A 42,834-nucleotide genomic window follows, 5' to 3' on the forward strand; every position below is an offset into this window, starting at 1 on the left:
GGACGCGTGCTTGCTCAGAACGATGCGGCGCACTTCATCCCCGCTCTGGAGACGTACCTGGCCGAGCTGCCCTGGGAGATCCGCTGCGTGCACTGCATCCTGGACAATGGATCCTCGCATATCGCCAAAGCCACGCGCGACTGGGTCGCGGCCCAAGAAGGATTGGTACGCTTGCACTTCACTCCCGCCCACGCATCGTGGCTGAATCAGGCAGAGCTGGCCCTCAGCGCCTTCAGTCGACGCTACCTGCGCAACCGGGTGAGCGAAAGCCGTCAGGAATTGATCACCCATATCTACCGCTCAATAGGCGAGTACAATGCGTTACACGCTCATCCTTTTCGGTGGTCGTTCACGAGGCACGCGATGCATCAATGGTACTGCCGCCGAATTTGGGCGACGGTGCACTAGGATGAAAGGATGAGGAGATCGGGCGACGAGCTGATAGGAGGTAGATGGGTGCCGGTTGCCCCGCCACCGGGCAAGAACCTTACTGGCCCTGCTTCGGGATCAGAGCAGGCCGCGCCGCAGTGCCTGGATCACCGCCTCCAGGCGGCTGTGTGCCTGGAGGGCTACCAGAATCTGCTGGATGTGGTTGCGCACGGTGGCGGGGCTGATCCCCAGCGTACGGGCGATGCTGCGGGTGCTGGACCCGTAGGCCAGGAGCTTGAGGATCGTCGTCTGCCGCGGTGAGAGGACCACCGGCATGACGGCGGCGCGGCCGTCGGGGTCGCCGGAGGAGAGAGCGAGGGCCCCCTGGAGCACCTGCTGCACGAAGGAGCGGCGGTACTGCTCCTCGGTGACGTTCCGCAGGAGGTGGACGACGCAGGGAGCGGCGTTGGGCGGGATGATGGAGGAAACCGCAACCCACAGGGGCGTCCCCCCGCGCCGGTCCACCTGCAGCTCCATCGACCCCAGTGGCTCGTGCCGCTGCATGGCCACCAGGGCCGGGCAGAGGGTGTTGCAGACGGGACGCCCCCTGGCATCGCGTCCGGCGATGACCTGCGCGCAGCTTCGGCCCACCGCCTCGCCGGCCGGGAGACCAAGGAGCTTCTCCGCCCCCTGGTTCCAGGCGATGATCGTGCGCGTGGCGTCTGCGGCGAAGGCGGGATCGCCGGTGCCTTCCACCAGCGCGACGATGTCGTCCGTCGCGCGCATGGGCGTCCTCCTTACTTCGGCTTCGACGTCGGGTCGCCCGGCAGGGTGCCCGCCCTGATCTCGGTGATGTTGTTGAAGCCGTCCTTGTCGGAGTCCAGGGTCTCGATGGCCTTCAGGGCGGCCGCGTCCCGCGTCTTCTTGCTCAGGTAGTCTTTTCCGTAGGGGTTGAGCTCCTTTGTAGGCGGCATCTTGGCGTGGCAGACCAGGCAGCCCGCGCTTGCCAATGCCGTTCCCTCCTTGGGAGCGTAGGTCTCTTTGAAGAGCGTATGGTCCTTGGGCAGGGCCAGCGCCACCGCGGTGGTAAGGATCAGCGCCAAGGCCACCGCTACAGCAGTACCGGTGCGAACCATCGTCGTGCCTCCCTTCTCCTGGCGTCTCACCCGCCCGAGCCTGGCGGTCCCTCAGCCTGCCGGGCTGGCGATGCTTCCCCCTCCCCATCGTTGCGGGGCCGTGCTGTCGCCGGCGCGGGAGCGGTCAGCTCCAGCAGCCAGCGCTTGTAGCGGGCGCGCTGTCGCCGGTAGGCGGCCTCGTCGATACCGCCCGCCTGGTACAGGTCGTCCAGCGCAGCGATCGCGTCGATCAGCTCCTCCCTGTGTAGCGGCGGCTGCCGGCCGGGCCAACGACTGCCCCGTCGGACGAAGGGGTAGACCAGCGCGGCCGCGGCCACCCCGGCGAAGGCGGCGACGAGCAGGCGGCGGCTCGCGCTCCGCGGCGCCGGCAGGTCGGAGAGGACCAGAGAGATCGATGTTCCCGGGGCCAGCGAGCGGGCGGAGAAGCGGGAGAAGGTCCCCTGCTCGGTCCTCACCGGGGCCTGCACGGCCAGCGGCGCAGCAGCGGTCAGCCGGGCCGCCGGGTCGCCGAAGACCTCCACCAGGTCCGTGGGATAGTCCAGCGTGCGCACCACGGTGGCCCCGCCGCCCCTGGAGGGGACGGTGTAGCTGAACCCGATCTCCCGCGCCCCCGGCTTCACGTCCATGGTGTCCACGAAGCCCCCGGGCGTTGGGAAAACGCAGCACTCCATCAGGCCTTCCAGGTACGAGACCTCCGCGGCACCGTGGGGCAGGCGGAAGCGCAACGTCTCCCGCTTACCGTCCTGCCGCACAGTGGCCCCGATGTAGGTGCGGTCCGTGGGGTTGACGAAGACGAGGAGCTCGGTCACCCGCACCAGGCCCTCCCCGGGCTCAACGATCACGTGGTGCACGTTCACCCGGATGATCGAGGAGTCGGTCGTCGGCTCATAGACCCGCAGCGTCACCTCCCTGGCGCGTTCTCCTGCCTTGAACCTGACAGGGAGGCTGTCGTAGTCGCCCCCGCGGTACTTCACGTTGACCATGTAGGTGCGGGCCGGATCGGCGGCCACGGTGAAGGTGAATCTGCCGCCGGCATCGGTGGTGGCGGTCGCCCTGTCCACCTCAGCACTGCCGGAGTAGGTGGTCAGGGTGACGGTCTGACCGGCTAGGGGTGTGACCTTTCCCCCCGTCATGCTCTGCACCCGGCCGCTGATGGTGCCGGGGGGCGGGGCGGCGGTGGCGAACCCGGCGGCCGCCTGCAGCGTCAGGCCGGCCAGCACCAGCACAGCCAGGGCGCCCGGCAATGCGGTCGGCGCGCCCCCGGCCATAGGGAGCGCCATCCGTTTCACCGTGGCACCTCCACGCCCACCGGCGCCCCGCAGGTGGGGCAGTAGCGGGCCTCCTGTGGCAGGCTTCCTCCGCAGGAGGCGCAGGGCCGGGTGCGGCGCCGCGCCGCGATCTGTGCCTCCAACAGCGCCTCCGCGTCGGGCTCACCGCCCCTGGTGGGGGAGACGGCGGCCCTGGTGATGGCCTGCAGCGCTCTGGCCTCGTAGCGGGCCCGCAGGAGGGCGTAGTCCTCGGGCGAGATCTTGCCCGTGGCGTAGTCAAACTCCAGTTCCCTGATGGCGGCCAGGGCCAGCTCCTTCTCCCGGCTGCCGTCGGCGGGGAGAGGGGGCGGTTCCTCCTCCGCCTCCGTCGCGCGCAGCAGCGGCCAGAGGATAAGCGCCGCAGTGGCGCCAACGAGCAGGACCATGACCATTAGGTCCATCAGCGGGCCTCAGACATCGAACTTGCGCAGCTCCTCGTCCAGCAGCCGGCGCTCCTCGGGGGTCAGCGACGAGGGTGGCGCCGCCTGCGGGGCCGGCCGCCGCGTCCAGGACGCTCCAAGAAGCAGGATGACCACAGCGCCGGCCAGCAGGGCGGCGTAGGGACCCCACCAGGCCACCAGGTTGAGTCCGCGCCGCGGCGGGGCGGCCAGTACGGCCTCGCCATACTGTGCCACCAGGACGTCCGTGATCTCCGCGGGGGTCTTCCCGGCCTCCACCAGGCGGCGGATCTCCGCCAGCATCCTGTCCCGCGGGCCGCAGACCGGGTGGGTGCAGGAGGCCAGGGTGAGGCCGCAGCCGCACTGGCACATGAACTGTGTGGCCAGCTGGTTCACCACGGCCTGGACGGTCTCCCCGGCGGCATGGGCGTGCGCCGGCTGCAGCAGGACCAGGACCGCTACCCCGCCCAGCCAGACGAGCAGACTCAGCGCCGCCGGTCTCATCCCTTGCTTCCTACAGGCAATGCGCCTCAGTGTTCATGTCTCGGGTTCCTGTGGCCCATGTTCGGGTTCATGCCTCCGCCCCCACCAGGTAGCGCGCCCGGGCGCGCAGCGCCTCCCGCCGCTCCGGCCAGAAGGCGACGACCGTGCCCAGCGACAGCAGCGCGCCGCCGATCCACATCCACATCATCAGAGGGTTGACGATCACGCGGAAGCTGGCGCTGCCGTCCTCGCCGATGCCGGCCAGGATGACGTAGAGGTCCTCCAGCAGGGTCGAGCGGATGGCCACCTCGGTCATGGGCTGCTCCTCGTGGCCGCGGTGGATATTGCGCTGCGGGTTGAGCACGCCCACCGGCTCGTTCCCGTTGAAGACGGTCAGCGTGGCCGCGGTCACCAGGGCGCCGGGCGTGGGGTACTGGCTCAGGCCCTCGTAGCGCAGGGTGTACTGGTTGATGGCCACGGTCTGCCCCTGGCGCAGCACCGCCTCACGCTCGGTGCGAAACGCCCCTCCGGCCATCCCGGCGAAGAGCAGAATCACTCCCAGGTGCACGATGTAGCCGCCGTAGCGACGGCGGTTGCGCAGCACCAGCCTGCCCAGGGCCAGGGGGTAGGGCTCGCCGTGAGCGCGCCGCACCATGGCCCCGCGGTGGAAGTCCAGCACGATGGTGGCGGTGACGAAGACGGACAGGGCAAAGGCCGCCAGGGCCACTGGCTGGCTCACCCCGCGCAGGAGCAGGAGGATGGCCGCCAGCAGGCCCAGCGCTCCCGGCAGGAGGAAGTTGCGACGGAGGTTGGCCGCGGAGGCCTTGCGCCAGGCCAGCAGAGGACACAGCCCCATAACCAGGAGAAGGGCCAGGCCGATGGGGACGTTCACCTGGTTGAAGAAGGGCGCCCCCACGCTGATCTTCACGCCGCGCACCGCCTCGGAGACCAGGGGGAAGATTGTCCCCAGGAAGACGGAGAAGGCTGCGCCCACCAGGATCAGGTTGTTGAACAGGAAGCTGGCCTCGCGTGACAGCAGCGAGTCCAGGTCCCCCGCCGACCGCAGCCAGGGCAGCCGCGCGGCCAGCAGGGTGAAGGAGACGATCAGGACCAGGGCGATGAAGGCGAAGAACAGCGGCCCCAGGGAGCTGAGGGCGAAGGAGTGCACCGAGGAGAGGACACCGCTGCGGGTGAGGAACGTGCCGAAGATGGCCAGGGCGAATGTGAGGATGATCAGGACCAGGTTCCAGACCTTCAGCATGTCCCGCTTCTCCTGGATCATTACCGAGTGCAGGAAGGCCGTGCCCGTCAGCCAGGGCATCAGGCTGGCATTCTCCACGGGGTCCCAGGCCCAGTAGCCGCCCCAGCCCAGCTCCACGTAGGCCCACTGCATTCCGAAGAGGATGCCCAGGGAGAGGAAGAACCAGGAGGCCAGGGTCCAGCGCCGGGTGGCCCGGATCCACTCGTCGTCCAACCGCCTGGTGGCCATGGCGGCTATGGCGAAGGCAAAGGGGATGGTGAACCCCACGTATCCCAGGTACTGCGTCGGGGGGTGGAAGAACATCCCCGGGTTCTGCAGCAGGGGATTGAGCCCCTGGCCGTCCGGCGGGGGGAAGGGAAGGCGGGCGAAGGGACTGCTCACCAGGGCCAGCAGCAGGGTGAAGAAGGAGGAGGTGCCCATCACCGTGGCGATGACGTAGGGCATCAGCTCCCGATAGGCTCCCTGGCGCCAGACGACCAGGGTCCCGAAGCCTGCCAGCAGCCAGGCCCAGAACAGCAGCGAGCCCGCCTGCCCGGCCCACCAGGCCGAGACCGTATACCAGAACCCCAGGTCGCGACTGGTGTACGAGGCCACATAGGCGTTACCGAAGTCTCGGGTCACCAGTTGCCACAGGAGGACCGCGGAAGCCACGGTCAGCAGGAGGAAGAGAGCGTATGTGGCGTTGCGAGCGCTGTGCTGCAGGTCGGCGCGGCGCAGCCCCGCGCCCAGCAGGGCCGCCACCAGACCGTAGGCGGAGACCAGGGCCGCCAGTGCAACGGAAAGATTGCCTATTTCGCTCACCGCGCTCCTCGTTTCTATCCCCGCGGCACCTGGCCCGGGCCAAGACTCCTGCCTCCCGGCTTGGCCTCAAACTTGGACGGGCACTTGGCGAACAGGCGAACAGCGGTGAAGCTCTCCCCGTCGTAGGTCCCCTCCAGCACCACCTCCGCGCCTGGCTTGAAGGTGTCCGGCACCACCCCCCGGTAGGCCACCGGAATCCGCCGCCTACCGTCGGTGATGGTGAAGGCCAGCCGGCCGCTCATCTGGTCCCAGGCGACCCCGGGGAGGACCCTGCCGTTCAGGCGGACGCTGGCGCCGCGCAGCGCCGCGCCGCGGTCCAGCAGCTCTCCCACGGTCAGGTAGTAGCTCATGCTGCTGCGGGCTCCGGTGAAGGCCAGGTACCCGGCCCCCAGTACGAAGACGGCGACGGCCAGGGCGAACTTCTTCCTGGCACGGCTCATGGCATCACCCTCCCGCCGTCCTGCTCACGCCCGGCGGGCCTGCTGCAGCGCCCGGACCTCGGCCTCCAGCGCCCGGCTGATGCCCAGCAGCCGCAGGACGTAGAGGAACAGGCCCGCCCAGACCAGGGCGAACCCAATGAACATGGCCACCAGGGGAGTCATGACGGCACCTCCTGCCCTCCGGCGGCCCACCGGGGTGCAGCCAGCCGGAGCTCGTCATCCTTGAGTTCTGCCAGCACGTCGGCTGTCGCCATCTGCCGGCGGCGCACTGAGAAGAGGGCGACATAGAGCACGGTAAACGCAGCCACGTTCACTAGCAGCGCCTGCAGCATCGCCGGGTGTAGTCCGGAGCCGAAGCCCTCTGGCCGCACCACCACCGGCAGCGGGTGGAGGGAGCGCCACCAGACCACCGAGAGGTGGATCAGCGGGATGTCCAGGAACCCGATCACCCCCAGCACCGCAGCGAAGCGCGAGGCCTGCCCACCTGCGCCGCCGTAGGCGCGGACCATCAGCGCCACCACGTAGATCAGCCAGAGCATGAACGTGGTGGTGAGACGCGGGTCCCAGGACCACCAGGTGCCCCAGGCATAGCGTCCCCACACCGAGCCACTGAGGATAGCGAGGGTGGTGAAGACGACCCCCACCTCGGTGCTGGCCCAGGCGGCGAGGTCGTACCGCCGGCGGCGCGTGAACAGGTATCCCAGACTGGCAGCGAAGACCACGGCGAATGCCAGGAAGGCCACCCAGGCTGCGGGGACGTGGACGTAGAAGATGCGCTGGGCGTTGCCCATGGTAGCCTCTTCCGGGGCGTAGAGCAGAGCGGCGAACTGGCCACCCACCGCCAGGGCCAGCCCCAGCCAGGTGAGCGCCGCCACCCTATCCGGCCTGATTCTCACTGGCCTCTCCCATTCCCGGGTCGTCGCCACGCCGCTCACTCCTCCAGGAGGAACTCAAAGACCAGGTAGCCCAGCACCAGGAATATCAGGTCGAAAGCTCCAAGGATGCGCAATCCGGGCAGCACCGCGCGCAGGGGCCAGCCAGCCAGGATCCCCGCCGTGGCCTTCACTCCGGCGATGAGCACGGGGGAGGCGATGGGGAACAGCAGCACCGGGAGCAGCACCTCCCGGATGCGTGTGTGCACCGACATGGCCGAAAAGATCGTCCCCACCGCCACCAGCCCCACGCCCCCCAGCAGGAGGACGGCTGCCAGAGGCAGCAGCCGGGAGCCCAGGGCGATGCCCGAGAGTGCCGCCATCGCCGGGAGGATCAGGGCCGCCACCAGAAGCAGAAAGAGCAGGTTGGCCGCCGCCTTCCCCAGGTAGATAAGGCTGCGCTCCACCGGGAAGAGGCGCAGCGCCTCCAGGCACTGCTGCTCGCGCTCCAGCACAAACGAGCGCGACAGGCCCAGGGTGGCGGCGAAGGCCAGCGTCACCCAGAGCATCCCCGGCAGCAGGGCCGCCGCCTGGGCCGGCGAGGGAGAGAAGGCGAAGTTGAAGACCACCGCTGCCAGGAGGGCAAAGACCACCATCCCCGTGAGGATCTCCTTGGTGCGCAGCTCCAGGAGGAGGTCCTTCCAGACGAGCAGGCGCACAGCGCTCAGTGCACCCATGCTCCGCTCCTTACCACCTGGGTGTAGAGCTGGCCCACGGCACGCCAGTCGTCCAGCCCCTCCCGGCCCTCATAGGCCACCGCCCCGTCCACCAGGATGACCATGCGGTCGGCCAAGGGGAGTCCCTGTTCGATGCTGTGGGTGGTCAGGACGATGGTGCGGTCGCCGCGCAGCCGTTCCAGCAGCCCGCTGAAGATCTCAGCGGCGTGCCGGTCCAGCCCAGTGTAGGGCTCGTCCAGCAGCAGCAACGGCGGGTCGTGCACCAGGGCACGGGCGATGGTTAGCCGCTGCAGCATGCCGCGGCTGAAGGTGCGCACCAGATCATAACGGCGAGAACCCAGCCCCACAGTCTCCAGCATCGCGGCGGCCCGCGCCGCTGCGTCCGGCACCCCGTACATCCGTGCGGTAAACACCAGGTTCTCCAGGGCGGTCAGGCCCGTGTAGAGGTAGCTGTGGTGGGAGACCAGACCGATCAGCCGGCGGAGACTGTCGTCCCCCTGCGGGTTGCGGCCGAAAAGGCGCAGGGTGCCGGCGCTTGGCCGCATCAGGGTGGCCAGGATCTTGATCAGCGTGGTCTTTCCGGCCCCGTTTGGGCCGAAAATGACCAGGGACTCGCCCGCCGGGACGTCCAGGGTCACCTGCCGCAGTGCCCGCACCGGGCCAAACGCCTTCTCCAGGTCTCTGGTCTCGATCGCCTGCACCGGTCACCGAGCGCGCAATGCGCGCTTCCCCGATTCCTGCGCCCAGTCTATGTGGCGGTGGAAAGCGCCGCTATCAGGTAGGGGGCGGATTCTGCCTCCTGTGCCCGGCCTATATGGCTCTGGTCTGCACAGGAGCGGTAAAGATGCGGGGTTCTGAGGGCTGGAGGGCCCGATTACGTCAGCACATTGGAGGCTGGTGAGAATTGTTACGGGGTAGTGCAGGTGCTTCAGGGGCTATGAGCTCCGGTCCGTCAACAGGCCCATCCCTGGGCAACTGTGCCTCCGCGCAAGTGCCCAACAGACCGCGTGGCGCTGGACCGTACCAGCCGAGCGCAGTGGATAATCGGGCTTTGGCCTGATGTTGGGCTAGGCTTGAGGACCTAGTTCATTCCTCCAGGTGTTAGGTACGGCTGGTTCATGACAGGACATACTCGGTCGCCTATGGTGCAATTGGGTCGCTGGTGCCTGGTGTGCTTACTGGTGGACCGTCGGGCGCCGGGGCTACCGTGAGAGATTCGCCCTGGATGCTTTGAAGCAGGGAAGGGAGATGGACGAATTAAGTGCACGGCCACAGCGCATCCGGCGCCGGAGGTTCCTCGACTACTCGTTCGGCGCTGCTCTGGCGGCACTGGCCGGGACTGTACTCTACCCGGTCATCAATTACCTGATCCCACCGAAGACCAAGGAGATCACCCATCAGGCGGTGGTGGCGGGGAAAGCGGGTGAGCTCCCTTCCAACTCCGGGAAGATCTTCGCCTTCGAAGGGAGACCGGCCATCGTGCTGCGCACACCCGATGGAGAGGTGCGGGCCTTCACCGCTGTGTGCACTCACCTGGCCTGCAACGTGCAGTACCGCCCGGACCTGCAGCACATCTGGTGCGCCTGCCACGACGGCCACTACGACCTCCACGGGCAAGTCCTCTCCGGCCCGCCGCCCCGGCCGCTGGTGGAATATAAGGTCACCCTCAAAGGAGAAGACATCATCGTCAGCAGAACCTAGCCATGGGCGTGCGGGACTGGCTGAACGAACGCCTGCGGTACGAAGCTGCCCAGGCGTTCCTGGAGAAGAAGGCTGTTCCCGTCCACCGCTACGCTGTCACCTACTACACGGGGGGTGTCACCCTTTTCTTCTTCGTGGTCCAGGTGCTCACCGGGTTGCTCCTGCTCATGTACTACCGGCCCGCCTCCGACGCTGCCTTCGAGAGCGTGCGCCTGATCATCGCCAAGGTGCGTTTCGGCTGGCTCGTCCGCAATATCCACGTCTGGTCCGCCAACGCTATGGTGGGAGCGGCAGTGCTCCACCTGGCAGCCACTTTCTTCAGCCGCGCCTACCGGAAGCCGAGGGAACTGACCTGGGTCTCCGGTGTCCTCCTCCTGGGCGTTACCCTGGCGTTTGCCTTCACCGGGTACCTGTTGCCGTGGAACACCCTGGCTTACTTTGCCACGAAGGTGGGGACGGAGATCGCGGGTGACGTCCCGGTCATCGGCCGGGCGCTCATGGTCCTGCTGCGGGGGGGCGAGGACATCACCGCAGCCACCCTCATTCGCTTCTTCGGCATCCACGTGGCCATCCTGCCCGCGCTGGCCACAGTGCTGCTCGGCCTGCACCTGACGCTGGTGCAGATACACGGGATGAGCCGGCCGATCTCCGTGCGCGTGCGTGGCGAGGAGCGCTTCTACCCCGAGTTCATGCTGCGAGACTTCATCGTCTGGGTGGTGCTGCTGGGCGGCCTGGCTGTGGTGGCCACGCTGTGGCCCTGGCCACTGGGGGAGAAGGCGGACCCGCTGGCCCCGGCTCCTGCGGGTCTGCGGCCGGAGTGGTACTTCCTGTTCATGTACCAGACCCTGCGCATGATCCCCGGCCGCATCGCCGGCCTGGAGGGCGAGGCTGTGGGCGTCACCCTCTTCGCGCTGACCGGCCTCGCGCTGCTGCTGGTCCCCTTCCTCGACTGCTGGGCGCAGCGGGAGCACAAACACCCGCTGTTCCCCGCCCTGGGGGCGGCCGCCTTCGCCTTCGTCCTGCTGATGACGGCGCTGGCCCTGGTCGCCGGGATGTGAGGCTATGAGGCCAGGGGCGCTCCTGCGCGTCCTCCTGGTGGCCACAGCCGGGCTCGGCATCTGGGCAGGATGGGCGCTGCTGCCCGGCTCATCGGTCCAGGCGGCCCAGACGGCTGACTCCTGCACCAACTGTCATCAGAACCTCGCCGGGAAGCTGGCGGCCCCAGCGGAGGGGATGAGCGAAGACGTGCACGGTCGTGCGGAACTGCGCTGCGCGGGGTGCCATGGGGGCGACCCCGCCCGCAGCGGCATGGACGCCCACGACCCCGCCGCCGGATTCAGGGGCGTGCCCCAGCGACGGCAGGTTCCGCAGCAGTGCGCGCGCTGCCATGAGGATCCGACATTCATGCGGCGCTTCAATCCTTCGCTGCCCACCGACCAGTTCGCCCGCTACCTGACCAGCGAACACGGGAAGCACCTGGCCGCAGGCGACGGCAACGTGGCTGTGTGCACCTCCTGCCACGGCGTCCACCCGGTGCGTGCCGTGAGCGATGCGCGCTCCCCTGTCTTCCCCACCAACGTGCCCAGTACATGCGCCCGCTGCCACGCCGACGTTGCCCTGATGAAGCCCTATGGAATCCCCACCAGCCAGTTCGCCGAGTACCGGGAAAGCGTGCACGGGCAGGCACTACTTCGGCGGGGCAACCGCCAGTCCCCGGCGTGCAACGACTGTCACGGCAACCACGGTGCCGCACCCCCAGGCGTTGAGTCCGTGGCCAACGTCTGTGCCCAGTGCCACCGCGCCACGCGGGACCTTTTCGTGCGCAGCCCGCACAAGAGGGCGTTTGACACCCTGGGGATGGCGGAGTGCACCGTCTGCCACGGGACACACAACATCTCCTTTCCCACGGACGTGATGCTGGGTCAGGAGCAGGGGTCGGTGTGCCTGCGGTGCCACCCCGGCGGAACCGCAGGCCTGCGGGCTGCTGCAGAGATGCGGGCGACCCTGGAAGAAGTGAAGGCCGCCATCGCGCAGGCTGAGGCCATCCTGAAACGCGCGGCCGGCGCCGGGATGGACGTGGGCGACGCCAGGATCGACCTGGACGAGGCCACGTCGCAGCTGATCCGGGCCCGGGCCGTGACCCACACCACAAGCCCGCCCGAGGTGCGGCGGGTGACTGCGGTCGGCCTCACTGCCGCCGGCCGGGCACGCGCCGTGGGCGAAGCGGCCCTGGCCGAGATGGGATTCCGCCGCCGCGGCCTCGGCGTCTCTGTGGCCATCATCGCCTTTGTGGCAATCCTGCTCTGGCTGAAGCTGCGGGAGCTGAAGCATACGCCAGCATCCAGGTGACCAAAGCGCTGGCCATAGAGCTCGTGGTCTCAGGCAGGTCCCCCGCCCCGCATCGGGCGGTCGCCCGATACCTTTGCCGCGGTTTTGGCCTATAGGCTATAGCTAAAGCGAAGGTGTCCCGTATGAGCCTACGCAGGCGGATCATGCTGCTGGTGACGGTCGGGCTGATCGCCGCCACCGCCCCGCTGGGGGTAATGGGTATCGGCATGCTCCGCGCATCCACCGACCGTATCCTGGAGGAGCGGCTGGCCGTGGCCAGGTCCACGGCCGGCCACCTGGACGACCGCCTCACCCAGGAGCTGCGGCAGCTCCACCAGCTTGGCCGCCGGGTTGGCCCCCTGCTGGCTGACGGGGATCTGGACGGAGTGCGCCGCGTCCTCACCTCCGCTGCGCCCGCCCTGGACCTCTTCTCCGGTGCGGTGTTCCTGGCTGACCGCCGAGGCGCGCTTGCCGCCAGTGAGCCCCCGGGTAGACAATGGGCGGCGATGCCGGCGGCTGCGCCAGGCGCGGTGCGGCAGGCGCTGGAGCGTGGCCGTCCCGGGATCAGCGGGCCGGTGCGGACTGCGGAGGGAACCCCTGCGGTCATCGTCACCATCCCCGTCCTCGGGCCGTCCGGCACTGCTGCCGGCGTGATCGGAGGGCTCATCCTCCTCCCCAGCCCCGTGCTGCAGGCGTTTGTCGAGAGGTTGGCGGTGGGCGCGACCGGGCACGCTGCAGTGGTCAGCGAGGACGGGGTGGTCCTGGCCAGCAGCGAACCTGAGGAGATATCCACCCGGGGCGAGCACCCCGAGTTCGTCTCCCGTATGATCTCCACACGCCGTGCCGGAGTAAGCTTGGCCGAGGGGACGGATCCGGCGGGACGGCCGGAGCGCCACGTCATGGCTTTCGCCCCGCTTTCCGCAGCTCCCTGGGGCCTCATGGTGGGCCAGGACGAGGCGGAGACCTACGGCCCCATCCGCCGGCTGCGCGACCGGGTGGTCCTCTTCGGCCTGGCCGTGCTCGCCGCCGCCCTCCTCTTTGCCTGGCTGGACACGGGAGCGGTGGCTTCCCCCCTGCGGGCGCTGAAGGAGGCGGCGGAGCAGATCGCCGGCGGGGACCTGGGGCGGGAGATCGCGGTGCGTCGCAGTGACGAGGTAGGGGCGCTGGCGGACAGCTTCGAGACCATGCGGCAGCGGTTGCTCGCTTCCCTGGAGGAGATCCGCCGCCGGGCCCGCGCCTCACAGTCCCTCTACGAGACCGGGAAGGACGTGCTCAGCCTGCAGGACCGGGAGGCTGTTTTGCGGTCGATCGTACACCGGGCCGCCGCGTTGCTGGCGGTGGACGTGGCGGTCCTCTGCCTGGCGGACGAGGGGGGAGCGGCGCGCGTCGGCGCCCTGGCCGGTCCCGCGGACGCCACCTCTGCAGGGCCGCACGCGTTTCCCCTGCACGAAGGAGAGGGAGGGACGGCCTGCCTGAACTGCACCGTGCTGAAACCCCGCTACCGGGCCTCCCACCTGGCAGCACCCCTGACCATCGGCGGGCGCGCGGTGGGCGCCCTGTGCGTTGGGGCGCGGGGAGTTCGGGAGTTCTCGCTGGAGGAGCGGGAGCTGCTCTCCGGGCTGGCCAACCTGGCGGCGATTGCCGTGGAGAACGCCCGTCTCCAGGAGCGGGTGCAGTCCCTGGCGGTGCTGGAGGAGCGGGAGCGCATCGCCCGGGAGATCCACGACAGCGTGGGTCAGGTGCTGGGCTACGTCAACACCAAGGCGCAGGCAGTGAAGGTCCTGCTGGAAGCGGGGAGGAGTACAGAGGCGCAGGCCCAGCTGGCGCAGCTGGAGCAGGCGGCGCGGGAGGTCTACGCCGACCTGCGCGAGGCCATCCTGGGGCTGCGCGCAGACACAGGGCCACAGCGGCGACTTGTCCCGGTGTTGCGCGAATACGTGCGGCGGTACAGCGAGCTGAGCGGCGTGCAGACAGAGCTGGTCACCGAAGGTGATCCGGCCCTCTACGTCTTCAGCCCCACCACAGAACTCCACCTCCTGCGGATCATCCAGGAGGCTCTGACCAACGTGCGCAAGCACGCCCTGGCGCGACGGGCCTGGGTGCGGTTTGCCCACGAGGACGGTGTGCTTGTGGTCAGCGTCCGCGACGACGGCCAGGGGTTCGATCCTGCGCGGGTGCCCCCGGGCGCCTGGCCGCGTTTCGGCCTGCAGACCATGCGCGAGCGGGCGGAGGCCATTGGAGGCGTATTTACCGTCCGCTCTGCAGGCGGATCGGGCACAGAGGTTGTAGTGCGGCTGCCGCTATCACGGGGGAGGGTGGGTGATGCGAGTCCTGCTGGCCGATGATCATCCCCTCTTCCGGGACGGCGTTCGCAGTCTGCTCCAGGCGCGCGGTGTGGAGGTGGTGGGGGAGGCCGGTGACGGGGAGGAGGCGGTGGAGGCGGCGCTGCGGCTGCGGCCGGATGTTATCCTGATGGACATCTCCATGCCCAGGATGAACGGGCTGGAGGCCACCCGTGTGATCAAGGCGCGCCTGCCCCAGGTGAAGATCGTCATGCTTACCGTCTCCGACGAGGACCGCACCCTCTTCGAGGCGGTAAAGAGCGGCGCACAGGGCTACCTGCTCAAGAACCTGCAGGCCGATGAGTTCTTCGACCTGCTCTCTGGTCTGGAGCGGGGCGAGGCCCCCATCTCCAGAAGCCTGGCCGGTCGGATCCTTGAAGAGTTCGCCCGGCGCCGCGGGGGCCGGCCGCAGGAGGAAGCGGAGGAACTGACCGAGCGCGAGCGCGAGGTCCTCCGGGCGGTGAGCGGCGGCGCTTCCAACCGGGAGGTGGCGGCCGCCCTGCACATCTCGGAGAATACCGTGAAGTTCCACATGAAGAACATTCTGGATAAGCTCCACCTGCGCAACCGTGCCGAGGTGGTGGCCTACGCAGCCCGTCGGGGGTGGCTGCCCCCAGAGACGACCTCCGGCGGGGAGGGCAGGGAGAGCGGCTAGTCAGGGGGTATGCCTTCCAGCGCCTCCCGGACCTCCCGCCGGAAGCTGTCCCTGTCCAGGACGAAAGCCCTGATGGGGCTGGCGTTTACGATCCACCCGACCCACCCGCCGCGCCGGGTGACCTCAGCAGGTTCGGCCACGGCATTGATCCAGCGGATGGGCAGACGGGGCGCGATCTCCTTGATCTGCCTCTCCCCCTGCAGCCAGAAGGTGTAGGTGAAGGGGCAGAAGGAGGGGCCGTAGATGATCAGCGCCTTTCCCCTGTCCTCCGCCTGCGGGACGTAGGTGCCGGCCCGCTCCTCAAAGAGGGACTCTAGCGCTCCCCGGCCGACCACGGCCTTGACTTCTGCGATCGGGATGCTTTCTTCCAGAGGGTAGAAGAGCGTCTTGCCATCGTCCACAGGTTGGAAGCCGCGGCGCAGGAAGAATTCGTGCGCCGGCAGTTGCCCCGTCTGTTCACCCGGGAACGTGCGGGTCACCAGGAACCGCGCCGGCTGATGGTCGAACCAGACGTGCGGCTTCCGCACCTCCTCGATCAGGCTTTCCAGCAGCCTGGTGCCCACCCCTCGCCGCCAGTGCGTCCGCTCGGGGACATAGATGCAGTAGATGAACACGGCACGGTCTCCGGGGATCGGTCGGTACTGCACCAGCCCCACGGGTACAGTGTTCCTGTAGGCGATCCTGGCGAAGGTACCCCATCGCTGGAGCATCTCCACCGCCCAGCGGCGCTTTTCGTGCATGCCCGTCACGAAGGCCAGCTCGTTTCTCCGCTCCCGTGGCACACACAGCTCCAGATCAGCGAGGTTTTCTGCAGTGACCTGGCGCACGGTGATCGCGCCCATCGCACTAAGATCTTCTGGAATTCAGGTCGCCGGGTCCTGCTTACTGCAGGACGTTCTGCAGCAGCATCATGGCCAGGAAGCCCACCAGGACCGCCGCCGCGGCGTTGGCCCGGTCGCCGCTGTGCTCCACGGCCTCGGGGATCATCTCGCTCACCACCAGGAATCCCATGGCGCCGGCGGCAAAGCCAAAGCCTACGGGCACCAGCGGGCGGAAGACGGCCACCGCCAGGGCGGCCGGCACCGCCAGCGCGGGCTGGGGCAGGCTGGTGAATACCGCCCACCAGATGCAGGCCCACCCGGAGAAGCCCTCCGCCCGTAGAGGGAGCGAGACGGTGAGCCCCTCGGGTATGTTGTGAATGGCGATGGCGATGGTCAGGAGGATGGCCAGGGTCAGCTCGCCCGATCCGAAGCTTACCCCGATGGCGATTCCCTCGGAGAAACTGTGCACGGTCATCGCGCCGATGACCAGGAGGACCCGTCGGGCCGATACCCCCTGCAGGTGGTAGAAGTTGTGCTCACTGTGGCCCATCCGTCGCTCCACCAGCCAGAAGAAGACGGCACCCAGGGCGATGCCCAGGGCGACCACGTTATAGCCGGCCAGATCCATGCCGGCAGAGACCAGGTTGAAGACGGAGGCGGAGAGCATCATCCCGCCGCTGAAGCCCCAGGCCGCGCCCAGCAGTGGGCGCGGCAGTCGAGGGGTGAAGAGGAAGGGTACCCCGCCCACGCCGGTGGCCAGCGCCGTGACCAGGGCGCCCAGGAAGGTCCAGAAGGCCAGTGCGGCCGTGGACAATCGCTTCCCCCGCGTCACAGCATAGGTCTCACGCCCCCAGGCGGCTATCCATCAGTGGCCTGATTCTGCCGCTTGTGCGCCATCTGTCCCGGGTGCCACGCCGGATCTCTGGAACTCTCGCCGACGGCTGCGACGGCCGCCGCTCCGGACCGCTGGAGCCTTCCCCGCCCACCCGATCGGGTAGCGGGTTCCTCCCCGGAAGTGGGGGCAGGCCGCCGGGGAGGACTATCCCGGGGTGTGTTGTTGGCCTGGCGCGGCGCTCCGTATTGTCGCCACAGAGGGCGTCTTCCGGCTTCGATGGGGGCGAGACCCATGGAACGGCGCGCCGACGGCATCGTCTACTACGCTCTGGTCATTGCGCTTGCCGCTCTGGTGCTCAGCATCGTGGCCTACACCGCGCGGGCGCGGCCGGCGGGAGCTCCGGTGTTGCGGACCCCGGCGACCATGAAGCTCTCCATGGTGGTGGCCACCTTCAGCGGCCAGGGGGTGGCCGCACACCGCTGGTATCCCACCATGCTGGTGGTGCGGCAGGGGGACACGGTGGACCTGGCGCTGGGCAACCCTGATCGGGTCAACCACGAGTTCGCCATCCCTGACCTCAACCTGCGCTCCGGCAAGCTGGCGCCCGGCGGCACCGACCGGCTGCGCTTCGTCGCCGACCGCGCCGGTGTCTACGTCTTTCAGTGCGCCCTGCCCCATGACCCAGCGCGCGGCGACTGCACGCCAGACCACGAGCTGATGCGCGGCTACCTGGTCGTCACGGAGTGAGGGGGCGGAGAGGTGGACGGGCCCCGATCAGCGTTGCGCTCGCTCCTGGCTGGCCTCGCCCTGGTTGTGGCGCTGGTGGCGGTGGCGCTCAGCTTGCTGGCGCTGACCACACCGGGGACCCCAGCGCGTTCTCCCGCTGCGGAGGATCCGGCAACTATCGACCTCTCCCTGCTCATCACCGGGCGGGGGGCGATCGGGGGCCCCGCGGAGAGTCACCTCTACGATCCGCAGTTCCTGGTGGCCCGCAAGGGGGACAGGGTGCGGCTGCACGTGACCAATGGGTCCCACTTCCGGCACGGCATCGAGATCGTCGGCTATGGGGTGAAAACCCGTCCCCTCACCGGCGGGCCGCAGGCGGCGGAGACGCTGACTTTCGTCGCCAGCAGGAGCGGGATTTACGAATACCGCTGCTACCTGCCGTACGACCCGGCAACCGCTACATGTTCGCCCGACCACAGCCAGATGGTGGGCCATCTCGTTGTCCTGGACCCGGAGGTGCGGTGAACGCTCTGCCAACTCTCTCATGGAGGTGAGGTAGATGAGGATGTATGTGCGTGTCTTCGGCCTGACCGCGCTGCTGGTGTTCTTCAGCCTGGGCGGCGCGGCGGGTGCAGCCAAGCAGAAAGTCACCATCGCGCTGAGCGAGATGAAGTTCACTCCCGGCAAGATCACCGTGCAGGCGGGCAATCCTGTGGAGTTCAAGCTGGTGAACAGGGGGAAGGTGAAGCACGAGTTCATGGTGTATAAGCCGCCGAAGGCCGGTTTGGCGGGCGACGAGCTTGAGGAGTGGGCTGAAGAGAATTCCTACTTCAAAGGCATTGAGGTCAAGGTCGAGGGCGGCGGCATCGAGGTGGTCGGCACCAACATCTTCGAGGTGGAGATCGATGCCGGCAAGTCCGCGGAGGTGTCCTTCACCCCCAAGCAGACCGGGACCTTCGAGATCGGTTGCCACATCGAAGGGCACTACGAGAAGGGCATGAAGGGCACGTTGGTGGTCAGGTAGGGGTGGAGGTATGGGTACGGACGGCAGGGGAACGGCAATTCTCGTTGCGACCTTCACGGTCGTGCTGCTGGCGCTGGGGGCGGGGTTTCTGGTGTTCCGCACCTACACCCCGCCCACCTCTGCCGCTCCATCCATCGTTCCGGAGGTGCGGCAGTTCGCCCTGCAGCTGCACGCCGAGGAGTTCGGTGACCAGACGCTACACCACTGGCTACCCGCCACCATCGTGGTCAACGTGGGCGACACGGTCATCCTCAGGGTGACCAACACCGATCCGGAGGCCGCACACGGCTTTGGCCTGGCGGCCTTCAACATTGCACTGCCGCCCATCCCGCCCGGGGAGACGCAGACCATCCGCTTCCAGGCTACCCGTCCCGGCGTCTTCCACTTTGGCTGCAGCGTGGAGGGCTGCGCGCCCGACCACGGCGACCAGACGGGTCAAATGGTCGTCCTGGGGCATCCGTAGCGTGGCCCTGACGCGGCGGTCCTTCCTCAAGATCCTGGCCGCGGGGACGGCGGTGATGGCCGGGCCACCGGCGGGAAACCGGCTGCTCCGTCGCCTCCGGCTGCGGCCGGCTGGAGGTGGGCTGCCGGCGCTTGCCGCCAGCCGGGAACCGGCGGGTCCCATCGTACGGCTGTTCGGCCTGCCCGCCGGGGACGGCGACCCGACTCTGGCCTACGCCGCCGAGCCCAACACGCGCACGGGGCCGGGTGAGGCCGGCCGTCGCTGGGTCATGGTCATCGACCTGGCCCGCTGCGACGGCTGCCGGGAATGCACGCGCGCCTGCACCGCCATGCACTTTGTCCCATCTGGCCAGGAATGGATCCGCGTCTACGAGATGCGCGACCACGCCACCGGCAACGCCTACTGGCTGCCGAGGCCGTGCATGCAGTGCGACAACCCCCCATGTGTCAAGGTCTGTCCGGTGAGCGCTAGCTGGAAGCGGGAGGATGGCATCGTCATGCAGGACACTTCCCGCTGCATCGGCTGCCGCTTCTGCATCGCCGCCTGCCCCTACCAGGCCCGCGGCTTCAACTGGGTGCAGCCTCCAGAGTCCGAGGAGCAGCGCCGACAGCCCTACGACATGGAGTGGAACACCAGACATTTCAAGGGCACCACCGAAAAGTGCATCTTCTGTCCCGGGCTGGTCAAGGAGGGCAGGCTGCCGGCCTGCGTGTCCGCCTGCCCCATGGGGGCCCTCTACTTCGGGGACCAGGCCGAGGATGCCGTGACCAACTCGCAGGGCGAGACGGTCCGCTTCTCCCAGCTGGTACAGGAGAATGCGGGCTACCGCTTCCTGGAAGAGCTGGGCACGGAGCCGCGTGTCTACTACCTGCCCCCGCGGAAGCCTCTTTACCCCCCGCCGCCGTCTGAGCAGGAGCCGGCGGCACTGGGAGGAGGGCACCGCTGATGCCGCGCCGGCCGGATCCGTTCTCCCCGCGGGAGCGGGTGCTTCTGGCGTCACTCACCACAGCCGGACCGGGATTCTCCGCTCTGGTTGGGGCGCTGCTGGCCGTGATCGCCTGGGGCATCATCGCCTACACCGTGCAGCTGCGCTACGGATTGGGCGTCACCGGCCTGCGGGACAACTTCATGTGGGGCGTCTACATCACCAACTTCGTCTTCTTCATCGGCGTCAGCCACGTGGGCGCCCTGATGTCGGCCATCCTGCGGATTACCGGGGCGGAGTGGCGCCGCCCCATCACCCGCATGGCCGAGGCCATCACCTTCGCCTCCCTGCTCATGGGCGCGCTGATGCCCTTTGTGGACATGGGCCGCCCGGATCGGATCCTCAACCTGCTGCTGCACGGGCGCCTGCAGTCGCCCGTGCTGTGGGACATTCTCTCCATCGGCACCTACCTCACGGGAAGCACGCTCTTCCTGTACGTGCCCATGATCCCCGACATCGCGCTCCTGCGTGACCGGTTCGCCGCGGGGCCCGCCTGGCGGCGCCGCCTGTACACCGTCCTGGCCGTGGGGTGGAAGGGGACCGAGGCGCAGCGTCACCACCTGGAGCGGATCATGGGCGTGATGGCCGTCCTCATCATCCCCATCGCCGTCTCCGTGCACACGGTGGTCTCCTGGATCTTCGGCATGACGCTGCGCGCCGGGTGGAACAGCACCATCTTTGGTCCCTACTTCGTCTCCGGCGCGCTGTTTTCCGGCGCGGCAGCGGTGGTCACGGCCATGGCAGCCTTCCGCTGGGCCTACCACCTGGAGGACTACATCACGGAGGTCCACTTCCGGCGGATGGGCTACCTGGTGATTGCCCTGGGGATGATCTACGCCTACTTCACCTTCGCCGAGTACCTGACTCCGGCGTACAAGATGGCCGCCTCCGAGCGCGGCTACCTCAACGCGGTCTTCAGCGGCCAGTTCGCCCGCCTCTTCTGGTTCACCCAGGTCGGCGGCGTCCTGCTACCTGTGCTGCTGCTGACCGTGCCGCGGGTCGGCTGGGTGCCGCGCCTGACTCGCGTGCCAGTCCTCCGTCCGGTTCCTACGTTGGCGACGATAGCTACCTCGCTGCTGGTGCTGCTCCTGCTGCCGGCGGTCCTCCCGCGGACCGCGGCGTTCGGGGGGTTCGCCCTCATCCGGCAGCTCCCGGCCTGGATCATCGCGGCGCTGGGGGCGTGGCTCTTCCTGACGCTGCTGCCGCTGTTCCACCAGCGTCCCATCGCTGCGGCTGTGGTGGCCTCGCTGCTGGTCAACGTGGGGGCCTGGCTGAAGCGCTTTGTCATCATCGTGCCCACGCTGCAATACCCCTTCCTGCCCATCCAGCGCGCGCCGGCCGGCTGGGCCATCTACCGGCCCACCTGGGTGGAATGGTCAATCACCGCGGGCGCGCTGGCCGGATTCGTGCTGGTCTATCTCCTGTTCAGCAAGGTCTTTCCCATCGTTTCGATCTGGGAGACCCGGGAGGAGGGTCACCGCCCCGCGCCGGCATCGTCTGCGGTGGGAACACATGGAGAAGCTGCCGATGCGCCGGTTCTGTAGTCTTCTCGGCTGCGGCTTCCTTGCGGTCATGCTGCTGGCGCCACCGGCCGAGGGCGCAGAGCCTGCCCGCGTCCTGCTGCGGGCGCAGGCTGTTGCCGGCGGCGCGGTGCAGGTGACGGCGACGGTCGTAGACGCCCGCGGCGCGCCCGTGGCGCAGGCGCCCCTGGTCTTCAAGAGGCGCACGGCCTTCGGCTGGCTGACGGTGCTCGAGACCTCCAGTGGCAAGGACGGGACCGCGCAGATGACGCTCCCGGCGGGGAGAGGGCCCGGGGAGATTGCGGTCGAGGCGGGTGAAGAGGGGATCGTTCGCGCGGTCGTTGTGGTCGGGGAGAGGGAGGCGCCCCCGCCCGCCGTCCGACCGGGCCGTAACGTGCTACTTGGCCTGAGCCCGCAGCCGGGATTCATCAGTCCCTACCCCGTCCCCATGCAGGCGGTCCTCTTCGGCCTCATCCTGGGGGCCATCTGGTCGACCTACGGATACGTGGTCTGGCAGCTGCTGCGCATCCGGCGAGACCGGCAGCCCTGACACCTCTCAGCGCACACGAGCACCGGCTTCTTCAAAGGCCCTTAAGAAATCCTTAAACACCCGGCTGAGCAGGCGCGGTACATTGGACGCGGCCGTATGCGGAATACGGCAGACCCATGGGGTGGCCCGAGAAGGATCTCGTGGGCAAGAAGGTGCGCGGCCATAAGGCGAGTCGCCGGGAGCGCAGAGCAGCGCGCCGGAAGGGCAGGGTCATCTGGTTTTCCCTGGGGGCGCTGGCAGTGCTCAGTGCGGCCGGGTTCCTGGTGGCCTCTCCCTTCCGCCCCGGGCCGGCCCCCTCCGAACCGGGTGGCTTCATTCCGCAGGTGTACGTGGACATGGCCGGCTTCGAGCCGCGGGTGCTGACGGCACCGGCGGGGCGGGAGTTTCGGGTGCAGTTCATCAACCCGGACTCCCGCTTCCACACCGACGGAGGCGGGTGGCATCAGTTTCGCATCGGCGGGACGGACATTGACGTGCGCATCCCACCCAGTACCCGGCTGGTCGTCACGTTGCCGCCGCTGGCCGCCGGTACCTATGAGTTCTACTGTGACGTCTGCTGCGGCGGCAAGGAGAACCCGGCGATGCGCGGCATGCTGGAGGTCAGGGCTTGAGCCGCCTGAGCTTCCCCACGGTCATCGTTAGCGGTCTGCTTGACGGCCTCAATCCCTGTGCCTTCGGCGTCGTCCTCTCGCTGGTCGCCCTGCTCCTGGCCGGCATAGCCCTGGGCGAGGCTCGGCCGCGGCTGTGGCGCGTGGGCGGAGCGTACGTCGCCGGTATGTTTCTCACTTACCTGCTGCTCGGCCTGGGTGTGATTTCCGTGGTGGCTGTACTGACGCGGACGCACCTGCCGGTGCGGATCATGGGCCTGCTGGTGGTCATCCTCGGCCTGTGGATGCTGAAGGACGCCTTCCTCCCGGGGACAGGCTGGCGGCTGGAGATGCCCGCGGCCTTTCATGGGAGCGTGCGAAAGATGCTGGCGCAGACCACGCCTGTGGGACTGTTCGCCGCCGGGGGGCTGGTCGGGCTGTGTACAGTGCCCTGCAGCGGGGCCATCTACATGGGCGTACTGGCGCTGCTGGCCCGGCAGCCATTTCTGCCGCGCCTGGGCTACCTCCTCGCCTACAATGTCATGTTTGTCCTCCCGCTGCTGGCACTGCTGGTAGTGGTGGCGAGCCGGCGGACATTGAATCGGATTGCCCACTGGTACGTCCCGCGCAAGTCCCTGGCCAGGGCCGTCCTCGGGACTTTAACACTGATTCTGGGCTTCGTCGTGCTGGTGACAGCATGAACAGATCAAGCCTGCGGCCGCCATGGAGCGCGGGAGCGACCGCGGACGAGTGCGGAGGTGAGCCTCATGGCAATTGATCCGGTATGCGGCATGACGGTTGAGGAGCAGAAGGCTGCAGGCAGCTCGGAGTACAGGGGACAGACATATTACTTCTGCTCCAGCGGCTGTAAGGCCGCCTTTGACAAGGAGCCCGAGAGGTATGTCGGACACGGAAGCCACCAGCCCGGCCATGGGCACTAACGGCGTGGTCCTCCGCGGCAGACGGCGACCTGGGTGAGCGTGCCAAGCTCCTGTCCTGTTCAGTCGTGTCCGGGTTTCGCAGGAGGGCGGTCGTGAAGAGTGTCCCGGTATTGGTGGTGCTGGTGTTGCTGGTGCTGCTGCCACTTCCGGCCCCGGGCGCGCCGGCGGTTGCCTTCACCCGGACGGCCAGCGCCGGAGGGGTGGAGGTCAGGGTTACTTATGCTCCACCGGAATACTTCGCCCTGGTGCAAGACTCGGCCGGGGCGAGACGGTTCGCCCCGGAACAGCAGATTGTCTTCCTCATCTCGCTGGACACCCACGGGGGAGACCTGAGGTCGTTCGATCTGGTGCGAAACAGCCGGCTGCGGACTCGAACGGCGGGTGGCGCAGTCCGCGAGTATGCGCCCGCAAGGTGGGAGGCCATCAACGACGGCAGCCACCACCGCTCGGGCGCGCTGATCTTTCCCGCGGTGGCCAACGGCACGAGGGTCATCGCACCGGAGGTAGATTCCATTACGTTGGTGATTGCCGGTCTGGCCGGGGTGCCGGTGCGCACATTCGAGTGGACCCTGCCGGTACGGTAGGGCGGCCGGCACCCCTCGGCCCCAGCATCCTTCAGACAAGAGCGGCTCTCGGTTCGGCCTCTATCTACCGCGCCTGAAGGAACGGCAGTGGATCCAGGGGAACGCCGTTCCGGCGCACTTCGAAGTGGACATTCGGTCCGGTCACGTCTCCGGTCGTCCCCACCGCCGCGATCATCTGGCCACGCCTCACCCGCTCTCCTGCCTTGACCAGAAGCCGGGAGGCATGGCCGTACCAGGTGGTAAGACCGTTACCATGGTCGAGGATGACCAGCAGGCCATAGCCGCCCTGTCGGCTGGCGAAACGCACCCTGCCGTCCTGGACAGCGTAGATTGGGGTGCCGGTGGGGGCTGCTATATCGATGCCGTGGTGATGCCGGCGGCCGCGGAATCCGAACCGTGAGGTGACGACGCCGCGACTCGGCCAGCCGAACCGGGGGCGGGCGGGAGCGGCGACATAGGGCAACCTTACCACGTGCACCGCCTCTCCGGGCGTCAATGGTGCCGCTGTCACAGACGATAAGAGGAGGACAATCCCCGCCAGGGTGGCAAAGGCAACCAGGAGCAACGGGCTCTTCCTCGAGCAGAGATGAACCCCGCGGAGGAGCGCACCGCGGGCACGACCTGACTTCCAGAAGTGCGAGCGTACGCAGAATTCCTGGCGACGGGCAGCGTCTCCTTCCCCAGGTTCTTAAGCTTTTGTTAAGAGCCTCCATCCCGGCTGGCGCGCCGGTGGGCCTATTTAGCCATGGATTCCTACATCCTTGGCCCGATAAGATTAGGCCCTTTGAAGAATTGTCCGCTCCACATTTGGCCAGTAATCTTGGGCCAGATTCCTGTGCCTGAGTTCTACGTCCCGCGGGGGGATAGAGCAAGAGCGCTGTGCTGCTGAACCCGGGGAGGCGTGACTGGATGAATGTCGGTGGGGAAGCGGGCCGCCCGAAGTCGGGACTTTCGGTCATTTGGTCCATGAGATCCGCCACTTCCGATTCCTCTGCCCGCAGCCCATCGGCCGCGGGAACCGATGGACCGGCGCCGGCTGCGCTCAAGCGCCGGGACGTGCTCCGGCTGGCAGCAGGTGCGGGAGCGACCCTGCTGGTGGGTCGCCCAAGCCTCGCCCGGGCTGAGCTGCCAGCGGGGTCTCCCGCCGCGCCACCGGTCGTGGACGGTGGAGGGGATGAGCTCCTCCGCATGCAAGCAGAGATCCGGCGAGCTCTCCAGAAGCCGGTGGAGCAGCGCAGCTGGATCATGGTTATCGACGGCCAGAAGTGCGTGGGCTGCCAGGCCTGCGTCGTCGCCTGTACGGCCGAAAACATCCTGCCGCCGGGCGTCTCATACCGTAGTGTCCCGGAAGTCGAGGTGGGAACCTATCCCAACGTGAAACGGTACCCGATGCCGACCCAGTGTATGCAGTGCGACAAGCCTCCGTGCGTGGCGGCAGCCAACGCCATTGCTCCCGGGTCTTTCTCCAAGCGCCCGGACGGTATTGTAGCCATCGACTACACCAGGTTCCGCGGCCGGGCCGCCTACCAGGCGGCAGCCAAAGCCTGCCCGTACCGGGCGCTGTACTTCGACCAGGGGAGGTTCTACACGCAGCCCACCCCGGCGTTCCAGCCCTACGAGGAGGCGCTCAGTCACGACTACGGCCGCCGCTGGGTACGCCAGCGCGAGAGGCGGAACGAGCCTCCCGCGGGCGGCGGGCGCAAGTGCCACTTCTGTCTGCACCGACTGAACGCCGGCATGGTCCCGGCCTGCGTCGCCACGTGCATCGGCCGCGCCATCTACTTCGGCGATAAGAACGACCCACAGAGCCTGGTCAACGAGGTGCTCACGAAGAAGGCCGACAAGGTCCTGCGCATCCGGGCCAACCGGGGGACAGAGCCCCGAGTGTACTACCTGTGCGACGACGTTCAGTTGACCACCAGCGTGCACACGTGAGGAGGACGGCCGTGGCTGAGCATCGGGTGGCAGGGAAGACGCACCGCATTCATCGCCGGGAACTGCTGGCTGGCGGCGCCCTCCTGGGGACCGGAGCACTGCTGGCCAGCCAGATCAGGCTCGGTGAGGTGTTGGGGTTGATCCGGCGGGCGGAAGCCCGGGAACTGCCCGCCGGCGACTATGACCTGGCAAATCCCGAAAACATCCTCTATTCAGTCTGCCAGCAGTGCAACACCCAGTGTGGGATCAAGGCCAAGCTGCGCGACGGCACTGTGGTGAAACTGGACGGCAACCCCTTCAACCCCTGGAATCTGGACCCGCATCTCCCGTACCGGACTTCACCCTTTGCCACAGCGACGGTGGACGGCCGCCTCTGTCCCAAGGGGCAGGCCAGCATCCAGACGGCCTACGACCCCTATCGCATCGTTAAGGTGTTGAAACGGGCTGGGAAGCGGGGCGAGAACAAGTGGATGACCATCCCTTTCGAGCAGGCCGTCGCTGAGATCGTCGAAGGCGGCTACCTCTTCCGTCACGTCCCTGGCGAGGAGAACCGGCGGGTGGAGGGGCTCAAGGAGATGTGGGCTCTCCGCGATCCGAAGCTGGCTGCGGCCATGGCCGGCGATGTGGCGGCGATTCGGGCCCGGAGGACCCCGGCGGAGAAACGGCAGGCCGTCGAGGAGTTCAAGGTCAGGTACAAAGATCACCTCAACGTGCTCATCGACCCTGACCACCCCGATCTGGGCCCGAAGAACAATCAGCTCCTCTTCCTCTGGGGGCGCCTGAAGGCAGGTCGCGGCGAACTTATCCGCCGCTTCACGGTTGATGCCTTCGGTTCCGTCAACGCCCACGGGCACACCACCGTCTGCCAGGGATCTCTCTACTTCACCGGCAAGGCCATGAGCGAACAATACCGGGACGGGAAGTGGACCGGTGGCCGTAAGTTCTTCTGGCAGGCGGATCAGGAGTCGGCCGAGTTCATCATCTTCGTCGGGGTGAACCCCTTTGAGGCGAGCCAGGGCCCCACCAACCGGGCCCAGCGGATCGCCCACCGCGCCAGGGAGGGCCGCCTCAAGTACGTGGTCGTCGACCCCATCTTGAGCCGGACTGCGGGGACCCTGGCCTGGAAGTGGCTGCCCAACATTCCCGGCACCGAGGCCGCCGTGGCCCTGGCCCTGGTGCGCTGGATCATCGACAACCGCCGCTACGATGAACGCTACCTGCGAAATGCCAACAGGGCGGCGGCTGCAGCCGACGGCGAGCCCACCTGGACCAACGCCACCTGGCTGGTGAAGGTGGACAAGGATGGCGTGCCCGGGAAGTTCCTCCGGGCTTCCGAGGCCGGGATTGCCCCTAAGGAGGTCCGGCCCCGCAGTGACGGCAGGGGCACGTACGAGTTCGACCCCTTCGTGGTCTCCCTGGGCGGGCGCCTCCTCCCGTTCGACCCCTACGACACAGGTACTCCAGTCGAGGGCGACCTGGAGGTCAGCACCGAGGTCGCCGGCATTAAGGTCAAGAGCGCTTTCCAGGTTCTCGCCGACCAGGCCCGGGCGCGCACCATGGCGCAGTGGGCGAGACTGTCAGGGTTGCCGCTCAAGGATCTGGTGGAGGTCGCCCGCGAGTTCACCAGCCACGGCAAGAAGGCGGCCGTGGACATCCACCGGGGCGTCTCCCAGCACACCAACGGTCTGTACAACTGCACTGCGTGGTATGCCCTTCCCTTGCTAATGGGGAGCTTCGACTGGAAGGGCGGCATGGTGGCCGGAGCAACCTACGACCACACCGGCGGCAAGCCGGGTCAGCCGTTCCCGCTGGGACGACTTCATCCCGGGAAGACCACGGCCTTCGGGATCAGCATCATCCGCCACGACGTCAACTACGAGGACACCACGCTCTTCAACGGATACCCGGCGAAAAGACAGTGGTATCCCCTGGCCAGCGACATCTACCAGGAAGCCATCCCCTCCGCCGGGGACGCGTACCCCTATCCCATCAAGGCCCTGTTCATCTACATGGGCACGCCGGTCTACTCGCTGCCCGCCGGTCACACCAACATCGCCATCCTGGCCGACCCGGCAAAGATCCCGCTGGTGGTGGCCAGCGACATCATAATCGGCGAGACCTCCATGTACGCCGACTACATCTTTCCGGACTGCACCTACCTGGAGCGGTGGGAGTTCGCCGGGACGCAGTTCTCCGTGCCCTGGAAGGTACAGCCCATTCGCCAGCCGGTCATCGCCCCCTTGACCGAGACCGTGCGGGTCTTCGGCCAGGAGATGCCCTGTGACCTGGAGGCAATGCTCCTTGCCCTGGCGGAGAAGCTGGGCCTGCCCGGCTTCGGCAAGGACGGCTTCGGCCCCGGGCAGGACTTCCGACGGGGCGAGGACCTCTACCTGCGCATGGTGGCCAACGTGGCCGCCGGGGAGCGGGCGGACGGCTCCGACGCCGTACCCGACGCCGACGACCGGGAGGTGGAGCTTTTCATCAGATCCCGGCGGCATTTGCCCCCGGTCGTCTTCGACCCCGATCGCTGGGCGGGCGTGGTGGGCCCCCGCTGGTGGCGGAAGGTCGTCTACGTCCTCAACCGGGGCGGTCGGTTCGAGGATTACGAGCGGGCCTACGACGGTGAGCAGCTCCGCAACAAGTACGGGACGCTGATCAACCTCTACCAGGAGAAAACGGCTACCACCAGGAGCGCCATCACCGGGAAGCCCTTCGCCGGAGTGGCCAACTACACTCCGGCCCCCCGCGACCTGCTTGACCGGCCGGTGACGGATGCGGGGTACGACTTCCGACTCCTCACCCACCGCGTGGTGTTCCACACCAAGAGCCGCACCATCAGCAACTACTGGCTGCTGAACATCCTTCCGGAGGGTGAGTTCCTGATGAGCAGCCGGGACGCCAAACGGTTAGGGCTCAAGAGCGGGGACCGTGTGCGGGTGGTCTCTGCGACTAACCCGGAAGGGGTGTGGGACCTGGGGCACGGCCGCAAGAAGCCCATGGTCGGAACGGTGAAGGTCATCGAGGGGATCCGCCCCGGCGTGGTGAGCTTCTCCCTGGGTCACGGCCACTGGGCCTACGGCAGCCAGGATGTGGTGATCGACGGACGCCGCATCAGGGGGGATCCGCGGCGGGCCAAGGGGCTGCACGGCAACGCCGCCATGCGCACGGATCCCTCCCTGCCCAACACCTGCCTGGCGGATCCCGTGGGGGCCAGTGCGGTATTCTTTGACACCCAGGTGCGGTTGATCAAGATCTGAAGAGCCTGCGGATCGAAGGCTCGAGCACCCGGGGCCGGCCTTAACAAAACCTTACCCCCTGCTTAATGTGCCGTTTACATCTCTACCACACCTGGAAACTTACTCTGGTCCGCGGAGGCGATTGGGAGTTCACCTTCGCGAGGAGGGAGGTGCCGCCCCGTGAGTTACGCGTTTCTTATTCCGCTGCTGCTCGGGTTCGCCCTGGGAGGCGCCAGCGCCTTTACCGCGGCGTACTCTCACTGGTGGGGTGACCGGGGCGGGCAGGCGGCAACCATGATCTTGAGGAACGCGCTGGGGATCCCGCTGTGGGTTGTTGGGTACATCCTGGCCTGGCGGGACCCGGCGCCGTTCCTGTTCGTCCCTGTGGGAGCAGCCCGGACCCTGGCATGGCTGCTTGTCGCCGCTGGCACGGTGCCCGTGATCTGGGGCCACCTGCAGCTGGGCCTGCGCACCCACATGCCGTCGGTGCGCGATTCGCTGGTGCGCACCGGGCTGTACGCCCGCATGCGTCACCCCATCTACGCCGGCGTCGTCCTGGTCTTCGGCGGACTGGCGGTGCTGCGTCCGACGGCACCGGTGCTCGTGGCGTCTTGTGTCGGGATCGGCTGGGCCCTCGTCCAGGCCCGCCTGGAAGAACTGGACCTGGTAAAACGGCTGCCGGCGTACCGCGAGTACATGCGGCAGGTGCCCCGCTTCTTCCCTCGCTTCAGATGAAGCGTTCTGTCTGCGCGGTGGGAAGCCTCTGCCGCACGCTCCGGACCTTCGCAGCCGTGATACAGGTACTGCTGGCGTGGCAGCGGGTGGAGGCAGCAGTCCTGCCGACCGTCGACGGCCGCATCGCGGAAGGAGAATATGCCAGCCATTACCTGGCCCCGGGTATCGGCATGGAGGTGCACTGGACCGTCGAGGGCGACTTCATCTCCTTCGGCCTCCGGGCTCCTGCTCGGGGCTGGGTGGCCATCGGGTGGGATCCCACCGGGCCGATCATGGAAGGGGAGGACATCATCCTCGGATACATCCGCGGCAAAGAGTTGTTCCTGCAAGACTACTACGCCAGCAGTTCGGTGACACACGCCAACGACGTGAGCCTGGGCGGTCGGGATGACGTGCTGGAGTCTTCGGGGTCGGAAGACGAGCGGTACACGACCATCGAGTTCCGCCGTCGCCTGGACACCGGAGATCGGTTCGACAGGCCCATCACGCCCGGACCCCACACCGTACAGCTCGCCTACGCGCCCGGCGATGACTTCGTCACCTACCATGGGGAGAAACGGACCGTCGTCACCATCGACTTCTTCGCCGGCGGCGCGCAGGAGGCCGGACTCTTCGCCCGGCCGCGGTCACTGGGCGGCGGCCGCGGTCCCCTGGTGCCCTGGCTGCGGACCCTGGCCGCCGGCGCCATCGCCATCATCAGCGTCACCGTGGCCTACCTCCTCTGGCCGCGGCCGATGCGCGGAGGCTGAGCGCCATGCAGCCGATGCCGGGTGAGACCGGTCGGGTCGCCTGGCACGTGATCACCGCGGAACTGCATACCGGGATGCTCACGCTGGCTTTCGCCAGCCTCGCCATCCGTATGGCGGGTGTGTGGGTGCGGGCGGAGAACGGGCTATGGCGGGGGCTGGTCCGGCTGGCCGAGCCCACGGCGTTCCTGGCCGCTGCCGCCGGCTTGCTGGCCCTGATAGCCAGCATCGTCACCGGGATGCTCTACACCTGGCCGGCGGAGGTCTTGCTGACGTCTTCGATTGTGCTCAACAAGATGGCGCTGACGGTCTTCTCCGCGACATTCTGGATTCTCGCCGTGCTGGTCCGTGCCGTGTACGGACCGCGGCTGTGGGGCCGGGCCCGGCTGCGGGGGCTCTACTTCGCGCTGGGCGCCGGCGGCTTCCTCAGCCTGATGCTGGTTGAGTCGACCGGCGGGCACCTGGCGGGGAAGCGCAGCATGCTGGATGGGATCCTGCATGGCCTCGGCATCAACACGCACATCCTCTTTGCTCTCTCCCCTCCTGCCGCCTATCTCATCGTAGTTCTTGCCCTGCTCCTTGTCGTCGCGGCGGGAGTGCGGCGGGCCCTCTGGCGCCGCGGTCTGGTGCGGCGCGTTGAGCCGCTGGAGGAGACCACAGCGTGAGGATGCCCTGCGTGGGGTGATTCTGGTGCCACTGGGGGAGAGGTGATGGTGAACACGGCTGTTGGGCTGGCGGAGGAGCACATCGCCGACGCCGCCCGGGCGCTGCTGGATCGCGGACAGTTCAGGCTCCAGCACCGGCCCGGGCTCGCCTGCCGCGTCCGCCTGGCATCCTTCACCGGCCGCGTGGACCCGGCGCACCGGCCGGACGGGCTGACCATCACCCTGGGGCACATGCTCCACTTCATCCAGGAGCGCCTGGCCGCATACCGCTCCGTGCTGCACAGCGCTCATTTCGGCGCCCACTGCTCGACCTCCTCAAACTGATGGAGAAGCTGGAGGTCGAGCTGGCCTTCGGTGGGTAGCGGGCCGGGCCGCGGCGTGGCTATCGTCGTGGCCGGAGTCGTCCTGCTGCTTGTGGCGGTGCGTATGGCTCCCGCCTTCTTCAACGAGCGGCCGGCGGGCGAGATCGGGCACGCCCACGGTCTTGCCGTCGACCCGACGGTTCGAGACGTACTCTGGATTGGCGGACACAGCGGTCTGGTCAAGGTGACGGCGGGCAGAGTCTGGCGGCAGATCGGTCGTCAGCGATACGACATGATGGGGTTCGTGATGTCACCCGCCGGCGGGGGCACCATGTTCACCAGCGGCCATCCCGGTCCACACGACCGCAGGCCTGACCCTCTGGGTGTGGAGGTCAGCAGGGACCGCGGGCGGACCTGGCGCTCCCTGGCGCTGGCGGGCCAGGCCGACTTCCACGCCCTGGCCGTCAGCACCGCCAACCCACAGGTCCTCTACGCGTGGAACGTCTTTGGGCGCGAGGGCCTCTACCGCAGCCGTGACGGGGGTCGGAGCTGGACGTCGCTAGGGGCCCAAGGACTGGGGCAGGTCTTCGCCCTTGCCGCCCACCCGCAGCGCCCCGAGGTCGTGCTCGCAGGTACCGCCGGCGGCCTGCTGGTCAGTGAGAACGCGGGAGAGATCTGGACAACGCGGGCGGGCCTGGGGAAGGTCACCATTACCGCAGTGGCCACCCATCCCCGGGACCCTCGCGTCATCTACGCCTACGGCGTGCCGCCCGGGCCGGGGCTCGTCCGTAGCTTTGATGGAGGCGTGACCTGGACCAGCCAGGGGTTCTTTCTTGGCTCGGCAGACGCCGTGGAAGCCATGGCGGTTGACCCGGAGGATGCCGACGTCCTCTACCTGGCCACCTTCAACGGTGACCTTTACCGTTCGCCAGACGGTGGCCGGAGCCGGGAACAGTGGCTGGTCCGCGGCAAGATTCTCTATGAGCGTTGAGCATCCCGGCTGCCCTTAAAACAACCTTAAAGGCCTCTTAGACTGGCGTTAACCATTACTGCGGGCCGGTCCCTACGCTTGTCTTGGAGTCACCCGGCGCGGACTCCACGCCGGCATCACCCGCCTGCTGCGTATTGGTGATGTGGCCATAGCTGCCGGCGCGGGCCGGCCAGCCCTGCTGCAGGGGCTGGTCGATCAGCTGGCCCTATTCTGCTGGGTTAGTGGTCGCCCAAAGCGGACGGATCATCTGGAGCCGCGCGCCGGTAGCGGTGCAGGACGTGCTCGTCAAGGGCCTGCAGTCGTCTCCCATCCCCGCGCCACCCCAACTCTCCGGTCTGCGGTGGGTGGGGGATGTCCCCCTGGTGATGTACGTGGGGCGATTGGAGACGGCAGCCCCAGGGGCCGACGCGGCCATCGCCGCGGCCATCGATCTGCGGGGGAGCCAGCTTGCGGGTGCGGTGGGCACGCTGGCGCCGGTGACCACCTGGCACGTCGGGGTCGTCAACAGGGCCGGGTGGGTATGGTCGGCCCGCCTCAGTTGCTGTTCACCAGACGCGAGCACCCGGAATTCTTGGCCTCCCTCATCCGCACAGGGCGCCCCCGCGTTGCCTGGACCGTGGAGGGCGAGATTGCCGCCATCCCCCACGTCATGGCGTTCGCGCCGCTCCCTGGGGCGTCGCCTATGGCCAGGCGGAGCCGGTGGTGATGGAACCCATCGTGCGGTTGCCGGCTGCTGCTGACGGTGTGGAGCCTGGCCGTGGTCGTGGCTCTCCTGTACGCCTGGCGCGACACGCGCGCCGTGATCGCCCCCCTCAAGGACCTAACCGTGGCCGCGGCCCGAATTGCCGACGGCGACCTGGGGGCACCGATCACCACCGTTCGTAGCGACGAGGTGGGCGCGCTCGCGCGGTCGTTGTGACCAACCCACCCCCAGGCCGAGGTGCAGATCATCCGGATCGTCCAGGAATCCCTAACGAACGTGCGGAAACACGCCCAGGCCCGCAGGGTCCGGGTCTCGGTGGCGCAGGAAGGCGGCGCGCTCCTTATTCAGATCGCCGAGGAAGGGAGGACGGGGAAGTGACCAGGCGCATCCGGCTGTTGCTGGTTGATGACCATGCGCTGTTCCGCAAGGGGATAGCTCGGCTTCTGGCGTCGCGGGCCGACATGGAGGTAGTTGGCGAAGCGGCCGACGGGGAGGAGGCCATGGCGCAGGCGCTGGCGACGAAGCCTGACGTGGTGGTGATGGACATCTACATCAGCACAGACACAGTACGGAACCATATCCGGAGCGTCCTGGAGAAGCTCAACCTGCGGAACCGGCTGGAGGCAGCCGCCTACGCCGCCAGGATCGGGCTCATTGACGCCGGGCATCCCGGGGAGAACCGCGGCGTGCGTTGATCCGGTCAGGCGAGGTGCGACCAGTGCATGCATCGCTTATGCCACGGCCTCTTCTTGCCCGATTCCTGTGGGGGCGGAGCCGCTCCAGGCGGGGCGGCTCCGGTCCCACCGTCCGGCCGGCCCGTCCGGATCGTCGGCCGGGTGCGACTCATTGACTTCGTCACGGCGGTCACCGGGGCGGTGGTGTGAGCGGTGTTGGGTGGTGTACGTGGTGTTGACCCCGAGCGGTCAGTGATGCTACATTACCTCCCGGACATGCAGACTGCAGGGTATCACTCACTGCGTTTTCTCCCTCGCGCCCGGAATTGCATCTGTTCAGGGCGGAGACGCCGGTCCGGCTAACTGCGCGGCTGGCCCTCCGCCTTTCCTGGTCTAAAGCCTAAACTGAGCAATTCTTAAGCCGGAATCCTTGCAGTGTGATCGGTGGCACCGGCACTGCCGCCCACTGCAGGGGGATCAGGGAGGAAGCGACCATGGGAAACCTGGTTTTTCCCCCAGACCGCCATCCAGCGGACACTGCGCAGGTTCAGGGGGGTGACAAACCTGTGGAGCCCTGCGGTCCTCACTGCTGCACCGCGAGATACGTCGCCGGCAGCCAAGGGGCGCGCGTCCGCAGGCGCGAGTTCCTGATCAGGATGGGCCAGCTGGGGCTGGCCACGCTGGCCCTCTCATCTTCCTTTCAGACGGCGGCCGCACAGGGGCGGCGGAAGGTGAAGCTGGGGTTCTGCAGTCAGGTCCTCTGCATCATCCCCTACGAGCTGGCACGAGCGCAAGGCTACTACGCCGACGAAGGCCTTGAGGTCGAACTGGTCTACTTCCGTGGAGGGACCGCGGCGATGCAGGCCCTGGTGGGCGGTGCCGTGGACTATGTGGCCACCTCCTACGATGTCGCAGTGGCAGCCTTTGGCCGCGGGGCAAACATCGTCAGCTTCTTCTCTACCGGACGACTGCCCTTCTTTGCGCTGGCCGTCGCCCCCAGGGTTGCCAGCGAGCTTCGCCGCCTTGCCGACCTGCGGGGACGCGTCATCGGCGTCTCCGCGCTGGGCAACGCGGACCATCAACTCTCGGTCTACCTCCTGACACGGGCGGGGGTGAGCCGGGACGCTGTCCGTTACGCCATTGTGGGCCCGAACCTCTATGATGCGCTGAGGGTCGGCCACGTGGATGCCGGGATGGTGCAGGAGCCCGCCGCTACCCTTATCGAGCGGGCGGGAGGCAAGGTCCTGGTCAATCTGATGGAACCCCAGCAGGCCCGACGGTACCTGGGCGGGCTCTATGCCCACATGGGCGTCTCGCTGCGCCGGGAGGAGTGGGAGCAACGCCGTCAGGAGATGCGGTCTCTGGCCCGGGCGCTCAGGCGTGCGCTGCGGCTCATCCGGTACGGGACGCCACGGCTCTTGGTCGACGCCCTGCCTGCCGAACTCATCGCCGGCGGCGATCGGGCGCTTCTGGAACAGGTCCTGGGCCGTCGCCGACGAGCGCTCTACACCGAAGACGGCCGCATCGACCCGGACGCCGTCCGCCGGGTGGTCGAGGTGGCACGCCGCACAGGGGCCCTGACAGACGAGGTAGACGTCAACCGTCTGGTCAGCAACGCCATTGTGGATAGCCTGTGAACGCGCTGGAGATCCGTGACCTTGCGGTGCGGTTTGGGAGCAGACAGGTCCTGCACCGGGTCTTTCTGGAGGTACCGGCCGGCAGGTTCGTCAGCCTTATCGGCCCATCAGGTTGCGGCAAGACGACTCTGCTCCGGACCGTCGCCGGATTGGTTCGCCCCACCGCAGGCACGCTGCGCCTGCTGGGCCGGTCTGTGGAGGGCTGTTCGCGCGAAGTGGGAATTCTGTTCCAGGAAGACGCCCTTCTGCCGTGGAGGACAGCGCGCGAGAACGTGGCGCTCGGCCTGCGCTTCCGCGGCATCTCCCCTGCCGACGCGCTCCGCGAGGCCGATGCCTGGCTGGAGCGCGTGGGACTGGGAGGCTTTGGTGCCTACTTCCCGTATGCCCTCTCGGGGGGTATGAAGAAGCGCGTCGCCCTGGCCCAGGTCCTGGCCACACACCCGCGCCTGCTCCTGATGGACGAGCCCTTTGCCAGTCTGGACGCCATCGTGCGGAGTCTCCTTCAGGCTGACTTCCTGTCCCTGGTGCGGGAGGCCGGCGTCACCGTACTCTTGGTCACGCACGATCTCGAGGAAGCCCTCCTCCTCTCCGAGAGCGTGGCCCTCATGTCCGCTGGCCCGGCGGCCCGCATCACGCAGGTCTATGCAGTGCCTTTCCCCTATCCCCGGGACCTCATCGGCCTCCGGGTCAACCCCACCTTCGGCCAACTCCTGCAGCAGATCTGGGCAGACCTGCAGCGTGAAGTGGCCCGGATGGGATGGGGGGTGACGGCATGAGGCGCGCTGGCGCTCTGGTCGCCCTGTTGGCCCTCTGGGAGGCGGCGACACGCCTGGGCGCGGTGAGCCCGCTGCTGGCGCCTCCTCCTACCCGCGTGGCCACAGTGCTCCTGGGCCTGATGGCCAGCGGCAGGCTGTGGCCCCACTTCGCCGTCACCATGCTGGAGGCTGGCGGCGGGTTGATCCTGGGCGTGGGTGTGGGCGCGGTCTTGGGGCTGGCCGCCGCCCTGCTCCCCCCGCTGGCGGATCTGTTGCAGCCGGCTATGACGCTCCTTAACGCCGTACCCAGGGTGATCCTGGCCCCACTGTTCGTGATCTGGCTGGGGATCGGTCTCGCGTCCAAGGTCGCCCTTAGCTTCCTGCTGGTGGCGGTCACCGCGTTCTTCGCGGTGTACTCCGGCATCCGCGAGGTGGATGCGCGCCTGGTGGATCGGGTGCGCACCCTCGGGGGAAACGGCCTCCATCTCCTGTGCGAGGTCTACCTTCCGTCGGTGGCCGCCTGGTTCCTGGGCAGCCTCAAAGTCGCGGTGGGGTTTGCCTTTACCGGCGCCGTTGTGGGCGAATTCGTTGCCAGCAGCCGGGGGCTGGGTTACCTGCTCTCCTTCGCCCAGAGCACTTACAACGCCGCGCTCACCATCGCCCTCATAGCGCTCGTGGTCGTAGTGACCTTCTCGATCTTTGTGGCGTTCGAACGCCTGGAGCGGTGGGTGTTCCGCTGGAAGCGTGGGCACCCGGTCGCAGAGCCGCTCCGTGCTCTGCCCGACCGGCAGGCGTCCGCAGGCCTCGCCGGCATCGGGGAGGAGGGTGTACAGCCCTCCGGTCCTCCTGTGAACTAGTCCACCGCGCAAGCCGAGGATGCCCGGAACGCTCACGGGCGACTACTGGCAGGGGGTCTCTTTGTAGCCGCACAATAGCCCAACGCGGCCATGGCGCCGCCGCGCGCCATCCGCTATCCCTCCTGGTGAGGATCGGCGCGAGGCGTCGTGGTGGAGATCTCGCCGCGGTCCGTCCGCGTGGTCATCCTGTACCGCACAGCCCTCTTCGGGGAAGGGCTCGCTACCCCAACGCCCTGCCGATCCGCGTGAACCCGCGCCGGAACGTCCTGGACCTGTACTCGCGTATCAGCATGACCGCCAATGTCGAGCGCCTGATCTCCCTCCTCGTGGTGCAGGCTTACGGCCTGCCGCTGGGGCTCCGCCTCGGTGGCGCGGGCCTCGTGTGGTCGGGACCGATCCACGCCCCCCGGGCGGCCGAGGAGCCGGCACCGGTGGTCCGCCAGTTCAGGGTTGCCATGATCATGCTGGGGGAAGGCGACCTCGAACAACACCGCTGGCTCCCCGGGACGATCGTGGTGAACCGGGGGGACACGGTCATCCTGCGCGTCACGAACGCTGACCAGGATGCAAGTCATGGATTCGCCATCGGGGGCTACGACATCTTCGAGCCAACCATCCCCCGGGCGGACAGAAGACGTACCGCTTCGAGGCGAAGACGCCGGGGATCTTCCTGTTCTCCTGCGCGCTCCCAGGGTGCGCCGAGGACCACGCCGAGCAGGTAGGGCAGCTGGTGGCCCTGGGGGTACCGTAGGAGGCCGGGACGGCTGAGGAACGGTGGACTTTTCCCGACGGGGCTTCCTGAGGCTCGCGGCCGCGGCTGCCTGCGCGCTGGCGGGGTCGCTGGGGGGGCGCTGCGCTGGCCGGGCCGGTACGGCCGCCGCGCTGTGCCTGCCTACATCGCCGACGCTTCCACCACCGGCCACCTGGTCCACCTGGACGGGCTGCCCATGGCCCGAGGCCCGGTGCCGGCCTACGTGTCGCCGCCCCCTCCATCGCCCACCGCATCTTGGACCGGGCGGCCTTCGTCACCGCCGTGGTGGCTAGCGTCTTCGTGACGCGGCGCATCCTGGCCATCATCCATCTCATGCGACAGGCCAGCGCCCGCATCGCCGGCGGCCAGTACAGCGAGCGCGTCCCTATCACCTCGGGCGATGAACTGGGCCAGCTGGCGACGCAGTTCAACCGGATGGCGGAGACTCTGGAGCGGGTAGAACAGGCCCGCCGCGACCTGATCGCCGACATTGCCCACGAACTGCGGACGCCCCTGGCCAGCATCGCCGGATACCTGGAGGCGATGATGGACGGCGTCATCTGCCCGGAGCCTGAAACGCTGAACCGCGTCCGCCGGGATGCCGCCCGCCTGCAGCGCCTGGTGGACGACCTGCAGGAGCTCTCGCGCGTCGAAGCGCGTCAGTTGCCGCTGCAGCCGCGGCCCATCGACGTCCGCGAGCTCGTCGAGACGACCGCAGGGCGGATCCGTCCCCAGTTTGACGCCAAGGGGGTCGAGCTGCGGATCGCCACTGCCGCCGGGCTGCCGCGAGCCGTGGCCGACCCGGACCGGAGGGTGCAGGTGCTGACCAACCTCCTGGGAAATGCCCTGCAGTATACACCCACGGGCGGCAGGGTGGAGGTCCGAGCAGGTCCGGCACACGGCATGGTGACCATCGCCGTCGCGGACACCGGGATCGGGATCGCTCAGGAGCACCTCCCGCATGTGTTCGACCGATTCTACCGGGCGGACAGGTCCCGCACCCGCGCCAGTGGAGGCAGCGGCATCGGGCTGACCATCGTCAAGCACCTGGTGGTCTACCAGAGGCCGAAGGCGGGCGCCACGGCCATGGACCTGCACGACTGGTCACGGGAACGGTCGTACTTCCTGGGGTTGGAGCCGAAGGTCGAAGGCAGCGTCACCGACGTGGAACGGAAGGGCAAAGACCCGGTTATGATCATGCTCGCAGCGGGGAAGAGCGCCACCATCAAGTTCATCCCGAAGAAGACCGGCACATTCGAGATCGGCTGCTTCATGCCGGGGCACTACGAAGCGGGAATGAAAGCGGCCCTGGGCGTCCGCTGATCCTGATTTTCACGTCTTCTTCACACTGTTTCCATGGCTGGTTCGCAGAGGTGCGGTACCGTTGTCGCAGAGACTCTTTGAGAAAGGGGCGTGAGCAGGATGATGGGCGGTTTCGGCGCGATGGGTGGCGGGGCGATTGTATTCCTGGTGCTGCTGGGCCTCCTGGTCTGGGCGGTTGTCAGCGGCATCCGGAGGGTGGGACCGGCGTCCTCCCCGGCATCAGACGCACGGGCCCTGTTGAACGAGCGGCTGGCCCGAGGGGAGATTTCCGTTGAAGAGTACCGGAAGCTGCGCGAGGTCCTGCAGTAGCCACGAGGGACGAGCCATGAGCTTTGGCGGGATGCTGCTGTGGACGGCTCTGTTCTGGGTGGGCGTGACTGCCCTGGTCCTCTGGGTGGTGGGCCTGCTGTTCCCGCGGGTACCATAGGTGATGACAATCAGAGATCCGCTGGCCATGCCTCCGCCTTAAGAGAACCTTAACCTGCCCATAACCTGTGATTAACCACGCCTCGTGTCTTGCTTGTTAGGTTGGGGGCGGAGGTGAGGGCCATGACGGGTGCTGGATGGGTTGCGCTGGTGATTGTGGGAGTCCTGGCAGGTCTTCTGGCCAGCTATTACCGGCTCGGCGGCCGGACCATGCCCGCCGGCTGGCTTGGGGGCGTCATCGCGGGGCTGGTTGGCGCGTACCTGGGCGGCGTGTGGATCGGAAAGTGGGGGTGGAGGCTCGGCGGGCTCAACGTCATCGGAAGCGCTCTCGGCGCGTTGGTGATCGCCTACATCGTGGAAGCGTTCGGGGCCAAAACAGCCGCTCCCGACATGCCGCACCACCCTGACATGAGGTAGTTTCAGCGGGCCCCGCAGATGTGGTGCCACGTTCCCCTGCTCCTCCCGGTGCTGGGGCTGGTTCTCTTCTTCGTCCTCCCGTTCCCTGTGGCCGCGCCGCTCTACACGGTTGTGGCCATCGCATCCTGGCTTCTGTACCGGCTGACCATGCAGGCCCTCCGCCTTCCCGTGAAGACGGGGTCGGAGGGCATGGCCGGCGGACTGGCTTACGTCGTTGACCCACTGTCCCCCGAGGGCGTCGTCCGGTACGGCGGGGAGCTCTGGCGGGCGGTGGGCGACGAGCGCATTGAGCGGGGGCAGGAGCAGCCCTGTGGTCCCCCCGGAGACCGGTCGAGATGGGGCGGTCAGGCTTCTCTGGCGGTCGTGCTCCTCTTCGCCGCCGCTTTGCTGGCCGCCCAGGTGGGGACAGAGCGGACTATCCGCCGCGAAATCGGCGTGGGCTCCACGCGGCTACAGGAGGTGAGTTATCAGTTGCGCCGGGCCGAGGCCGCCCGGCAGAGGATGGAACGGGAAGTGACGGTGCTGCGGGAAGAGGCGGCGGAGCTGGCCCATGCGGCGGCAGAGGGTGAGGAGGGCCTGCGCCGGCTGACCGGCGAGCTGCATCGGCTGAAGGCCCTCGCCGGCCTGACGCCGGTAAGCGGTCCGGGCATTGTCCTGGAGGTGCGCGACAGTCCCCGCAAGGCGGGGCCGGGCGAGGACCCGAACGATGTGTTGGTGCACTATACCGATCTGCGGGCAATCCTCAACGACCTGCTCGCTGCAGGCGCGGAGGCCATCGCCATAAACGGGGAACGGTTTGGCGCCACATCGGCCATCGTCTGCGTGGGGACCACTGTGCTGGTCAACGGCAAGCGCCTGGTTCCACCGTTCCGCATCGAGGCCATTGGGGATCCCGCCAGGCTGAAGGGCCATGTACTGCGACCTGAGGGTGCAGCAGGGTTCTTGCAGGCATTCGGATTCCCGGTGACGGTGGCGGTCAGCGCAAAGCTGACCCTGCCCGCCTATCGCGGCGCCTTGCCCCAAGGGCCCTCTCGCCTCCTCTTAAGCAAGTCTTAATGCCCGGATAAGGCGCGGTTAACATCTCCCGCTCCCGCCCGGTCTATGGTGAAGGCAACGTGTCGTGGGCACGTCCATCCCGGAATCTAAGGAGCGATGTCAGCGGCATGGACGACCATGAGGCGGCGGTTCAGCCCCGACTGCGGGCGGGTCCAGCGCCCCGACCGTCAAGAGTCGATGGCAGGATCCTTCGTGCGCTCCCGTTAGGTGTGCTGGGTGCTGTGGCCCTGGTCGGGTTCTACATTATCGTCGTATGGCTCGGCTCAAGGTCCTGGGCGCACGCTGTCCAGCTGCTCCTGGCCGACCGCTACTACGTCGTCGCTGTGGCCCTGGGCTTTGGCATCCAGATCGGCCTGTACGCCCACGTCCGCGGGCTGTTGCGGGATTCGGCCGGACTCAGGTCCTCCACGGCCATCGCCGCCGCGGGCACCGGGACATCGACGACCTCCATGGTCGCCTGCTGCCTGCACCACGTCGCCGACGTCCTGCCGGTGGTCGGCCTCACCGGCGCGGCGGTATTTCTCTCCGACTACAAGGTCCCGCTGATCATGGTTGGACTGGCTACCAACGGCATCGGTATCGGCCTGATGGGCCGGGTCATCCGCCACCACCGCCGCACCGGCGCAGCGACAGGCTTTCACACCACGAAGCCTGCGACGGAGAAGGCTGCCCACTGCCAGACGCCGGGATAGCGGCCTGAGGGCAGCACCAACGCGGCTATGGAGCTCCTCAGCGGTCCCGCATACGCCTATGGCCTGTGGGGCTTGGTTGTGTTCAATGTCCTCCTGTGCGCGGGGAGATCTGGTGACCGACGGCCTTTACCGGTACGTGCAGCACCCGCAGTACGGCGCCCTCTTCCTCTTCACGTTCGGGCTACTGGTGCAGTGGCCAACCATCGCCACGCTGCTCATGTGGCCCGTGCTGGTTGCCGCGTACCTCCGTCTGGCCAGGCGCGAGGAGGCTGAACTGCTGGCACGATTCGGCGAGCGCTATGCTGCCTACGCGGCAGTGACGCCGCGTCTCTTCCCCCGAATGAAACTACTTTGCGTCACGGCTCGTTCACCGGGAGAGAGAAGTGCCCTTAAGGAAAACTTAAAGTCCGTCTAATCTGTCCTTAACCATGCACCTTCAGCCTCCGACTAGGATGGAGCCGGACCCTGCAGGTTGGCTCCGGGAAGGAGATGAGGGCAATGAACCGCCCGATCAAGATCGGCGCCTTCCTGGGCTGGCTGATCACATGGGTGCCGGCGAGGGTGGCTCGCGCGGTGCACTGATGGCGAGGAGCGTGAGCGGTCTGCACAGTGGGAGGAGCGCGCTCCGCGGCAGGCCGCTGCGGAAATTCGAGGTCCTCCTGCGCAGGGAGCGGGCGGAGGTGCTGGACCTCCTGGCGGCCTGGCCGGGCACCGAGACTGATCCCGTCGGCTACGGGCACACCCACCCCGCTGAGGCGGCGAGCACGCTCTACGACCGTGAAGAAGCACTGAGCGTGAAGGCCTGGCTCCTGCACCGGCTGGCTGAGATCGATGCCGCCCTTCAGCGGATTCGGGAGGGCACCTACGGCCGCTGCGAGGTATGCGGTAATCCCATCGAACGCCGGCGACTGGAGGCACTGCCCACAGCGCGCCTGCGGGTGAAGTGTCAGGAGCGGTTGGAGCGGGAGGCGCAGCGCGGGAGGCCCCAGCGTGTATGAGCTGATGGTTGAGGAGAACAAGAGGAGGCGGGGGATGCTGGCCCGTCTGAGTATTGGACCGGAGCACGA

General features: G+C 67.7%; 51 protein-coding genes. 37 read left to right on the forward strand and 14 right to left on the reverse strand.

Going from position 1 to position 42,834, the window contains the following annotated elements; genetic code table 11:
* Positions 1 to 408: transposase (locus QN152_08780; protein ID MDR7539605.1), on the forward strand; the 408-nt coding region annotated here is incomplete at its 5' end.
* 99 nt (positions 409 to 507) lie between these two features.
* On the opposite strand, the gene QN152_08785 is transcribed toward QN152_08780, so the two are convergent.
* The 11 genes from QN152_08785 to QN152_08835 all read right to left on the reverse strand — a co-directional run bounded on the left by QN152_08785 (position 508) and on the right by QN152_08835 (position 8,505).
* The gene (locus tag QN152_08785; protein MDR7539606.1) at positions 508 to 1,155 is read right to left on the reverse strand and encodes a LuxR C-terminal-related transcriptional regulator; all 648 of its coding nucleotides are present in this window, start codon (positions 1,153 to 1,155) and stop codon (positions 508 to 510) included.
* A gap of 11 nt (positions 1,156 to 1,166) precedes the next feature.
* Positions 1,167 to 1,505, reverse strand: coding sequence for a hypothetical protein (locus QN152_08790; GenBank protein ID MDR7539607.1), 339 nt, complete (start codon positions 1,503 to 1,505; stop codon positions 1,167 to 1,169).
* Between the two features lie 26 nt (positions 1,506 to 1,531).
* Complete coding sequence (locus QN152_08795) at positions 1,532 to 2,794, reverse strand: hypothetical protein (GenBank protein ID MDR7539608.1); 1,263 nt, start codon at positions 2,792 to 2,794, stop codon at positions 1,532 to 1,534.
* Positions 2,791 to 3,213, reverse strand: coding sequence for a hypothetical protein (locus tag QN152_08800; GenBank protein MDR7539609.1), 423 nt, complete (start codon positions 3,211 to 3,213; stop codon positions 2,791 to 2,793). The genes QN152_08795 and QN152_08800 overlap by 4 nt, the downstream gene beginning before the upstream one ends.
* Before the next feature lie 9 nt (positions 3,214 to 3,222).
* Positions 3,223 to 3,714, reverse strand: coding sequence for a cytochrome c-type biogenesis protein CcmH (locus QN152_08805; GenBank protein MDR7539610.1), 492 nt, complete (start codon positions 3,712 to 3,714; stop codon positions 3,223 to 3,225).
* Between the two features lie 67 nt (positions 3,715 to 3,781).
* Positions 3,782 to 5,755: a heme lyase CcmF/NrfE family subunit gene (locus tag QN152_08810; protein ID MDR7539611.1), complete on the reverse strand. Its 1,974-nt coding sequence runs from the start codon at positions 5,753 to 5,755 to the stop codon at positions 3,782 to 3,784.
* A gap of 14 nt (positions 5,756 to 5,769) precedes the next feature.
* Positions 5,770 to 6,195, reverse strand: coding sequence for a cytochrome c maturation protein CcmE (locus QN152_08815; GenBank protein ID MDR7539612.1), 426 nt, complete (start codon positions 6,193 to 6,195; stop codon positions 5,770 to 5,772).
* 24 nt (positions 6,196 to 6,219) lie between these two features.
* Positions 6,220 to 6,357: a CcmD family protein gene (locus tag QN152_08820; GenBank protein ID MDR7539613.1), complete on the reverse strand. Its 138-nt coding sequence runs from the start codon at positions 6,355 to 6,357 to the stop codon at positions 6,220 to 6,222.
* Positions 6,354 to 7,091 (reverse strand): cytochrome c biogenesis protein CcsA, encoded by a 738-nt coding sequence (gene ccsA, locus QN152_08825; GenBank protein ID MDR7539614.1) that lies wholly within the window; start codon positions 7,089 to 7,091, stop codon positions 6,354 to 6,356. The genes QN152_08820 and ccsA overlap by 4 nt, the downstream gene beginning before the upstream one ends.
* 35 nt (positions 7,092 to 7,126) lie before the next feature.
* Positions 7,127 to 7,804: a heme exporter protein CcmB gene (locus tag QN152_08830; GenBank protein MDR7539615.1), complete on the reverse strand. Its 678-nt coding sequence runs from the start codon at positions 7,802 to 7,804 to the stop codon at positions 7,127 to 7,129.
* Entirely contained in the window at positions 7,792 to 8,505 is a 714-nt protein-coding gene (locus QN152_08835; GenBank protein MDR7539616.1) for an ABC transporter ATP-binding protein, read from the reverse strand. Before QN152_08835 ends, QN152_08830 begins: the two co-directional genes overlap by 13 nt.
* Before the next feature lie 547 nt (positions 8,506 to 9,052).
* Here QN152_08835 and QN152_08840 point away from each other — a divergent pair.
* From QN152_08840 to QN152_08860, 5 genes are all read left to right on the forward strand, one after another.
* On the forward strand, positions 9,053 to 9,505 hold the full coding sequence (locus tag QN152_08840; protein MDR7539617.1) for a Rieske (2Fe-2S) protein: 453 nt from the start codon (positions 9,053 to 9,055) through the stop codon (positions 9,503 to 9,505).
* Positions 9,506 to 9,507: 2 nt separating this feature from the next.
* Entirely contained in the window at positions 9,508 to 10,563 is a 1,056-nt protein-coding gene (locus tag QN152_08845) for a cytochrome bc complex cytochrome b subunit (GenBank protein ID MDR7539618.1), read from the forward strand.
* Between the two features lie 4 nt (positions 10,564 to 10,567).
* On the forward strand, positions 10,568 to 11,854 hold the full coding sequence (locus QN152_08850) for a cytochrome c3 family protein (GenBank protein ID MDR7539619.1): 1,287 nt from the start codon (positions 10,568 to 10,570) through the stop codon (positions 11,852 to 11,854).
* A 122-nt stretch (positions 11,855 to 11,976) separates the two neighbouring features.
* Positions 11,977 to 14,178 (forward strand): histidine kinase, encoded by a 2,202-nt coding sequence (locus QN152_08855; GenBank protein ID MDR7539620.1) that lies wholly within the window; start codon positions 11,977 to 11,979, stop codon positions 14,176 to 14,178.
* A complete protein-coding gene (locus tag QN152_08860) occupies positions 14,156 to 14,830 on the forward strand; it encodes a response regulator transcription factor (GenBank protein ID MDR7539621.1) in 675 nt (224 codons plus the stop codon). Before QN152_08855 ends, QN152_08860 begins: the two co-directional genes overlap by 23 nt.
* Here QN152_08860 and QN152_08865 read toward each other — a convergent pair.
* Positions 14,827 to 15,672, reverse strand: a complete 846-nt coding sequence (locus QN152_08865; GenBank protein ID MDR7539622.1) for a GNAT family N-acetyltransferase — start codon at positions 15,670 to 15,672, stop codon at positions 14,827 to 14,829. The genes QN152_08860 and QN152_08865 overlap by 4 nt on opposite strands.
* Before the next feature lie 40 nt (positions 15,673 to 15,712).
* Entirely contained in the window at positions 15,713 to 16,483 is a 771-nt protein-coding gene (locus tag QN152_08870; GenBank protein ID MDR7539623.1) for a ZIP family metal transporter, read from the reverse strand.
* Between the two features lie 294 nt (positions 16,484 to 16,777).
* Here QN152_08870 and QN152_08875 point away from each other — a divergent pair, with 294 nt between their 5' ends.
* The 11 genes from QN152_08875 (at position 16,778) to QN152_08925 (ending at position 23,866) form a co-directional block, all read left to right on the forward strand.
* Entirely contained in the window at positions 16,778 to 17,233 is a 456-nt protein-coding gene (locus QN152_08875; protein ID MDR7539624.1) for a cupredoxin domain-containing protein, read from the forward strand.
* A gap of 12 nt (positions 17,234 to 17,245) precedes the next feature.
* On the forward strand, positions 17,246 to 17,737 hold the full coding sequence (locus QN152_08880; protein MDR7539625.1) for a hypothetical protein: 492 nt from the start codon (positions 17,246 to 17,248) through the stop codon (positions 17,735 to 17,737).
* Positions 17,738 to 17,771: 34 nt separating this feature from the next.
* Positions 17,772 to 18,236, forward strand: coding sequence for a cupredoxin domain-containing protein (locus QN152_08885; GenBank protein ID MDR7539626.1), 465 nt, complete (start codon positions 17,772 to 17,774; stop codon positions 18,234 to 18,236).
* 10 nt (positions 18,237 to 18,246) lie between these two features.
* A complete protein-coding gene (locus tag QN152_08890) occupies positions 18,247 to 18,699 on the forward strand; it encodes a cupredoxin domain-containing protein (protein ID MDR7539627.1) in 453 nt (150 codons plus the stop codon).
* Between the two features lies 1 nt (position 18,700).
* Positions 18,701 to 19,645 carry a 4Fe-4S dicluster domain-containing protein gene (locus QN152_08895; protein ID MDR7539628.1) on the forward strand — a complete coding sequence of 315 codons (945 nt, stop codon included), beginning with the start codon at positions 18,701 to 18,703 and terminating at the stop codon, positions 19,643 to 19,645.
* Positions 19,645 to 21,228, forward strand: coding sequence for an NrfD/PsrC family molybdoenzyme membrane anchor subunit (gene nrfD, locus QN152_08900; GenBank protein ID MDR7539629.1), 1,584 nt, complete (start codon positions 19,645 to 19,647; stop codon positions 21,226 to 21,228). Before QN152_08895 ends, nrfD begins: the two co-directional genes overlap by 1 nt.
* A complete protein-coding gene (locus QN152_08905; GenBank protein ID MDR7539630.1) occupies positions 21,197 to 21,754 on the forward strand; it encodes a hypothetical protein in 558 nt (185 codons plus the stop codon). The genes nrfD and QN152_08905 overlap by 32 nt, the downstream gene beginning before the upstream one ends.
* Positions 21,755 to 21,894: 140 nt before the next feature.
* Positions 21,895 to 22,365 (forward strand): cupredoxin domain-containing protein, encoded by a 471-nt coding sequence (locus QN152_08910; GenBank protein MDR7539631.1) that lies wholly within the window; start codon positions 21,895 to 21,897, stop codon positions 22,363 to 22,365.
* Positions 22,362 to 23,042, forward strand: a complete 681-nt coding sequence (locus QN152_08915) for a cytochrome C biogenesis protein (protein ID MDR7539632.1) — start codon at positions 22,362 to 22,364, stop codon at positions 23,040 to 23,042. Before QN152_08910 ends, QN152_08915 begins: the two co-directional genes overlap by 4 nt.
* A 66-nt stretch (positions 23,043 to 23,108) precedes the next feature.
* Positions 23,109 to 23,282: a YHS domain-containing protein gene (locus QN152_08920; protein ID MDR7539633.1), complete on the forward strand. Its 174-nt coding sequence runs from the start codon at positions 23,109 to 23,111 to the stop codon at positions 23,280 to 23,282.
* Positions 23,283 to 23,374: 92 nt separating this feature from the next.
* Positions 23,375 to 23,866: a hypothetical protein gene (locus tag QN152_08925; protein MDR7539634.1), complete on the forward strand. Its 492-nt coding sequence runs from the start codon at positions 23,375 to 23,377 to the stop codon at positions 23,864 to 23,866.
* Positions 23,867 to 23,930: 64 nt separating this feature from the next.
* Here QN152_08925 and QN152_08930 read toward each other — a convergent pair whose 3' ends face one another.
* Positions 23,931 to 24,431 carry a M23 family metallopeptidase gene (locus QN152_08930; protein ID MDR7539635.1) on the reverse strand — a complete coding sequence of 167 codons (501 nt, stop codon included), beginning with the start codon at positions 24,429 to 24,431 and terminating at the stop codon, positions 23,931 to 23,933.
* A 623-nt stretch (positions 24,432 to 25,054) separates the two neighbouring features.
* On the opposite strand from QN152_08930, the gene QN152_08935 reads away from it, so the two are divergent.
* The 20 genes from QN152_08935 (at position 25,055) to QN152_09030 (ending at position 42,765) form a co-directional block, all read left to right on the forward strand.
* Positions 25,055 to 25,801 carry a 4Fe-4S dicluster domain-containing protein gene (locus QN152_08935; GenBank protein MDR7539636.1) on the forward strand — a complete coding sequence of 249 codons (747 nt, stop codon included), beginning with the start codon at positions 25,055 to 25,057 and terminating at the stop codon, positions 25,799 to 25,801.
* Positions 25,802 to 25,812: 11 nt separating this feature from the next.
* A complete protein-coding gene (locus tag QN152_08940) occupies positions 25,813 to 29,058 on the forward strand; it encodes a molybdopterin-dependent oxidoreductase (GenBank protein ID MDR7539637.1) in 3,246 nt (1,081 codons plus the stop codon).
* 159 nt (positions 29,059 to 29,217) lie between these two features.
* Complete coding sequence (locus QN152_08945; protein MDR7539638.1) at positions 29,218 to 29,772, forward strand: methyltransferase; 555 nt, start codon at positions 29,218 to 29,220, stop codon at positions 29,770 to 29,772.
* Positions 29,773 to 29,828: 56 nt separating this feature from the next.
* Positions 29,829 to 30,521, forward strand: a complete 693-nt coding sequence (locus tag QN152_08950) for a DOMON domain-containing protein (protein MDR7539639.1) — start codon at positions 29,829 to 29,831, stop codon at positions 30,519 to 30,521.
* 5 nt (positions 30,522 to 30,526) lie between these two features.
* Positions 30,527 to 31,183: a hypothetical protein gene (locus QN152_08955; protein ID MDR7539640.1), complete on the forward strand. Its 657-nt coding sequence runs from the start codon at positions 30,527 to 30,529 to the stop codon at positions 31,181 to 31,183.
* 45 nt (positions 31,184 to 31,228) lie between these two features.
* Positions 31,229 to 31,507 carry a hypothetical protein gene (locus tag QN152_08960; protein MDR7539641.1) on the forward strand — a complete coding sequence of 93 codons (279 nt, stop codon included), beginning with the start codon at positions 31,229 to 31,231 and terminating at the stop codon, positions 31,505 to 31,507.
* A 30-nt stretch (positions 31,508 to 31,537) separates the two neighbouring features.
* Positions 31,538 to 32,476 (forward strand): hypothetical protein, encoded by a 939-nt coding sequence (locus QN152_08965; protein MDR7539642.1) that lies wholly within the window; start codon positions 31,538 to 31,540, stop codon positions 32,474 to 32,476.
* A gap of 757 nt (positions 32,477 to 33,233) precedes the next feature.
* Positions 33,234 to 33,395, forward strand: a complete 162-nt coding sequence (locus QN152_08970) for a HAMP domain-containing protein (protein MDR7539643.1) — start codon at positions 33,234 to 33,236, stop codon at positions 33,393 to 33,395.
* A gap of 158 nt (positions 33,396 to 33,553) precedes the next feature.
* Positions 33,554 to 33,874, forward strand: a complete 321-nt coding sequence (locus QN152_08975) for a response regulator (protein ID MDR7539644.1) — start codon at positions 33,554 to 33,556, stop codon at positions 33,872 to 33,874.
* A gap of 635 nt (positions 33,875 to 34,509) precedes the next feature.
* Positions 34,510 to 35,490 carry an ABC transporter substrate-binding protein gene (locus tag QN152_08980; protein ID MDR7539645.1) on the forward strand — a complete coding sequence of 327 codons (981 nt, stop codon included), beginning with the start codon at positions 34,510 to 34,512 and terminating at the stop codon, positions 35,488 to 35,490.
* Positions 35,487 to 36,266, forward strand: coding sequence for an ABC transporter ATP-binding protein (locus tag QN152_08985; protein MDR7539646.1), 780 nt, complete (start codon positions 35,487 to 35,489; stop codon positions 36,264 to 36,266). The genes QN152_08980 and QN152_08985 overlap by 4 nt, the downstream gene beginning before the upstream one ends.
* Complete coding sequence (locus tag QN152_08990) at positions 36,263 to 37,102, forward strand: ABC transporter permease subunit (protein MDR7539647.1); 840 nt, start codon at positions 36,263 to 36,265, stop codon at positions 37,100 to 37,102. The genes QN152_08985 and QN152_08990 overlap by 4 nt, the downstream gene beginning before the upstream one ends.
* A gap of 245 nt (positions 37,103 to 37,347) precedes the next feature.
* Entirely contained in the window at positions 37,348 to 37,824 is a 477-nt protein-coding gene (locus tag QN152_08995; protein MDR7539648.1) for a hypothetical protein, read from the forward strand.
* 284 nt (positions 37,825 to 38,108) lie between these two features.
* Complete coding sequence (locus tag QN152_09000; protein MDR7539649.1) at positions 38,109 to 39,176, forward strand: ATP-binding protein; 1,068 nt, start codon at positions 38,109 to 38,111, stop codon at positions 39,174 to 39,176.
* A gap of 99 nt (positions 39,177 to 39,275) precedes the next feature.
* Positions 39,276 to 39,485: a hypothetical protein gene (locus QN152_09005; protein ID MDR7539650.1), complete on the forward strand. Its 210-nt coding sequence runs from the start codon at positions 39,276 to 39,278 to the stop codon at positions 39,483 to 39,485.
* 240 nt (positions 39,486 to 39,725) lie between these two features.
* The gene (locus QN152_09010; protein ID MDR7539651.1) at positions 39,726 to 40,019 is read left to right on the forward strand and encodes a GlsB/YeaQ/YmgE family stress response membrane protein; all 294 of its coding nucleotides are present in this window, start codon (positions 39,726 to 39,728) and stop codon (positions 40,017 to 40,019) included.
* A gap of 18 nt (positions 40,020 to 40,037) precedes the next feature.
* The gene (locus tag QN152_09015) at positions 40,038 to 41,075 is read left to right on the forward strand and encodes a DUF881 domain-containing protein (GenBank protein MDR7539652.1); all 1,038 of its coding nucleotides are present in this window, start codon (positions 40,038 to 40,040) and stop codon (positions 41,073 to 41,075) included.
* A gap of 221 nt (positions 41,076 to 41,296) precedes the next feature.
* Positions 41,297 to 41,767, forward strand: coding sequence for a hypothetical protein (locus QN152_09020; GenBank protein MDR7539653.1), 471 nt, complete (start codon positions 41,297 to 41,299; stop codon positions 41,765 to 41,767).
* 85 nt (positions 41,768 to 41,852) lie between these two features.
* Entirely contained in the window at positions 41,853 to 42,182 is a 330-nt protein-coding gene (locus QN152_09025) for an isoprenylcysteine carboxylmethyltransferase family protein (protein MDR7539654.1), read from the forward strand.
* A 178-nt stretch (positions 42,183 to 42,360) separates the two neighbouring features.
* Complete coding sequence (locus QN152_09030) at positions 42,361 to 42,765, forward strand: TraR/DksA C4-type zinc finger protein (GenBank protein MDR7539655.1); 405 nt, start codon at positions 42,361 to 42,363, stop codon at positions 42,763 to 42,765.
* Positions 42,766 to 42,834: the final 69 nt, after the last annotated feature.

Source organism: Armatimonadota bacterium, from assembly GCA_031459715.1.
GTDB lineage: Bacteria > Sysuimicrobiota > Sysuimicrobiia > Sysuimicrobiales > Humicultoraceae > Humicultor > Humicultor tengchongensis.

Excerpts from the sequence above, each read along its gene's own strand:
- QN152_08785 (MDR7539606.1), bottom strand. The coding sequence starts at position 1,155 with ATGCGCGCGACGGACGACATCGTCGCGCTGGTGGAAGGCACCGGCGAT.
- QN152_08790 (MDR7539607.1), bottom strand. The coding sequence starts at position 1,505 with ATGGTTCGCACCGGTACTGCTGTAGCGGTGGCCTTGGCGCTGATCCTT.
- QN152_08800 (MDR7539609.1), bottom strand. The coding sequence starts at position 3,213 with ATGGACCTAATGGTCATGGTCCTGCTCGTTGGCGCCACTGCGGCGCTT.
- QN152_08805 (MDR7539610.1), bottom strand. The coding sequence starts at position 3,714 with ATGAGACCGGCGGCGCTGAGTCTGCTCGTCTGGCTGGGCGGGGTAGCG.
- QN152_08815 (MDR7539612.1), bottom strand. The coding sequence starts at position 6,195 with ATGAGCCGTGCCAGGAAGAAGTTCGCCCTGGCCGTCGCCGTCTTCGTA.
- QN152_08820 (MDR7539613.1), bottom strand. The coding sequence starts at position 6,357 with ATGACTCCCCTGGTGGCCATGTTCATTGGGTTCGCCCTGGTCTGGGCG.
- QN152_08830 (MDR7539615.1), bottom strand. The coding sequence starts at position 7,804 with ATGGGTGCACTGAGCGCTGTGCGCCTGCTCGTCTGGAAGGACCTCCTC.
- QN152_08840 (MDR7539617.1), top strand. The coding sequence starts at position 9,053 with ATGGACGAATTAAGTGCACGGCCACAGCGCATCCGGCGCCGGAGGTTC.
- QN152_08845 (MDR7539618.1), top strand. The coding sequence starts at position 9,508 with ATGGGCGTGCGGGACTGGCTGAACGAACGCCTGCGGTACGAAGCTGCC.
- QN152_08850 (MDR7539619.1), top strand. The coding sequence starts at position 10,568 with ATGAGGCCAGGGGCGCTCCTGCGCGTCCTCCTGGTGGCCACAGCCGGG.
- QN152_08855 (MDR7539620.1), top strand. The coding sequence starts at position 11,977 with ATGAGCCTACGCAGGCGGATCATGCTGCTGGTGACGGTCGGGCTGATC.
- QN152_08860 (MDR7539621.1), top strand. The coding sequence starts at position 14,156 with ATGCGAGTCCTGCTGGCCGATGATCATCCCCTCTTCCGGGACGGCGTT.
- QN152_08865 (MDR7539622.1), bottom strand. The coding sequence starts at position 15,672 with ATGGGCGCGATCACCGTGCGCCAGGTCACTGCAGAAAACCTCGCTGAT.
- QN152_08875 (MDR7539624.1), top strand. The coding sequence starts at position 16,778 with ATGGAACGGCGCGCCGACGGCATCGTCTACTACGCTCTGGTCATTGCG.
- QN152_08885 (MDR7539626.1), top strand. The coding sequence starts at position 17,772 with ATGAGGATGTATGTGCGTGTCTTCGGCCTGACCGCGCTGCTGGTGTTC.
- QN152_08890 (MDR7539627.1), top strand. The coding sequence starts at position 18,247 with ATGGGTACGGACGGCAGGGGAACGGCAATTCTCGTTGCGACCTTCACG.
- nrfD (MDR7539629.1), top strand. The coding sequence starts at position 19,645 with ATGCCGCGCCGGCCGGATCCGTTCTCCCCGCGGGAGCGGGTGCTTCTG.
- QN152_08905 (MDR7539630.1), top strand. The coding sequence starts at position 21,197 with ATGGAGAAGCTGCCGATGCGCCGGTTCTGTAGTCTTCTCGGCTGCGGC.
- QN152_08920 (MDR7539633.1), top strand. The coding sequence starts at position 23,109 with ATGGCAATTGATCCGGTATGCGGCATGACGGTTGAGGAGCAGAAGGCT.
- QN152_08935 (MDR7539636.1), top strand. The coding sequence starts at position 25,055 with ATGCAAGCAGAGATCCGGCGAGCTCTCCAGAAGCCGGTGGAGCAGCGC.
- QN152_08955 (MDR7539640.1), top strand. The coding sequence starts at position 30,527 with ATGCAGCCGATGCCGGGTGAGACCGGTCGGGTCGCCTGGCACGTGATC.
- QN152_08960 (MDR7539641.1), top strand. The coding sequence starts at position 31,229 with ATGGTGAACACGGCTGTTGGGCTGGCGGAGGAGCACATCGCCGACGCC.
- QN152_08980 (MDR7539645.1), top strand. The coding sequence starts at position 34,510 with ATGGGCCAGCTGGGGCTGGCCACGCTGGCCCTCTCATCTTCCTTTCAG.
- QN152_08990 (MDR7539647.1), top strand. The coding sequence starts at position 36,263 with ATGAGGCGCGCTGGCGCTCTGGTCGCCCTGTTGGCCCTCTGGGAGGCG.
- QN152_09005 (MDR7539650.1), top strand. The coding sequence starts at position 39,276 with ATGATGGGCGGTTTCGGCGCGATGGGTGGCGGGGCGATTGTATTCCTG.
- QN152_09010 (MDR7539651.1), top strand. The coding sequence starts at position 39,726 with ATGACGGGTGCTGGATGGGTTGCGCTGGTGATTGTGGGAGTCCTGGCA.
- QN152_09015 (MDR7539652.1), top strand. The coding sequence starts at position 40,038 with ATGTGGTGCCACGTTCCCCTGCTCCTCCCGGTGCTGGGGCTGGTTCTC.
- QN152_09025 (MDR7539654.1), top strand. The coding sequence starts at position 41,853 with ATGTCCTCCTGTGCGCGGGGAGATCTGGTGACCGACGGCCTTTACCGG.